General features: G+C 65.3%; 51 protein-coding genes (2 of these 51 cut by a window edge). 19 read left to right on the top strand and 32 right to left on the bottom strand.

Annotated features, from left to right (window positions below; translation table 11 throughout):
* Positions 1–1,740: the 3' portion of an autotransporter domain-containing protein gene (locus BLM15_RS31970; protein WP_126115228.1), read on the top strand. It extends 2,310 nt beyond the left edge of the window; the window shows 1,740 of its 4,050 coding nt (coding positions 2,311–4,050); the start codon falls outside the window, past its left edge; the stop codon is at positions 1,738–1,740.
* A gap of 276 nt (positions 1,741–2,016) precedes the next feature.
* Positions 2,017–3,792: an oleate hydratase gene (locus BLM15_RS24645; protein WP_126115227.1), complete on the top strand. Its 1,776-nt coding sequence runs from the start codon at positions 2,017–2,019 to the stop codon at positions 3,790–3,792.
* A 182-nt stretch (positions 3,793–3,974) separates the two neighbouring features.
* On the opposite strand, the gene BLM15_RS24640 is transcribed toward BLM15_RS24645, so the two are convergent.
* Positions 3,975–5,189, bottom strand: coding sequence for an ROK family transcriptional regulator (locus BLM15_RS24640; RefSeq protein WP_126115226.1), 1,215 nt, complete (start codon positions 5,187–5,189; stop codon positions 3,975–3,977).
* A gap of 131 nt (positions 5,190–5,320) precedes the next feature.
* Here BLM15_RS24640 and BLM15_RS24635 point away from each other — a divergent pair, with 131 nt between their 5' ends.
* From BLM15_RS24635 to BLM15_RS24615, 5 genes are all read left to right on the top strand, one after another.
* Entirely contained in the window at positions 5,321–6,583 is a 1,263-nt protein-coding gene (locus tag BLM15_RS24635) for an extracellular solute-binding protein (protein WP_126115225.1), read from the top strand.
* Positions 6,584–6,644: 61 nt separating this feature from the next.
* Positions 6,645–7,538 (top strand): carbohydrate ABC transporter permease, encoded by an 894-nt coding sequence (locus tag BLM15_RS24630; RefSeq protein ID WP_126115224.1) that lies wholly within the window; start codon positions 6,645–6,647, stop codon positions 7,536–7,538.
* Positions 7,538–8,359 (top strand): carbohydrate ABC transporter permease, encoded by an 822-nt coding sequence (locus tag BLM15_RS24625; RefSeq protein ID WP_126115223.1) that lies wholly within the window; start codon positions 7,538–7,540, stop codon positions 8,357–8,359. Before BLM15_RS24630 ends, BLM15_RS24625 begins: the two co-directional genes overlap by 1 nt.
* 2 nt (positions 8,360–8,361) lie before the next feature.
* A complete protein-coding gene (locus BLM15_RS24620) occupies positions 8,362–9,393 on the top strand; it encodes an SIS domain-containing protein (RefSeq protein ID WP_164547629.1) in 1,032 nt (343 codons plus the stop codon).
* On the top strand, positions 9,390–10,328 hold the full coding sequence (locus BLM15_RS24615; RefSeq protein ID WP_126115221.1) for an ROK family protein: 939 nt from the start codon (positions 9,390–9,392) through the stop codon (positions 10,326–10,328). The genes BLM15_RS24620 and BLM15_RS24615 overlap by 4 nt, the downstream gene beginning before the upstream one ends.
* A gap of 10 nt (positions 10,329–10,338) precedes the next feature.
* On the opposite strand, the gene BLM15_RS24610 is transcribed toward BLM15_RS24615, so the two are convergent.
* Both BLM15_RS24610 and BLM15_RS24605 read right to left on the bottom strand, forming a co-directional pair.
* Positions 10,339–11,397: an Ldh family oxidoreductase gene (locus BLM15_RS24610; RefSeq protein ID WP_126115220.1), complete on the bottom strand. Its 1,059-nt coding sequence runs from the start codon at positions 11,395–11,397 to the stop codon at positions 10,339–10,341.
* Entirely contained in the window at positions 11,397–12,413 is a 1,017-nt protein-coding gene (locus BLM15_RS24605) for an amino acid ABC transporter substrate-binding protein (protein ID WP_442859471.1), read from the bottom strand. Before BLM15_RS24605 ends, BLM15_RS24610 begins: the two co-directional genes overlap by 1 nt.
* Positions 12,414–12,597: 184 nt before the next feature.
* Between BLM15_RS24605 and BLM15_RS24600 the strand changes: the two genes are divergently transcribed.
* Genes BLM15_RS24600 through BLM15_RS24590 form a run of 3 tightly spaced genes read left to right on the top strand, consistent with a single transcriptional unit; the run spans position 12,598 to position 15,273 of the window.
* Positions 12,598–13,398 carry an HpcH/HpaI aldolase family protein gene (locus BLM15_RS24600; protein ID WP_126115219.1) on the top strand — a complete coding sequence of 267 codons (801 nt, stop codon included), beginning with the start codon at positions 12,598–12,600 and terminating at the stop codon, positions 13,396–13,398.
* A 13-nt stretch (positions 13,399–13,411) separates the two neighbouring features.
* On the top strand, positions 13,412–14,329 hold the full coding sequence (locus BLM15_RS24595; RefSeq protein ID WP_126115218.1) for a cupin domain-containing protein: 918 nt from the start codon (positions 13,412–13,414) through the stop codon (positions 14,327–14,329).
* Between the two features lie 11 nt (positions 14,330–14,340).
* Complete coding sequence (locus BLM15_RS24590) at positions 14,341–15,273, top strand: DUF6282 family protein (protein WP_126115217.1); 933 nt, start codon at positions 14,341–14,343, stop codon at positions 15,271–15,273.
* Between the two features lie 832 nt (positions 15,274–16,105).
* On the opposite strand, the gene BLM15_RS24585 is transcribed toward BLM15_RS24590, so the two are convergent.
* From BLM15_RS24585 to BLM15_RS24565, 5 genes are all read right to left on the bottom strand, one after another.
* On the bottom strand, positions 16,106–17,092 hold the full coding sequence (locus BLM15_RS24585; RefSeq protein ID WP_126115216.1) for a Bug family tripartite tricarboxylate transporter substrate binding protein: 987 nt from the start codon (positions 17,090–17,092) through the stop codon (positions 16,106–16,108).
* An 85-nt stretch (positions 17,093–17,177) separates the two neighbouring features.
* Positions 17,178–17,981 carry a DNA-binding transcriptional regulator gene (locus BLM15_RS24580; protein WP_126115215.1) on the bottom strand — a complete coding sequence of 268 codons (804 nt, stop codon included), beginning with the start codon at positions 17,979–17,981 and terminating at the stop codon, positions 17,178–17,180.
* Between the two features lie 83 nt (positions 17,982–18,064).
* Complete coding sequence (locus BLM15_RS24575) at positions 18,065–19,048, bottom strand: NAD(P)H-quinone oxidoreductase (RefSeq protein WP_126115214.1); 984 nt, start codon at positions 19,046–19,048, stop codon at positions 18,065–18,067.
* Positions 19,048–19,686: a fumarate hydratase C-terminal domain-containing protein gene (locus tag BLM15_RS24570; protein ID WP_126115213.1), complete on the bottom strand. Its 639-nt coding sequence runs from the start codon at positions 19,684–19,686 to the stop codon at positions 19,048–19,050. The genes BLM15_RS24575 and BLM15_RS24570 overlap by 1 nt, the downstream gene beginning before the upstream one ends.
* The gene (locus BLM15_RS24565; RefSeq protein WP_126115212.1) at positions 19,683–20,552 is read right to left on the bottom strand and encodes a fumarate hydratase; all 870 of its coding nucleotides are present in this window, start codon (positions 20,550–20,552) and stop codon (positions 19,683–19,685) included. The genes BLM15_RS24570 and BLM15_RS24565 overlap by 4 nt, the downstream gene beginning before the upstream one ends.
* Before the next feature lie 181 nt (positions 20,553–20,733).
* Between BLM15_RS24565 and BLM15_RS24560 the strand changes: the two genes are divergently transcribed.
* Together BLM15_RS24560 and BLM15_RS24555 are read left to right on the top strand one after the other, a co-directional pair.
* Entirely contained in the window at positions 20,734–22,140 is a 1,407-nt protein-coding gene (locus BLM15_RS24560; RefSeq protein ID WP_126115211.1) for an aromatic amino acid ammonia-lyase, read from the top strand.
* A gap of 886 nt (positions 22,141–23,026) precedes the next feature.
* Entirely contained in the window at positions 23,027–23,995 is a 969-nt protein-coding gene (locus tag BLM15_RS24555; RefSeq protein WP_236846408.1) for a glycosyltransferase, read from the top strand.
* A 141-nt stretch (positions 23,996–24,136) separates the two neighbouring features.
* On the opposite strand, the gene BLM15_RS24550 is transcribed toward BLM15_RS24555, so the two are convergent.
* The gene (locus BLM15_RS24550; RefSeq protein ID WP_126115210.1) at positions 24,137–25,294 is read right to left on the bottom strand and encodes a class I SAM-dependent methyltransferase; all 1,158 of its coding nucleotides are present in this window, start codon (positions 25,292–25,294) and stop codon (positions 24,137–24,139) included.
* A gap of 143 nt (positions 25,295–25,437) precedes the next feature.
* Between BLM15_RS24550 and rffA the strand changes: the two genes are divergently transcribed.
* From rffA to BLM15_RS24525, 5 genes are all read left to right on the top strand, one after another.
* Entirely contained in the window at positions 25,438–26,592 is a 1,155-nt protein-coding gene (gene rffA / locus BLM15_RS24545; protein WP_126115209.1) for a dTDP-4-amino-4,6-dideoxygalactose transaminase, read from the top strand.
* Entirely contained in the window at positions 26,593–27,303 is a 711-nt protein-coding gene (locus BLM15_RS24540; RefSeq protein ID WP_126115208.1) for a WbqC family protein, read from the top strand. It begins immediately after the preceding gene.
* A 125-nt stretch (positions 27,304–27,428) separates the two neighbouring features.
* Positions 27,429–28,475, top strand: a complete 1,047-nt coding sequence (locus BLM15_RS24535; RefSeq protein WP_126115207.1) for a class I SAM-dependent methyltransferase — start codon at positions 27,429–27,431, stop codon at positions 28,473–28,475.
* Positions 28,476–28,488: 13 nt separating this feature from the next.
* Positions 28,489–28,869: a hypothetical protein gene (locus tag BLM15_RS24530; protein WP_126115206.1), complete on the top strand. Its 381-nt coding sequence runs from the start codon at positions 28,489–28,491 to the stop codon at positions 28,867–28,869.
* 153 nt (positions 28,870–29,022) lie between these two features.
* Positions 29,023–30,894, top strand: coding sequence for a hypothetical protein (locus tag BLM15_RS24525; protein WP_126115205.1), 1,872 nt, complete (start codon positions 29,023–29,025; stop codon positions 30,892–30,894).
* Positions 30,895–31,041: 147 nt separating this feature from the next.
* On the opposite strand, the gene BLM15_RS24520 is transcribed toward BLM15_RS24525, so the two are convergent.
* The 10 genes from BLM15_RS24520 to BLM15_RS24475 form a co-directional block, all read right to left on the bottom strand.
* On the bottom strand, positions 31,042–31,863 hold the full coding sequence (locus BLM15_RS24520; protein WP_126115204.1) for an aspartate dehydrogenase: 822 nt from the start codon (positions 31,861–31,863) through the stop codon (positions 31,042–31,044).
* The gene (locus tag BLM15_RS24515) at positions 31,863–32,978 is read right to left on the bottom strand and encodes an alpha/beta hydrolase (protein WP_164547628.1); all 1,116 of its coding nucleotides are present in this window, start codon (positions 32,976–32,978) and stop codon (positions 31,863–31,865) included. The genes BLM15_RS24520 and BLM15_RS24515 overlap by 1 nt, the downstream gene beginning before the upstream one ends.
* Entirely contained in the window at positions 32,965–33,666 is a 702-nt protein-coding gene (locus BLM15_RS24510) for an ABC transporter ATP-binding protein (protein ID WP_126115202.1), read from the bottom strand. Before BLM15_RS24510 ends, BLM15_RS24515 begins: the two co-directional genes overlap by 14 nt.
* The gene (locus BLM15_RS24505) at positions 33,666–34,418 is read right to left on the bottom strand and encodes an ABC transporter ATP-binding protein (protein ID WP_126115201.1); all 753 of its coding nucleotides are present in this window, start codon (positions 34,416–34,418) and stop codon (positions 33,666–33,668) included. Before BLM15_RS24505 ends, BLM15_RS24510 begins: the two co-directional genes overlap by 1 nt.
* Positions 34,415–35,437: a branched-chain amino acid ABC transporter permease gene (locus BLM15_RS24500; RefSeq protein ID WP_211200551.1), complete on the bottom strand. Its 1,023-nt coding sequence runs from the start codon at positions 35,435–35,437 to the stop codon at positions 34,415–34,417. The genes BLM15_RS24505 and BLM15_RS24500 overlap by 4 nt, the downstream gene beginning before the upstream one ends.
* Positions 35,430–36,344: a branched-chain amino acid ABC transporter permease gene (locus BLM15_RS24495; RefSeq protein ID WP_126115200.1), complete on the bottom strand. Its 915-nt coding sequence runs from the start codon at positions 36,342–36,344 to the stop codon at positions 35,430–35,432. Before BLM15_RS24495 ends, BLM15_RS24500 begins: the two co-directional genes overlap by 8 nt.
* A gap of 218 nt (positions 36,345–36,562) precedes the next feature.
* Positions 36,563–37,735 (bottom strand): ABC transporter substrate-binding protein, encoded by a 1,173-nt coding sequence (locus BLM15_RS24490; protein ID WP_126115199.1) that lies wholly within the window; start codon positions 37,733–37,735, stop codon positions 36,563–36,565.
* A 122-nt stretch (positions 37,736–37,857) separates the two neighbouring features.
* Positions 37,858–38,409, bottom strand: coding sequence for a 3-hydroxyanthranilate 3,4-dioxygenase (locus tag BLM15_RS24485; RefSeq protein WP_126115198.1), 552 nt, complete (start codon positions 38,407–38,409; stop codon positions 37,858–37,860).
* Positions 38,410–38,441: 32 nt separating this feature from the next.
* Positions 38,442–39,422, bottom strand: coding sequence for a dihydrodipicolinate synthase family protein (locus BLM15_RS24480; protein ID WP_126115197.1), 981 nt, complete (start codon positions 39,420–39,422; stop codon positions 38,442–38,444).
* 26 nt (positions 39,423–39,448) lie between these two features.
* A complete protein-coding gene (locus BLM15_RS24475) occupies positions 39,449–40,882 on the bottom strand; it encodes an NAD-dependent succinate-semialdehyde dehydrogenase (RefSeq protein WP_126115196.1) in 1,434 nt (477 codons plus the stop codon).
* A gap of 129 nt (positions 40,883–41,011) precedes the next feature.
* Here BLM15_RS24475 and BLM15_RS24470 point away from each other — a divergent pair, with 129 nt between their 5' ends.
* Positions 41,012–41,908, top strand: coding sequence for a LysR family transcriptional regulator (locus BLM15_RS24470; protein WP_236846407.1), 897 nt, complete (start codon positions 41,012–41,014; stop codon positions 41,906–41,908).
* 18 nt (positions 41,909–41,926) lie between these two features.
* Here the strand turns inward: BLM15_RS24470 and BLM15_RS24465 are convergent, their stop codons facing one another.
* From BLM15_RS24465 to BLM15_RS24445, 5 genes are all read right to left on the bottom strand, one after another.
* The gene (locus BLM15_RS24465) at positions 41,927–42,862 is read right to left on the bottom strand and encodes an arginase family protein (protein ID WP_126115194.1); all 936 of its coding nucleotides are present in this window, start codon (positions 42,860–42,862) and stop codon (positions 41,927–41,929) included.
* A gap of 64 nt (positions 42,863–42,926) precedes the next feature.
* Entirely contained in the window at positions 42,927–44,045 is a 1,119-nt protein-coding gene (locus BLM15_RS24460) for an ABC transporter substrate-binding protein (protein ID WP_126115193.1), read from the bottom strand.
* A gap of 20 nt (positions 44,046–44,065) precedes the next feature.
* Positions 44,066–44,866, bottom strand: coding sequence for an ABC transporter permease (locus tag BLM15_RS24455; RefSeq protein WP_126115192.1), 801 nt, complete (start codon positions 44,864–44,866; stop codon positions 44,066–44,068).
* A 2-nt stretch (positions 44,867–44,868) separates the two neighbouring features.
* Entirely contained in the window at positions 44,869–45,729 is an 861-nt protein-coding gene (locus tag BLM15_RS24450) for an ABC transporter permease (RefSeq protein WP_126115191.1), read from the bottom strand.
* Positions 45,726–46,820, bottom strand: a complete 1,095-nt coding sequence (locus BLM15_RS24445) for an ABC transporter ATP-binding protein (RefSeq protein ID WP_164547627.1) — start codon at positions 46,818–46,820, stop codon at positions 45,726–45,728. The genes BLM15_RS24450 and BLM15_RS24445 overlap by 4 nt, the downstream gene beginning before the upstream one ends.
* A gap of 123 nt (positions 46,821–46,943) precedes the next feature.
* Here BLM15_RS24445 and BLM15_RS24440 point away from each other — a divergent pair, with 123 nt between their 5' ends.
* Entirely contained in the window at positions 46,944–47,852 is a 909-nt protein-coding gene (locus BLM15_RS24440; protein ID WP_126115189.1) for a LysR substrate-binding domain-containing protein, read from the top strand.
* On the opposite strand, the gene BLM15_RS24435 is transcribed toward BLM15_RS24440, so the two are convergent.
* The 8 genes from BLM15_RS24435 to BLM15_RS24400 form a co-directional block, all read right to left on the bottom strand.
* Positions 47,849–49,486: a GMC family oxidoreductase gene (locus BLM15_RS24435; RefSeq protein WP_126115188.1), complete on the bottom strand. Its 1,638-nt coding sequence runs from the start codon at positions 49,484–49,486 to the stop codon at positions 47,849–47,851. The two genes, BLM15_RS24440 and BLM15_RS24435, sit on opposite strands and share 4 nt — an antisense overlap.
* Positions 49,483–50,982, bottom strand: coding sequence for an FGGY-family carbohydrate kinase (locus tag BLM15_RS24430; protein WP_126115187.1), 1,500 nt, complete (start codon positions 50,980–50,982; stop codon positions 49,483–49,485). Before BLM15_RS24430 ends, BLM15_RS24435 begins: the two co-directional genes overlap by 4 nt.
* Positions 50,979–51,824: a class I fructose-bisphosphate aldolase gene (locus BLM15_RS24425; RefSeq protein WP_126115186.1), complete on the bottom strand. Its 846-nt coding sequence runs from the start codon at positions 51,822–51,824 to the stop codon at positions 50,979–50,981. The genes BLM15_RS24430 and BLM15_RS24425 overlap by 4 nt, the downstream gene beginning before the upstream one ends.
* Positions 51,766–53,556 carry a glycerol-3-phosphate dehydrogenase/oxidase gene (locus tag BLM15_RS24420; protein ID WP_126115185.1) on the bottom strand — a complete coding sequence of 597 codons (1,791 nt, stop codon included), beginning with the start codon at positions 53,554–53,556 and terminating at the stop codon, positions 51,766–51,768. The genes BLM15_RS24425 and BLM15_RS24420 overlap by 59 nt, the downstream gene beginning before the upstream one ends.
* Before the next feature lie 19 nt (positions 53,557–53,575).
* A complete protein-coding gene (locus tag BLM15_RS24415; RefSeq protein WP_126115184.1) occupies positions 53,576–54,571 on the bottom strand; it encodes an aldo/keto reductase in 996 nt (331 codons plus the stop codon).
* Complete coding sequence (locus BLM15_RS24410; RefSeq protein WP_126115183.1) at positions 54,561–55,544, bottom strand: sugar-binding transcriptional regulator; 984 nt, start codon at positions 55,542–55,544, stop codon at positions 54,561–54,563. Before BLM15_RS24410 ends, BLM15_RS24415 begins: the two co-directional genes overlap by 11 nt.
* 11 nt (positions 55,545–55,555) lie before the next feature.
* Positions 55,556–56,539, bottom strand: a complete 984-nt coding sequence (locus BLM15_RS24405; protein ID WP_236846801.1) for an ABC transporter permease — start codon at positions 56,537–56,539, stop codon at positions 55,556–55,558.
* A gap of 83 nt (positions 56,540–56,622) precedes the next feature.
* A protein-coding gene (locus tag BLM15_RS24400) for a sugar ABC transporter ATP-binding protein (protein ID WP_126115181.1) crosses the window boundary here: on the bottom strand, positions 56,623–57,437 show its 3' portion. 700 nt of this gene lie beyond the right edge of the window; 815 of the gene's 1,515 nt are visible here — the last part of the coding sequence; its start codon lies beyond the right edge, outside the window; it ends in the stop codon at positions 56,623–56,625.

The following is a 57,437-nucleotide window of genomic DNA, read 5'->3' as shown; positions in this document are numbered from 1 at the left end:
ACGCTTCTGCTTTCGCCCCTCACCGTGCGCAACGGCGCGACACTGGCCGGTTCCGGCGCGGTCGGCTCCACCACGATCCAGTCCGGCGCGACCATCGCGCCGGGCAACTCGATCGGCACCTTGAACGTCGCCGGCAACCTCGTGCTGGCGCCGGGTTCGCTCTATGAGGTCGAGATCGGCGGCAATGGCACGTCGGACCGGATCGCCGTCATCGCAACGGGGGGCGCCTTGGGAACGGCGACGGTGACCGGCAGCCAGATCGGCGTCACCGCGCTCGATCCGCAGACCAGCTACATCAACGGCCAGCGCTACACGATCATCACCGCCGCCGGCGGGGTCAGCGGCACCGTGGCCGGGGCGGTCTCGCGCTCGGCCTTCCTCGACCTCACGGTCGACCACCGGCCCAACCAGGTCGACCTCGTCATCGCGTTGAAGGGCACACCGCCCGTGACGCCGCCCGACCCGGGCACGCCACCTGTGACCCCTCCCGACCCGGGCACGCCGCCTGTGACCCCGCCGGGTCCGGGCACTCCTCCGGTCACGACGCCGACCGCCCCGCCGGCGATTTTCGGGACCGTGGCGCAGACCCGCAACCAGTTCGCCACCGCAGCCGGCCTCGACACGCTGCCGCAGGCCGGCAGGACGCTGGCGCTCTACAACAGCCTCCTGATGCTCGACGCGCCCTCCGCCCGCCAGGCCTTCGACGCGCTCTCGGGCGAGATCCACGCCTCCGCCAGGAGCGCGCTGGTCGACGAGAGCTGGCTCTTGCGCGCGGCGGTCAACGACCGGCTGCGCTCGGCCTTCGGCGCGGTCGGCGCCAGCCCGATGGCGACGCTGAATTACGGCTTCAGCGCCGACCTTGCCCCGAGCGCGACCGGACCGATGCCCAGGCTCAGGACCGACCGCTTCGCGGTCTGGGGCCAGGGCTACGGCGCCTGGGGGCGAACCGACAGCGACCGCAACGCCGCCAAGCTGACGCGCTCGACCGGCGGCTTCCTGATCGGCGCGGATGTCGCAGTGTTCGACACCATGCGCGTCGGCGTCATCGCCGGCTACAGCCGCAGCGAGTTCGACGTGAACGCCCGGCTCTCCTCCGGCGAGAGCGACAACTACCATTTCGGCCTTTATGGCGGCGGCCAATGGGGCGCGCTCGGGCTGCGCGCCGGCGCGAGTTACACTTGGCACGACATCGAGACCCGTCGCACCGTAACCTTCGCCGGCTTCAGCGACGGGCTGAAGGGCAACTACGATGCCGGCACGGCGCAGGTCTTTGGCGAACTCGGCTATCGCGTCGATCTCGGCCAGACCGCGCTCGGCAAGGTGGCGCTCGAGCCGTTCGCCGGGCTGGCCTATGTCAACCTGCACACGGACTGGCTCAGCGAGACCGGCGGGGCGGCAGCGCTGACGGCCCGCAGCGACGACACCAGCCTCGGCTACTCGACGCTGGGCCTGCGCGCCTCGACCACGTTCGCACTGCAGGGCATGGACCTGACCTTGCGCGGCGGGCTGGCCTGGCGCCACGCTTTCGGCGACGTCACGCCGACCGCGGCGCTCGCCTTCGCCGGCAGCAGCTCATTCACCGTCGCCGGCCTGCCGATCGCACGGGACGCCGGCGTCGTCGAAGCCGGGCTCGAGCTCGCCATCAGCCCAAGCGCTGCGCTCAGCCTGGCCTACACCGGCCAGCTCGCGCAAGACGCCCAGGACCACGCCTTCAAGGCAAACCTCGCGGTCAGGTTCTGAAAGAGAGCTTCCGAGAGCCGTCTCCTCGCCCTTGTGACGTTCGAAAAAGATTGAGCCCAGGACGCGATCGCCAGAGCGGTGGCGATGGCAAGTAACAAGAGCCCCATCCACCTGAAGTGGCCAGCCACCGTCGTTTCTGATGCAGCTCTGGGTCATGATTCCGACCGAAGATGAAAGCTTACAGGATCGCCATTCTTGGCCACAAGCCACCGCCTGCTAGCGGATCGCGTTTTGATTATTTCCGGCACCCGCGCCACAGATGCAGAGGAACGCAGGATGTATCGCAGCAACGGTAATTTCGAGGCTTATGCGCGTGCACCGAAGCCGGACGGCGTTGACCAGAAAAGAGCTTACTTCGTTGGCGCTGGGCTCGCATCTCTTGCCGGTGCAGCGTTTTTGATACGCGACGCGCAATTGCCCGGGGAGAGCATCACCATCTTCGAGGAGCTCGGTCTGCCCGGCGGCAGCATGGACGGCATACTCGACGAGCATAAGGGCTTCATCATCCGCGGTGGCCGCGAGATGGAAGCTCATTTCGAGACGCTGTGGGATCTGTTCCGCTCCATTCCCTCGCTCGACACGCCGGACGCATCCGTCCTCGACGAGATGTACTGGCTGCACAAGAAGGACCCGAGCATAAACCCCTGCCGCGCGACCGAAGGGCGCGGAGAGCCTATTCCGCACATGGCGGACCTGACGCTGACGCCGAAGGCCGTCGAGGAGATGCTGAAACTCGCGCTGACGCCCGAGAGCGAGCTCGACGACAAGCGCATCGACGAATGTTTCGGCGAGGACTTCTTCGCCTCCAACTTCTGGCTCTACTGGGCCACGATGTTCGCGTTCGAGCCTTGGGCCAGCGCCATGGAGATGCGCCGCTACATGCTGCGCTTCGTCCACCATATAGCGACGCTCGCCGATCTCTCCTCGCTGCGCTTCACCCGATACAACCAGTATGAGTCTCTGATCAGGCCGCTCGTCGCCTGGCTGGAGGGCAAGGGCGTCCACTTCCAGTACGGCACCCAGGTCGAGACCATCGAGGTCGAGGCGGCCGGAGGCAGCAAGATGGCCCGGCGGCTCGTCATGACCGTGGCAGGCGAGCGGAAGACGCTCGACCTCACGGAGAACGACGTCGTTTTCGTCACCAACGGATCGATCACCGAGTCGTCCACATTCGGCGACAACGACCATCCTGCGCCGATCGAAACCGGCCATGGCGGTGCATGGACGCTCTGGAAGAATCTCGCCGCGCAGGACCACGCATTCGGCCGACCGGAGAAGTTCTGCGAGAACATCCCGGACGCCAACTGGACGATCTCGGCAACGGTCACCCTGCTCGACGACAAGATCGTTCCCTGGATCGAGAAGATGACCGGGCGCGACCCGCGCGATGGCCGCATCGTCACCGGCGGCCCCTGCAACTTCAAGGACTCCAACTGGCTGTACGGCTACACCATGAGCCGTCAGCCGCATTTCAGGGCGCAGGACCAAAGCCAGAAGCTGGTGGTCTGGCTCTACGGCCTGTTCTCCGACAAGCCCGGCAATTTCGTGAAGAAGACCATCCGCGAATGCACCGGTGCGGAACTGTGCGAAGAGTGGCTCTTCCACATGGGCGTTCCAGCCGAGGCGATCCCTGAGCTGGCTCGTCGGTCAGCGAGCACGATCCCCTGCAACATGCCCTACATCACGTCCTACTTCATGCCGCGCGCGATGGGCGACCGGCCGCTGGTTGTGCCGGACGGCTCGAAGAATCTCGCCTTCATCGGCAACTTCGCCGAAACCGAGAAGGATACGGTGTTCACCACCGAGTACTCGGTGCGCACGGCAATGGAAGCGGTCTACTCGCTTTTCAACGTCGATCGCGGCGTGCCCGAAGTCTTCGCCTCGTCCTTCGATGTGCGCGTGCTGCTGAGCGCACTGTACTATCTCAACGATCGGAAGAAACTCCACGAGATTCAGCTCCCGTTCATGGCTCGCCTCATCGGCAAGGTGGCCATGACAAAGATCGAGGGTACCTATGTCGAAGAGCTGCTCAGGGACGCCAAGCTGATCTAGGCACCAGTCGCGCGGCTGGCCCGGCGACGCTTGCTCGGGCCGCCTCGCTCGCAGGGCGGAGATGGCCGACGGCCTCGGCGATCAATCAACGAGGGCTTGCATGAGGCGGCCAGTGACGACGATGCATCCAACCGGTGACGCCCTGGGCAAGCCGAAGACCGGGTCCCCCGTCCAGTCCTCCTTCAGATCCGCTCTACAACGTCCTGCTTGAACAGAAGCGACAGCTCCGGCGTCATGCCGTCGAAGACCGGCAGCGTCGCTGCGCCCAGCGCCGGCGTGTCCGGCCCCATCTCGGCGGCAATCAGACGCGGCGTGTCGGCCGCCTTGTTGAGGCTGACGCTACGCGGTAGCGGCTCGACCCGGGCGATCAGGGCCTCCAGAACGGGCCGGGGCAGCACTCCGCCGAGGATCACCGTCTGCGGGTCGAGCATGTTCTCGATCATCACCACGGCCTGGCGCAGGCTGGCTGCGGCCTCATCCAGCCAGGCGAGCAGGCGTGTGTCGCCGTCTTCAAGCGCCGCAGCGATGCGGTCGAGATCGCCGTGCCGGACGGTTGCCGCCTGGACGTCGCCAAGCGCCTTCAGCGCGAGCGAGACCGAGGCGTAGCGTTCGAGGCAGCCGCGATTACCGCATGGGCAGGGTCGCCCGCCGGTGTCGACGACGAGATGGCCGATCTCGCCTGATTTGCCGTAGCCGCCGCGATAGGGCTGGCCGCGCAGGAAGAGCCCGCCGCCAATGCCTGCGCCGATATAGATGTAGGCGAAATCGGTCAGGGTGCGGCCGGCGCCGTAGAGCCGTTCACCGATCGCCGCCGCCGTGGCGTCGTTCTCGAGCAGCACCGGTAGACCGAGCTTGTCCTGCAGCGACTGGCGCAGCGAGAAATCCTTCCAGCCGGGCAGCGCTACCTCGCCGAGCACCACGAGCCGGTCGTCCTGGAACAGGGCGGGAATGACGAGGCCGACGCCCCAGACACGCTGGCGCGCCACCTGCTGGCGCTCGAGCATCGCTGAGATCGTCGCCGCGATCTGGTCGAGTACCGCCTCGGGCGCATCGGCGGCGAGGTCGAGCTCGGCGCGGTCGCGCACTACGCCGGCGACATCGGTCAGGATGACCAGCAAGACGCCATGGCCGAAGGATACGCCGAAGGTGAAGCCGCCATCGGGGTTGATGTCGAGATCGACGGCCGGCTGCCCGCGGGCGCCGCTGCGCCGGCTGACGCTGCGTACCAGCCCGGCCTCGGTGAGCTCACCGATGATGTTGGAGATGGTCTGCGGCGCCAGGCCGGTGGCGCGGGTGATCTCTGCGCGCGAGAGCGGCGCCTGCAGTCGTACCGTCTCCAGCACGACCCGCCGGTTGAACCGGCGGGCATGGTCCATATTGGCGCCGAACAGCTTCATCTTTGCCTCTGCCTCATCGCTTCTGCCTACACCCGGGTGCTTGCCAGCCGAAGTGGCTTCTGATTAAATCACTTCATTGGAATAAATAGGGCGGCGGCGAAAGACCGTCCTGAACCAGCGGGGAACAGACCATGACGCAGCAGCACGAATCCAAGAGTGGCCTATCCCGCCGGACGGTGCTGGGCGCGGCCGGAACGATGGCGGCGAGCGCCTATGGCTTCGGCGCGCAGGTGCAGGAGATGAACGTCCGCTTCGTCGGCGAGCGCTATCCGGCGCTGGAATTCTACGTGAAGAAGCTCCAAAGCGCGCTGCCGAACGTGAAGGTCACGGCCGACCTGATGCCGAACGCGCCGCTGAAAGAGCTGCAGACGATCACGCTGTCGTCCGGCGCCGACTCGATCGACATCATGCTCGGCAACGATTTGACGATCGCAAACTTCGCGCAGAACGGCTGGCTCGAGCCGCTCGACGAGTACATCGCCAAGCACAAGGACGAGTACAAGCTCGACGACTTCGCCAAGACGGCGATGAGCTCGGCCTCGTTCGGCGGCAAGGTCTATGGCCTGCCGGTGCTGACCAATACCCAGCTCATGGCCTATCGCCAGGACCTGTTCGAGGCCAAGGGCCTGAAGCCGCCGACCTCGTTCGAGGAGTACATCGCCGCCGCCGGTGCGCTGAACTCGCCCTCCGTCGCCGGTACCGTGATGACGCTGAAGGGCGACGGCGTCCTCAATGAGGGCCACTGGTATCTGAATGCGCTCGGTGACGGCTGGTTCGACGCCAACAAGAAGCCGGTGTTCAACAGCCCGAAGGGCATCGCCGCGATCGAGACGATGAAGTCGCTGACGCGCTTCGCGCCGCGCGGCTACACCGCCAACGGCAATGACGAATCGACCATCCTGTTCCAGCAGGGCGCTGCCGCCATGGGCATGCAGTGGCTGACCCGCACCGCCGCGATGGACCGCCAGGACCAGTCCAAGGTGATCGGCAAGATCAATTGGGCGCCGCCGCCGCGCGGCGGCCAGGTCGTCGTCGCCGACACCTTCGCCATCTCGAAGTTCTCCTCGCGCAACAAGGACACGCTGTTCCGCCTGCTCGCCGCGACGCTGTCGCCGGCGAACCAGCGCGAGGGTGCGAGCCTCGCCTGCCCGACGCGCGTCTCGGTGCTGGAGGATCCGGAACTGCGCCAGCGCTTCCGCTATTACAGCGTGCTGGTGCCGGCGCTGGACAAGGGCGCGATCTTCCCGAAATTCGCCGAGTTCAAGGAAGTCAGCGAGACGGTGACGCGGCGCGTCCTGCAAGCGGTCACCGGCGAGATGCCGGTCAAGGAGGCGCTCGACACTGGTGCCAAGGAGGCCGAGGAATTCCTGACGCGCCGCGGCGTCTACAAGTGAGCAGGTTCGCTCCCGGAACGGTCCGGGCCTGAACCGGGCCGCTCCAGCAAGGCATGGACTAATGGCGTCGTCGTCGGCGCGGGCCTATCCCCGCGAAATATCGCTCTGGCTGTTCGTGGTGCCGAGCGCACTCGTCGTGCTCGGCGTGCAGCTCTACCCGGTGCTCTACGCCGTCTATCTCAGCTTCTTCGACTACCATATCGGCCAGCCGCAGGCCCGTTTCGTCGGTGCCGACAACTATCTCACCTTGCTCGGCCAGGATCGCGTCTGGGCCTCGCTCCGGACGACAGTGATCCTGGTCGCCTGCTCGCTCGCAGTCGAGTTCGCGCTCGGCCTGCTGCTCGCGCTCGGGCTCTACAAGCTGACGCGTGGCGCCCGCATCTTCTCGACGCTGATCTTCGTGCCCTATCTGATCACGCCGGTGGTCGCGGCGCTGTTCCTGCGCTGGATATTCGCGGCGCGCTGGGGGCTGGCCGACGCGATCATCGCCTCCTTCGACATCTTCCCGCCGGACTGGCTGGGATCGCCCATCTGGGCCTTCGTCACCATCATCATCGCCGATGTCTGGCAGTTCACGCCTTTCGTCATGCTGATCCTCTATGCCGGCCTGCAGGGCATGGACGAGGCGCTGCTCGAAGCCGGCAGGATCGACGGCGCCTCGGGCCCGCGTCTGGTCTGGCACATCATCCTGCCGTGCTTAAGGCCGCAGATCCTGTTCGTGCTGGCGATCCGGCTGATGGATTCCTTCCGCACCTTCGACAGCATCTATGTGCTGACCGGCGGCGGCCCCGGCACCGCGACCGAGACGCTGACGATGTACACCTACGCCATGGCCTTCAAGCAGCTCGACCTCGGCCGCGCCTCGACGCTAGGCGTCCTGACCATGCTGATCGTCACCGGGCTGACGCTGATGATCATCTCGCTGATGTACCGGCGCGAGCGGGGGGCGTTCTGATGCGACGCCTCTTAGGCCAGCCGCTAGTCGTCTTCCTCTTGTCGCTGTTTGCGCTGTTCAGCCTGACGCCGATCATCTGGGCGGTGCTGATCTCGATCAAGCAGCCGGCCGATGCCTTCGCGATCCCGCCAAAACTGTTCTTCGAGCCGACCTTCCGCTTCCATTACGAGATCTGGGCCGAGCGCCGCTTTGTCGAGTTCTTCGCGAACAGCGCGATCATCGCGCTCGGCACGGTCTTCATCTCGGTGCCGCTCGGCACGCTCGCCGCCTATGGCCTGTCGCGACTGGAGAGCAAGATGGCGCGCTCCTATCTGATGGGACTCCTGGTGATCCGGATGTTCCCGCACATCCTGCTGCTGATCCCGTTCTTCATCGTGGCGCGCTCGCTCTCGATGATCGACACCTATCCGGCGATGATCGCGGCGATGGTGGCGATCAACCAGCCCTTCACGGTCTGGCTGATGCGCAGCTTCTTCCTGGAGATTCCGCGCGAGCTCGACGAGGCCGCGACGATCGACGGCTGCAATGCCTGGACGACCTTCACCAAGGTGATCCTGCCGCTGGCCAAGCCCGGCATCGTCGTCACCTCGCTGTTCAGCCTGCTGCTCGCCTATAACGAGTTCCTGTTCGCGCTGATCCTGACCGGCAGCAACACCAAGACGCTGCCCGTTGCGATCGCCGAATATGGCGGCGAGGACCTGAACTACTGGTCGCTCTCGGCCGCCGGCGCGATCGGGATCATGCTGCCGATCCTGCTGTTCATGCTGTTCTTCCAGCGCCATCTCGTGCGTGGCCTGACCATCGGCGCGGTGAAGGGATGACCATGGTCGACCAGAGCATCATCGACGGCTTCATCCGGGCGCAGGCGCAAATCGTGCCGGCAACGATCGCCGCCGTGCGCTTGCGGTTGCGCGCGCTCAGCTTGCCGCGGGCAAAATACATCGTCCTCGTCGGCTCAGGCACCTCGCTCAACGCACTGCTGGTGGCGAAGCCCGCACTGGAAGCCGGCGGCGCCTTCGTCGAAGTGCTGAACCCTGGCGCCTTCCTGCAGCGCGAGCCCGTGTTTGGCCGCGAGGCGCTGGTCGTCGCGCTGTCGCAGACCGGGACCAGCGAGACCACGGTCGCGGCGGTCAGACGCGCGCAGGACAGCGGGCTGACCACCCTTACCATCACCGCCGAGGCCGACAGCCCGATCGGGCAGGTGGCGACGACCAGGATCGTGATGCCGATCGGGCCCGAGCCGGTCGGCCCGAAGACCAAGGGCTATGGCGGTTCGCTGGCTGCTCTTGCCGAACTTGTGGCGGCCCTAGGCGGTCAGGCTGGCCAGGATGTCACCGAAGCGGCGATCACCGAGCAGATCAAGGCGGCGACACCGCCGGCCTTCGCGCTCGCGGCGGAACTCGACGCGGTCGATGGCCTGCTCTTCACCGGCGAGGGCCGCCATGTCGGCACGGCGCTCGAAGCTTCGCTCAAGCTCGCGGAAATGACCGGCGTGCCGGCGGCGGCCTTCCCCACCGAGGAAGCCATGCATGGTCGCCTCCACGGGCTGACGGCCAGGAGCCTGTGCGTGATGATCGCGGCGGACACCGCCGAACGCCGGCTCGCGGCCCATGCCGCCGAGGTGATGGCCGGGCTCGGCATCCGCGTCCTGATCCTCAACCTGACTGTCGAGCCGACGCCGTTCGACTGGTTGCGGCTCGACGGGCTGGCGCCGCCCTATGATGCGCTCGCCGCAATCATCCCGGTGCAGCGGCTGGCGCAGGCCATGGCGACACGGCGCGGGATTCCGCCGCATCTGATGCGCTTTCCGGGGTTGTCCAAGAAGCTCGGCATCAAGATCGACCGCCTGCCATGAAGACCGTCTTCGCCTTCGATATCGGCGGCACCGCCGTGAAATTCGGACTGGTGGCTGAGGACGGCCGCCTGTTGAAGCAAGGCGAGGTGCCGTTCGAACGCGACCTGCCCTTCGCTGCGCTCTGCGAGCGGCTGGCCCGGCTCTATGAGGACGTGATGGCGGGCGGCCGGGCCGATGCCTTGGCGGTCGCGATGCCGGGCTTCGCCTCGCCGGAGAGCGGCGTCGTTATCGATGGCGGTGGCAATGTTCCGGCGCTGCGCGACGGTTCGATCGCGGAAGCGCTCGAACAGCGCCTCGGCCTGCCGGTCTGGTTCGGCAATGATGGCGTTGCCGCTGCGTTGGGCGAGGTCAGGTATGGCGCCGGGCGGGCGCTGAGCCGCTTCGCCCTGATCACCATAGGCACGGGCGTCGGCGGTGCCGTCATTCTCGACGGCAAGCCGGTCATCGGTTCGGACGGCCATCCTCCCGAGCTCGGTGCCATCGTCGTCGGCAGCGACGATGCGGGTAGGCCGCTCTCACTGGAAGCGCGCTCCTCGGCGCCGGCCATGCTGCAAGCCTATGCGAGCCGGACAAAGGGTTCAGCGGTGTCGGCCCGGGCGCTGTTCGAGCAGGCCGAGGCTGGTGATGCAGAGGCGGACGCGACCATCGATGCGGCCTGTCGCGGCATCGCCCACGCGGCCGGCGCACTGACCAACGCACTCATGCTCAACGCGATCGTGCTCGGCGGCGGGGTGTCGGGAGCCGGCGAAGCCTTGGCGCGCCGGATCCGTCTTCTTCTGCCGGCCTATGTCTGGCCTGCCTTGGCGGCGAAGGTCGACATCCGCATCGCCGAATTGGGCAACACGGCCGGGCTGCTCGGCGTCGCATCGCTTGCTTTCGAGGGGCTATCCGCATCGGCCCGTAACCGCAACGTCAAGCAGGCCGCCAAGTCCTGATCAACTCGCGTCAGCTGGCGAGGGCGGCCGGAAGCGCAATGCCGAGGCGGTTGGCGCTGCTCCGAAGCGCAGCCAATGTCGGCTCTGCAAGAGAACAGAATCCGTCGAAACGGCTTCGCGCCTCTGCCGCGCGGTCACCGGGCAGCCGGATGGGAGCGGCACCGGCGACTGGCTTCGACTGCCGGATGCGGTCGGTGAACGTCGCAGCCGCGGTCTCGAATTCGGCGAGTGGGCGCATCCCCTCGATCTCGATCGCCATGAACAGATTGGCGCTGCCATAGGGGCGGGAGAGATCGCCATAGAGCGGTTGCACCTCGCTGCCGATGCAGCCGGCAGACAGGCCCCCAGCGAGAAGGTCGATCATCACGGCGAGGCCAAAGCCCTTCGCCCCGGCAGCAGGCAGGAGGACGCCCTTGATCGCCTCGGCCGCGTCGCGGGTCGGCAATCCTTCGGCCGTCTGGGCCCAGCCCTCGGGAATGGGCTCGCCCTTGCTCGCCGCCAGCCTGATCTTGCCCATGGCGCCGGCGCTCATGGCGAGGTCGAGCACGATCGGCTCGCCGCCGGTCGGAATGGCGATCGCCAGCGGGTTGTTGCCGACGACCGCCTCAGCCCCGCCGGGCGCCGGCAGCATCGGGCGCGTATTGGCCATGACGGTGCCGATCTGGCCGGCGAGTGCGATCTTGCGAGCAAAACGCCCCGCTGCGCCGAAATGGAAGGCGTTGCGGACAGCCACGATCGCGACGCCGTGCTCGGCGGCGCGGGCGATCGCGAGATCGCAGGCTCGCTCGGCCGTGACCTGGCCGAGCCCGTTCCTGGCGTCGAGTGTCAGGCGCGCGCCGGCATCGACGACGATCTCGCCGCTGGCCGCCGGATCAACGGACTTGCGTTCGATCCGTTCCAGATACATCGGCAATTGCAGCAGGCCATGCGAAGCCAGGCCCTCGATATCGGCGTCGACGAGAGCCTGCGCCACCAGCGCGGCATTGTCGGGCGGCGTCCCGGCCGCCTCGAGCAAGGCGGCCGCGAAGGATCGCAGCACCTCGGCGGGATAGCGGCCGGAACTCGTCATCAGCGCACCGGCGGCGCGTATTGCAGACCGCCCTTGGTCCAGAGCTTGTTGAGGCCGCGTTCGATGCCGAGCTTCGAGCCCGAGCCGACATTGCGCTCATAGACCTCGCCGTAATTGCCGACCTGCTTGACGATCTGCAGGGCCCAATCCGGCTTCAGCCCCATCGACTCGCCGAGATTCGCGGAGACGCCGAGCAGGCGCTGCACTTCCGGCGAGCCGGTGCGCTTCTGCTCCTCGGCATTGGCGCTGGTGACGCCGAGTTCCTCGGCGACGAGCATGGCATAGAGCGACCAGCGTACGATGCTGGTCCACATCTCGTCGCCCTGGCGCACGACGGGGCCGAGCGGCTCCTTGGAGATCAGCTCCGGCAGGATCACGTATTCGGTCGGGTTGACCAGCTTCAGCCGATAGGCCGAAAGCGCCGAGACGTCGTTGCTGAAGACGTCGCAGCGGCCGGACTCGAAAGCCTTGGCGACCTGATCGCCGGCCTCGAAGGCGACGCCCTCGTACTTCATGCCGTTGGCGCGGAAGTAATCGGCGATGTTGAGCTCTGTGGTCGTGCCGGTCGGCACGCAGACCGAGGCGCCGTTGAGCTCCTTTGCCGATTTGAGGTTCAGCGACTTGCGGACCATGAAGCCTTGGCCGTCATAATAGCCGACGCCGACATAGCGCAGCCCCATCTGGGTATCGCGCGACAGTGTCCACGTCGCCTGCCGGGACAGCATGTCGATCTCGCCGCTCTGCAGGCTGACGAAGCGGTCCTTCGGGCTGAGCGGGGTATAGCGGACCTTGTTGGCATCGGCGAAGACGGCGGCTGCCACGGCCCGGCAGATGTCGACATCGAAGCCGCCCCAGCGCCCGGTCTCGTCGGGCACCGAGAAGCCGGCGACGCCCGGGCTGACGCCGCAGATCATCTCGCCACGGTTCCTGACGGTCTCCAGGGTGCCGGCGGAAGCGGGCATGGCGCAGGCGGCCATCAGGCCGGCGATCATCAACAGGCGTGTCTTCATTCGGATGGCCCTTTCTGAGTGGGTTCGTATCCGACGTTTCCTCGTCAAACCCCATGATGATCCTGATGGCTTTCTGCCGCAGGGGCAGGCGCACCTCCGCTAATTTCGAGATGTGAAACGCGGTGACTTCCGGCCATATCCGAGAGCGGCAGTGCCATCATCCGATCATCGAAATCGGTACGGCATATTCATGCAGCCCCCTGCCCTCACCAGCTTCCGCCATCGCCTCGTCAGCGGCGCCTTCCTGGCCGGGAGCTTCGTCAAGACGCCGAGCCCGCACGCCACCGAGATCCTCGGCAATAGCGGCTTCGACTTCATCGTCGTCGACCAGGAGCATGCGCCCTTCGACCGCGGCACCACCGACCTCGTGCTGCTGGCGGCGCGGGCGGCCGGCGTCGCCGGGGTCGTGCGCGTCCCGACGCTGACGAGCGATGCGATCCAGGCCTCGCTCGATTGTGGCGCGGTCGGCATCCTCGCCCCGCATGTCGCGACCGTCACGGATGCTGAGGCTCTCGTCGCCGCCTGCCGCTATCGCGGCGGCAAGCGCGGCTTCTCCGGCGTCACGCGCGCCGGCCGCTATGGCGGCAGCAAGATGTGGGACCTCGTCGATGCGGCCGACGCAGCGGTCGCGACGATCGCCATGATCGAGGACCCGTCGGCGCTGGACCAGATCGACGCCATCCTCGCAGTCGAGGGGCTCGACGCCGTCTTCATCGGGCGCGGCGACCTCACCGTCGCCTTCGGCGCGCCGACGCGCGATGCACCTGCGGTCCGCGACGCGGTCGATACGATCCTTAGCGCGGCAAAGAAGGCTGGCAAACCGGTCTGCGTGATGACCGATAATGGCGAGGAATCCGCCGCTTTCGCCGAGCGCGGCGCCAGCGCCTTCATCCTCTCCTCGGACCAGGGTTTTCTGCGCAAGGCCGCGAGCGAAACCCTGGCGCAGATGCAGACCGCCAGGAGCCGGGTCGAGAACCCGGGCTCCCGATAGGAGATACGGACCCGTGAGCTACCCCTCCAGCGATCCGCGCTCGAAGCTCGCCGCTCCTGCAGCGGCGAAGGCCGCCCCGGTCAAGGCGTATGCAGGCGCCGACTATGCCCGCTTTTATGCTGAGGAGCCGCAGCAGGCGAACGAGACCGAGCGCACCTGGCTGGCGCGCGGCCAGAACTTCATCACCGCCTATTCCGACGCGAAGCCGGGTGCGGTGCTGGTGCGCGATGCGCAGCCGGACGAATACTGCCTGATCCTGCCCGAGAAGGAGCTCGGCGCGACGGTCACCGCCGGGACCGAGACGATCGAGGTCGCAGGCGGCTCGATCGTCTTCGTCCCGCCGGGAGCCTCTCGCATCACGCTCAAGGGCGCCGGACGCGTCATCCGGATATTCTCGAGCGTCGCGACCGATCTGGCAGCTTCCTGCTCCAATGCCGCTTCCTATACTGAGCCCCATGCCAATGTCGCGCTGCTGGAACCCTGGCCGGAGCCGCGGGGCGGCTTCAAGATCCGCGCCTACAGCCTCGATGCCGGCGCCGGCGAAGGCCGCTTCGGCCGCATCTTCCGCTGCACCACGCTGATGGTGAACATACTCGACCCGCGAAACGGCCTGCGCGACGTCACCGCACTCTCGCCGCATCACCACGACGATTTCGAGCAGGGTTCGCTGGTGATCGATGGTGGCTACATCCACGACATCCGCTGGCCGTGGACGCCCGACATGCGGATCTGGCGCGAGGACGAGCACGAATTGATGGCGGCGCCGTCGCTGACCGTGATCCCGCCGCCCTCGATCCACACCTCGCGCTCGGTCCTGCCCGGGCTGAACCAGATGATCGACATCTTCTCGCCGCCCCGCCTCGACTTCTCGCAGAAGCCCGGCTGGGTCATCAACGCCGCGGATTATCCGATGCCCGGCGAAACCGCCTGAGGGCCTGCGACATGACCTTAACCGCCCAGAACGCCGACGCGCGCAGCCGCCAGATCGCCGACCTCCTGGTCGGCGCTGTCGACCTGCATTGCCATAGCGGCCCGGCCGCGATGCCGCGCATCCTCGACCATCACGAAGCGATGCTGGATGCCGCCGCGGCGAAGTTCCGCGCCGTCGTCTACAAGGACCATTTCTACCTCGGCACCGCCCATTCGATCCTGCTGGAGAAGCTGGTGCCGGACACCGGCGTCAGGCTGTTCTCCGGCATCGCGCTCAACAACGCCTCGGGCGGCTTCAACCCGCATGCGGTCGACCACGCCATCAAGCTCGGCGGCAAAATCGTCTGGATGCCGACGCTCTCGGCCAAGAACCATATCGACGTGCTCGCCTCCGGCGCGGTGAAGACCTTCCCTAAGACGGCGCAGAAGATGCTCGACCCGATCCCGCTGACGCCGTTCGGGGCCGACGGCAAGCTGACCGACGACGTCAAGCTGATCCTCGACCTGATCGCGGCCGGCGACATCATCCTCGCCGGCGGGCATCTCTCGACGCCCGAGCTCTTCGCCGTGTTCGAGGAGGCGAAGGCGCGCGGCGTCAGGAAGCTCCTCGTCAACCACCCGACCTACATGGTCAACAATTGCAGCGATGCGGAAATCCGCGACCTCGTCGCGCTCGGCGCGGTGATGGAGCATTCGATCTGCATGTTCGTCGAGGGCAAGTCGAAGAAGTTCGAGCCGCCGGAGCTGCGCCGGGTGATCGAGGTCGCCGGCGTCGAGAACACCGTGCTCTGCTCCGACCTCGGCCTCACCGGCTCGCCGCGCCCGATCGACGGCTATCGCGAGATCGTCAGCCATCTGCTCGACCTGCAGTTCACGGAAGGCGAGATCAAGCGGCTGACCGGCGGGCATGCGGCGGAGCTGCTGGGGCTGGAGGCGGCCGCCTGATAAAAAGGTCCGAGGCCTGACCGGACAGTCAGCTCGCAACCCAGAGCAGTCATTGAACGGTCCCTGACGCTAAGCCGCAGAGGGAAGCGCTCCAGTTAGGCCTTCTCGGCAAGAGGTCGCCTATTCGTGTGGTAGACAATCGATAATCGAGTGGGTGACAGCCGACGCTGCGGCTCCAGAAGTTCAGATCTATCCAGCTCTCGTGCAGCTCGGTCTGGCCCAGCCAACCTTGCCCAATCGGCGGCCCTTCGCGGGGAGGTAGAGGTGCCGGAGGAGGTGGCGAGCCCGCAACACAAACCCATTCATGTCGTGCTGGGCAATCGATCGCGGTTGTCGTGCCGATCATGCCATTGTTCTGTGAGGGAGAGTCACGAGATATCAAGAGCCAGGTAGGCTGCGTTTGCGGGCGATATGCGATTAAGAATCCCCGCTCTATGTATCGACCTGGATCAGGAGGCCAGGTGCGGGTAGCCCGATTGCAACCATCTGTCACCGCTGTGCAGAGCCTCTCATCCAATAAGCGCCAGCCGCGCTCCATTGAGCTGTTCACACGAAGGTGGGGTGGAAGCTCTGCTGGACGCAGATATGTCAATTGAGCGGTGGCAGGAACCGTGCACAACGGCAGCCCGACAAGGGCGAGCAGCACCATTCGCTTCATTTGAAAGCCTCGGTTCCGCCGCTACGCTATCGCTTTGATGCAAGCTGCGCCAATGACTGCTTCCGACCCAATCGCGACATTCGTCGCGTCAGGCTTGTCAGCGATAGCCGAATGGAGAGCGGGAGCCTGGCCGGGGCGAACCTCAGGCCAGGCTCTTGCTACGTAGCTCTCGGATCAATCCAGCGAGATCGCCGCGGCGCGGACCACATCCGCCCATTTCGCCATTTCCTGCGTCTGCGCCGTCTTCACCGCCGCAGCATCGCCGCTGAGCGAACGCACGCCGATCGTGGCGAGCTTCTCCCGGCCTTCCGCGCTCTCGACATAGGCCCGCGTGACCTTAGCGATGCGCGCGACGATCGGCTCGGGCAGCCCTTTCGGGCCGACCAGCGCGAACCAGCCCGTCGCACTGACGCCTGGCAGACCGGCCTCGGACAAGGTCGGCACCTCCGGCAATTGCGGGGCGCGCTGATCGCTGGTCACCGCAAGCGCGCGGATGGCGCCGCTTTTGACGTGCGGGATGTAGGCCGGGATGAAGTCGATCGCGACATTGACCATGCCTCCGACCAGATCGGCCGAGAGCGGAGCCGAGCCGCGATAGGGCACATGCGTCATCTGGAAGCCGGCCTTGCGCTGGATCAGCTCGCCGGTGACATGGCCCATCAGCCCGAAGCCGGGGCTGCCGAAGGTCAGCTTGCCGGGATTGGCCTTGCCGTAGGCGACGAGCTCGGCGAAGGACGAAACCGGCAGCGAGGGATGGACGCTGACGATGCCCTGGACGTCGCCCAATAGTGCGACCGGCGCAAAGTCGGTGAGTGGATCGAAGGACATGGTCTTGTAGAGCAGCTTGTTGGTCGCGAGCGGCCCGGACGAGGAGAACAGCAGCGTGTAGCCGTCCGCCGCCGCCCGCACGACGCCGGTCGCCGCGATGTTGCCGCCAGCGCCGGTCTTGTTCTCGACGACGAAGCCCTGGCCGAGTTCGCTGCGCAACCGCTCCGCCAGCAGGCGAGCTACGACGTCGGTCGAGGCGCCCGCCGGGAACGGCACGACGATGGTGACCGGCCGGCTCGGCCAGGTATCGGCGAAGGCCCGCCCCTGTGTAGCCAGCGCGCTGGCGCCAGCGAGAGACGCCATGAAACGACGGCGTGAGATCGGCCGCATCATCTGAGGTTTCCTCCGGACAAGATGTTTTGAAGCTGTTGTCCGGACACTAGGCACGAGCCCGTCACAGGCTCGCGGGAAAGCGCGGCTATTTCTCGCCTTGAAACGCAACGCCCATGGATTGCGACAGTGCCTCGAGCTGCGCCTCGATGTTGGCGGCCGCCTTCTTCAGCGGATGGATGATCCGCGCCTTGTCGTCAGGGTTGGCGACCGCCGCACGGAAGAAGGTCACGCCGAAGGTCGCGAGCACTCGCTCGCCGAGCTTGATCGGCACCGCAATCGTCGCCGAATTCTTCGGCTCGGCGGCCGGGTCGCGCTCGGTATAGCCGCGCCAGCGCGCCTGCGCGATCATGCGCTCGACGTCCTCGTCGGTGAGGCTGCTGTTCTCGGGCTCGGGCGAGGTGCGCATCGCGGCGCGCAGCACCTCGCGTTCCTCGTCAGGACAGAAGGCGAGATAGGCGCGCCCGAGTGCCCGGCCGCCAAGGTTCAGCCGATAGCCCAGCGTCGCATGAAAGGGCGAGATCGGGCTGTCCGGAATCGTCGAGAAGCGGACGACCACGGCGTCATAGTCGAGCAGGCAGACGGCGCAGGGCCATTTGATCTGGCGCGTCAGCGCTGTGGCCCAGGGGCGCGCCGCCTCGATCACCATCGGCGCGCCGTGGAAGCCCGAGCTCAGATGCGCGACCTGCGAGGTCACGAGATAGCCGCGCATGCGCTCGTCGCGCGTGACATAGCCGGCTTCCATCAGGGTCTCGAGCAGGCGCACGATCGTCGGCTTGGGCATGCCGGTACGGCGATGCAGTTCGCCGACGGTCGCGACACTGCAGCGATTGACCTCGGTCAGCAGCCGCAGCGCCTTGAGAACGGACTGAACGGGCGCGAAGGAGAACACTTTGCGATCCGGCTAAGCGAGCACGAACCGCTGTTCTAGATGAGAATTCTCCAAACTCGATAGTTATTCGCGCAACCCGCCGGCTATTCCGGCATGGTCAGGACGACCTTGCCGACCTGGTCGCCCGCATCCATCAGGGCGTGCGCATCCTGGACGTCGCGCCAGTCGAAGCTCGCGCAGATATGACTGCGGATCGCCCCGCTCACCAGTAGCGGCCAGACCTTCTCCACCAGTTTGGCAGCGATCCGCCCCTTATAGGCGGCATCGCGCGGCCGGAGCGTCGAGCCGGTCAGGGTCAACCGCCGGCGGACGATGTTGCGGACATTAACCTCGGCCGTCTGGCCGAGATGGCTGGCGATCAGTACGACGCGGCCATCGGGCGCCAGCAATTGCAGCTGCTTTTCGGTATAGGGGCCGGCCTGCGCGTCGAGAACGACGTCAACCTTCTCCTTGCCGATAACCGCCTCGATCTCCGCCACCCAGTCGGCGCGGTAGTCGACGGCGAGATCGGCGCCGATCTCCAGGCAAACCGCGCGCTTCTCGGCGGTGCCGGCGGTCGCGATCACCCGGGCAGCACCGAGCTGCTTGGCGATCTGGATCGCGGCCATGCCGACGCCGCTGGTACCGCCCTGAACCAACAAGGTCTCGCCCTCGGCCAGCCGGCCGAGCCAGATGACGTTGTTCCAGGCGGTGAAGAACACCTCCGGCAGCGCCGCAGCCTGGGCGAAGGAGAAGCCTGCCGGCAAGGGCATGCATTGCAGCGCCGGCACCGCGCAGAATTCGGCATAGCCGCCGCCATTGGCGAGCGCACAGACGGCATCGCCAACCTTCGGCCAGGCGACATCAGCACCGACAGCCTCGACCACGCCGGAAACGTCGAGGCCGGGCAGGTCGGTCGCGCCGGGCGGTGGCGGGTAGAGGCCGCGCCGCTGCTGGATGTCGGGACGATTCACCCCGGCCGCCCGTACGCGGATCAGCACGTCGCCGGCACCGAGCACTGGAAGGGGCCGCTCGCAGAAGGCCAGGACCTCGGGGCCGCCCGGCTTGGTGATCTCGATCGCTTGCATCAGTTGGTCTCGTTGTCGGTTTCCGTGGGGCGGAGCGAGCGGATGATCTCCGGCATTCGCTCTCGGGCAGACGTCATCAGGCGCTCATAGATCGAGTTGCCATGGGCATCGATCGCGACGATCACCGGCCCGAAGCCGCCGAGCCGAAGCCGGTTCAGGCGGAACTGCATGATCAGGTCGCGCCAGGCGCAATCGGTCACCGCCTCGACACCCTCGCTCAGCAAGGCGGAGGCGCCGCCGACGAAGGAGAAATAAACGCAGCCCACGTCGCGCATCGCGTCGACGCTGCCCTGCGAGAGCCCGCCCTTGCCGCCGGTCGCGGTCAGGCGCAAGCCCCGGATCAGCGTTGGCATCAGATGGTTGAAGCGGCTCGACGTTGTCGGGTTGACGTAGTGAACCGCGCCGGGCCGCCCGTCATCGTCCTCATAGCTCACGCCCATATGGAAGAAGGCGCCGTCGCGCAGCGACAGGGGCAGTTCGCGGCCGGCCTCGATCTCCGCGACCATACGCTTCTGGGTGGGCATGCCGACGGTCGCGACGGCATCGCCATCGAGCAGCACGACATCGCCGACCTTGAGCGCGCGCGCCGCCTCTGGCGTCAGCGGCAGGGTCAGGCGGATGGGAGACGGGCTCGTCATTCGATCCGCTCCACCACGCCGGAATTATAGATCCGCGCCCGGGTCCGCCGGTTGATCCAGCAATTGAACGAGACCGCGACCGGGGTGAAGCCGTGGCCGGAGGCGTATTCGACATGGACGCCGAAGGTCGTGGTCGAGCCGCCGACGCCCATCGGGCCAAAGCCCATCTGGTTGACCGCGCGGGTCAGCCGCTCTTCCATATCGGCGACCATCGGCTCGGGATTGTGCTCACCGAAGGGGCGCAGGGTCGCATCCTTGGAGAGCTTCGCCGCATGGTCGAATGTGCCGCCGATGCCGACGCCGATCACCACGGGCGGACAATGCTGGCCACCGGCGCGCAGCACGATCTCCAGGATGCAGCGCTCGATCTCCTCCAAGCTCGGGCTCACCAGCGTCTCGACCGCGGCCCAGCGCCCGCCGCCGAGCGCCTTGGGGGCGCAGGTGATGTCGAGATAGTCACCTTCGCCGACAAGGTCCCAGGAGACCAGCGGCATGTCCTTGCCGTGAAAACTGCGCTCATTGGTCAGCGGGTTGGTGACGAAGCGCAGCAGCGGCGGCTGGATCGTCCGGGTGAGCTCGGCGAAGCCGTCGACGATCGCCTGGCGGATATCGCCTTCCATCCGCGCGCCGGAGCCGATCTTGATGCTGTAGCTCGGCACGCCGGCATCCGAGCACAGGAACTTGCCGGTGGTCTCGGCCCGCTCGGCGCTATCAAGCATGAAGGCGAGCGTCTGCCGGGCCTGCGGCTCGGTCTCGCTCGCGAGCGCCTTGCGGAATTCGGCCTTCGAGGATTCAGGGATACGGCGCAACGACCAATCATAGAGATTGGCGGTGACTTCCTTGACCAGATCATAGGTGATTGCCATGCGCACCGTCCGTTCGACGGCGTGAAACTAGTCGAATGACAGACGCCGGCTGGGTGCCAACGCAGTGTTTCGCATGATGAAATTGAAGTGACGCTCCGCCCCCTGCCCCGGCTTCCCCTTACTGACAGGATCGGAGGCGCCTGCCGGCGCGCCGGCTGCACAGCGACAGGATGGATCTGCGATGAGCCATGTGGACATCACCGGCTTCGATCTGACGATCGACGAGATCGCCCGCGTCACCAGGCAAAAGACGCCCGTCTCCGTCACGCCGGATGCCGTCGAGCGGATGGAGGCCGCCCGCGTCACCACCAGCGTCGGCGCCAAGACCGGCGTGCCGCTCGCCCCGGAGCGCATCGGCGAGTTCAACCGCCGCCTGCTGCTCACCCATAATGTCGCGCACGGCCCCCTCGCCCCGCATGAAGCCGTCCGGGCGATGATGCTCGTCCTGCTCAATTCGATGGCGAGCGGCCGCCTCGGCGTGCGGCCGCTGCTAGCCGAGCGGCTCAGCGAGGCCCTCAATGCCGACCGACAGATCGACGTCCATATCTGGGGCTCGATGGGCCAGAGCGACATGGCCCCGATCACCGATCTTGCACTGGCGCTCTACGGCGATATCGAGCTTCAGGCCGGCGAGGCGCTGGCGATGCTCAATTCCAGTGCGCTCGCGCTCGGCATCGCGGCGCTCGCCATGGCTGATCTGCAGCGTAGCCTCGACCTCTGGAGCCTGATCGCCGCGCTGAGCATGGAGGGCTTCGCCGCCAACCCGTCGATCGTCTCGGAGGCCGCCTTGCGCTCGCGCCCCTTCGCCGGGCTGGAGCGGCATGGAAGCCGGATCAGGCGCTATCTCGACGGCAGTTATATCCTGGCCAAGGGCGGCCCGCGCCACCTCCAGGACCCGCTGAGCTTCCGCTCGCTGCCATTGCTGCACGGCACGGCGGCCGACAGCCTGGATTTCGCATGGCGCCAGGTCGAGACCGAGTTCCGCTCCAGCCAGAACAATCCGATCGTCTCGCTGGAGGATCGCTCACTTGTCTCGGTCGCCAATTTCGACACCGTCTCGCTGTCGATGGCGCTCGATATCGCCCGGCTCGCCTTCGCGCCGGTCGTCACCGGTTCGGCCGAGCGGGTCGCCAAGCTGGTCGATTCGTTCTGGTCCGGGTTGACCGTCGGCCTGATCGAGGAAGACGGCGTCGGCCTGCCCGGCTTCAACGGCCTTGCCCAGTTCCACAAGGCGATCACCTCGGAGGCGCGGCTGGCAACCGCCCCGGTCGTTCAGGAATTGGCGAGCTCGAGCCACTCCAACGGCAATCTCGACCGCGCCGGCATGGCGGGGCTGGCGGCGAGGAAGACGGCGGAGGTCGCAAGCCTGTGCCGCTCGATCGCGACAATCGAGCTGCTCGTCGCCGCTCAGGCCGTCGATATCAGGAAGGCCACCCCACTTGGCGTGACCACAAGCAAGCTCCACGAGTTGGTTCGTGAGGTGATCCCGTTCGCCGCAGCGGGCGATAGCGTTCCCCATCTCGATCCGCTGCTGCTGCACATCGAGGGGCGCAACAGCGACGTCCAGCGCATGATCGAGCTTGCTTGACCCGTCCCGAGTTTGCTCGAAATCAGTCTGTTCCGCCTCGCTCCTGCAGCTTCATTGCTGAACTGACTACCTGCAAGCGGACCCTTTGAAGGTCAGCTGAGGGCCAACTTCTGTCACCGGACACGGATGAAGGAATGTCTCAGATGGGTCGTATGGAGCAAATTCTGCGCAAGCAGGCGACCTGAATGCGATTAGCGATAGAAAGCGCGTACGACGACGCGCGCGAGCGGCGCCGGTCGGGCAAGTGTCTCTGATGGGGCGCCGACCGTTAGTGGCGGCCCCTCTTGCGCTGTGCTGAGTCGTCCGCCTGCCCCCGCAGAAGCTGATCAATCGAATCCCGCAAATTCCTCGGGCCTTCGCCCGGCATCACGAGGCGAGCCCGAACTACAGCTTCGATGCAGATATCAGTAAAGACGATATAAAATCTCTCAGAAGGCAAAAATAACGCGTTCGAATATTGTTATCCGTACACCTAAATCAATAACTTTTGGCACTTCACGCTGCTCATTGCGCTAGACGGGCACAATTGGCAATCAATTGGTGCAGTTTCGGCAAGCGCACTCCGGACTGAATAAGGATCCGACGCTCTAGTGCCTTCATTGCGCTCGCAAGGTGCCATTGAGAGCGCGATAGGCTTTTGAAACCGCGAGGGATGCACCGTTTACTGTTTCGCCAATTCCGACACTCGACGTGCAACTTCAGAAGCAGCCCTATGAATTGAGCTGGCGGGAACTGGGGTTTTAAACTCTGAACGGTTCAGAAAACCTGAAGCCGACCGGCTTCGATGGGCACCGTATCGGACTTCCTCAAATCGGAGGCGCTTGGAGAGTTGACAGCACCGCAACTGACAATGTCATGACGGGTGCGCATCGTGCGAGCCACTCAGATGACCTCGGTTGATATGGACAGGCCCCGGATAAAGCTCTCGATCGTTTCCACCCTCTATCGGTCGGCGGATACGATTGAGCCATTCTATGAACGCTGCATGGCCGCGGCTACCGGTCTCTGCCAGGACATTGAACTGGTGCTGGTCAATGACGGCTCGCCCGATGACAGTCTGGCTCGCGCGCTCGACCTGAAGGACAGGGATTCCCGCGTCATCGTGGTCGATCTGTCTCGCAATTTTGGTCATCACAAGGCGATGATGACCGGGCTGACGGTCGCGTCGGGCGACTACGTCTTCTTGATCGACAGTGACTTGGAGGAGGAGCCCGAACTCCTCACCACCTTTTGGAACCGCTTCCATAAAGGCGACTGCGACGTCGTTTATGGCGTCCAGGAGGCTCGCCGTGGCGGTTGGTTCGAGCGGGTAACGGGAAACACGTTCTTCTGGCTCGTTGACAAGCTGAGTGACCAGAAGCTGCCGCGCAACCTCGTCACCGCACGCCTGATGACGCGCCAATATGTGCGCGAGCTGATCCGCCATCGTGACCGGGAGTTCTTCATCGCACATCTTTGGCTGCTGACGGGCTTTCGTCAGGAACCGCTTACAGTTTCAAAGCTGACTTTGTCGCCGACGTCCTATTCGGTAACGAAGCGGGTCGAGATGCTGGTGAAGTACGTTACGACCACCTCGACCAAACTCCTTTACATGATCCTTTATCTTGGACTGGGGACGGCGGTTTTATCTGGCGCTGCCGTCCTTTACATTGTCGCGCGCTATCTTTGGACGGGCGTAGCAGCCGACGGGTGGGCATCCTTGATCGTCGCGATCTGCTTCTTCGGCGGATTGACGACCCTTATCCTCGGAATCCTTGGAATCTATATTGCGAATATATTTTCGGAGACCAAGCGCCGCCCCTATGCGGTCGTCCGCCGAATCCACCGCGGCCCGGCCGCCGAGTCGCGCCTCTGAAGAGATGCGAGGAACGAACAAACATCACGACTGAACCGCTGCCCGAGGCATCGAAGGCAACAGGCATCGTCGATGTCGCTTCCGCGGCCACACGATGATGAAGGCCTTAGCTGCGCTCGGTAACGGCAGCCATGAGCGCACTTAGAACTGAATGGTATCCGGCATGACAAGGGGCTCGCCGCCGTCTCGCCATATCCGTTCGGCGATGACTGCCTTTACCAGCGGGTTGACCGCCACGACCGTGCGGTAACCGAGAGCATGGTCTTCCGCGACATAGCGCTCGACCCGACCAAGGTCCCAGGCATCAGTTGGATCGTCGACCACAAGCCGCTCGGCGCGCGCCCAGGTACGCGGAGCATAGGCTCGGATGACCGCGGCCATTTGCCCCGCACCAAAGATCTGAACGCGGCCACCGAGAGCGTCGAGCCGATCACACCAAAAGCCATCGAGATCTTGCCAGGCGGCCAGGTATCGGGCTGCATCGTCAGGGTTCGCGGCGGCCGCCGGCTCCTGAGCACCATCTCCTTTCTCCATCACGAAGACCTGGAAACAGGTGAGGTCTTTGTCGAGGGCGAGTGTCTTTGCGACCCGGAGCCCTGCTGCAGCCGCGAACGCGTGAAACGCAGCACGAGATATCGTCCATAGATGATCGAAGAACAGCAGTTCGCAGTTCGCGGGGGTCGCGACCGGGCAGATCACAACTGCCTTCCCGTCTGGGCGAAGTCGCGCGGCAATCGCGCTGAGAAAGCCGGAGGGATCGGGTGTATGTTCGATCGTATTGATCGACACAACCGCATCGAAATCACACCACGCCGGCCCCGTGTGATCCTCGAGCAACCCTCTCGCCAGTGTGACTTTGCCAACGGTTCCCAAGAACTCGTCCGGGAGGGCGGGATCGACGCCCCGGATTTCGTGAGCCGGCAACATTGAGGCTAGGAAGCGGGCAGTCGCACCCGAGCCGCAGCCGAGTTCGAGTAGACGGCCGAGATCGGGCATTCCACCGAGGGCGCCGGCCACCACGTGCGCGTAAGCCTCGCCACGGGCATCGTCGGCGAGGCTCGACTGGCCGGGCAAGACGTAGTTCTCAGTGTAGATCGACGCCACTTCGGCAGATGCGAGCGGCACGCGATGACGAATGAGTCCACAAGCTCGACATCCCACCTTGTCCAATCTGCGCGGCACGATTCGACCATCACTCAGGACGGATCTATCGCCTGACGGGCTCGGAAGAGCGACGGAGTCTTGGCTGCCGCAGGCTGGGCAATCATCCCCGCGGTGGCAATCGATCTGGTCGGCCAAAACAACGTCCTGAGAACAGCGGGACAAGCCCCGTGATACGAGTAGACATAGCCAGCACGGGCTGCCAAAACAACCCGCGAGCCGAGGCTCGCAGGCCTATCTGGGGGCTGGCGAATCGGCTTCCGCGCACTGAGAGCGAGACTGTGAACAACCTTCGAAGCGAGAAGATACCCTTCGGTCGGCCCGCAATCGTCGGGAAAGAACTCGAGTATATCGCTCAGGCTATCCAAAACGGCACTATCGCTGGCGGAGGGCCGTTCATGCGGCGCTGCGAGACGTGGCTGGAGCAGGCTCTGTCCGCCCGCCGCGTGCTGATGACCCACTCCTGCACCGCGGCACTCGAGATGGCAGCGATGTTGTCCGAGGTCGGGCCGGGGGACGAGGTGATCATGCCGTCGTTCACCTTCTCCGCCACGGCGACGGCCTTTGTCCTGCGCGGCGCTACCGTCGTTTTCGTCGATATCGAGCAGGACACTCTCAATATCGATCCGGCCCGCATCGAACCGGCCATCACCGAGCGGACCAAGGTTGTCGTCCCAGTTCACTATGCGGGCCTCGCCTGCGATATGGACGCAATCATGGCCATCGCCCGCCAGCACGATCTGCTGGTGGTGGAAGATGCAGCGCAAGCCCATCTCTCGACGTTCAAGGGCAAGCCCCTCGGAACGATCGGCGACCTCGGTTGCCTGTCCTTCCATGAGACCAAGAATGTCATCTCGGGAGAGGGTGGCGCCCTCATTCTCAACAATGAGCGCTTGCTCGACCGCGCCGAGGTCATTCGCGAAAAGGGCACGGACCGTAGCCGCTTCTTCCGCGGCCAGGTCGACAAATACACCTGGCAGGATATCGGCTCGTCCTATTGCCCGGGCGAGATCGTCAGCGCCTTTCTCATGGCTCAACTCGAACAAGCCGACATCATCTGCGAGCGCCGGCGAGCCATCTATGACCTCTACCGCGAACGCCTGGCGCCTCTGGCGGATGACGGTACCGTGACGCTGCCCCGCGCTACGGGAACCGATGTCAACGGCCATATCTTTTGGCTGCTGCTCGAGTCGGAAGCCGTGCGGGCCGATCTCATCCGGTATCTGCAGGCACGCGACATCAATGCCGTTTTTCACTACGTGCCGCTCCATTCGGCTCCGGCCGGCCGCAAGTACGGACGTGTGTCGGGAGATCTGGCCGTCACCGACCAGGTCAGCAACCGGCTTTTGCGTTTGCCGCTCTACTACACGCTCGACGACGGCGAGGTGGACAGGGTGGTGCGAGCCATCTTTGACTATTTCGGACGCCCCCTCTGAATGAAGCGCGTCGCAATCATTCAATCGGGCTATATCCCGTGGCGAGGTTTCTTCGCCGCCATCGCCCTTTGCGAAACGTTCGTGTTCTTCGATAGCGTCCAGTTCACCCGGCGCGACTGGCGCACGCGCAATGCCATCAAGACGCCCCAGGGCATTCATTGGCTGTCCGTGCCCGTCCAGCAGAAAGGCAACTTCCAAGCGCCGATCGACAGCATCCGCATTGCCGATCCAGGCTGGTGGCAGTCTCATCTGAAGAGCATCGAGCTATCCTACCGCCGCGCGGCCCATTTCCAGGATGCATTTCCGATTGTCCGGGGCCTGTTCGAGTCGGTCGCGGATTTGCCGACGCTGTCGCAGGTCAACCAAGGCATGATCATGGCCCTGTGCAGGGCGCTGCAGATCGAAACGCGCTTCCTCCGTGACGTCGATCTGCTGCCCCGGGAAGCCATGGCGGCAATGCAGCCAACAGAGCGATTGGTGCAGCTTTCGGCCGCCGTAGGTGCCCAGACCTATCTGTCTGGCCCCTCAGCCAAGAGTTATCTGGACGAGGAAGAGTTCAATGCGCTCGGCATGCAGGTAGAGTGGATGGACTATGGCCGGTTCGCGGAGCCATATCCGCAAGTCTGGGGCGATTTTGCGTCAGGCGTTTCAATTATCGACACGCTTCTAAACCTCGGCCTCGATCAGACCCGCGCTATCGTCTCGGCCTGAACCGAGGAATTGCGGCATGGGTCGTGAACAGCCGACCCCTCCCATCTTGCAGGTGGCATAGAGCTCACTTGCGCGCAGCGCGCGGGTTGGTGCATTAGCAACCGCGTCGGCGATTGGGCGCCGCGATGGAAACGCTGGAACAATGTGCAGACTGGAGACCATGGTCGCAACGGGAGAGTTCGACTCTGTCGGTGGGCATATTGCGCGCCATGGCCTGGCCGGTTGCCCGTCAGCATTGGCGCGAATCTCTCTTGATGCCCGACGTTTCGCCAGTGGCTGCTGAGTTCAAGACCTTCTCGGAGGCCATACTCGCCTCTCCGGAAATCGCAGCCGTGGCGCAAGGTTGCGGCCTCGGCCCGGAAGAAGCGACCCAATTGCTCGCGACCTATGCCAATGAGGCCGGCGTCGGGCTCGAACTCGTCGTCCCGTTGCTGCGCCCCGGTATGCGTGTCCTCGAGGTTGGCTGCGGAATCGGGCTTCTCGCTAGTTTTTTGCGCCAATCCGGCGTCGACATCACAGGCCTCGAACCCGGAGCCTCGGGCTTTGGTTTCATGCCCGAAATCGGCTCGGCGATCCTGCGCCACCTGCCTGACACCCTTCGCGCAGAATGGTTAGGTATTGGCGCAGGACAACTCGACCCAGCCAGACACGGGCAATTCGATCTCATCTACTCGACGAACGTACTTGAACATATTCCCGACCTCGCAGGCGCCTTCCGTGGCATGGCTAGTGTCCTGGCACCTGGAGGAACTATGGTTCACCTGTGCCCCAACTACGCGGTGCCATACGAGCCGCATTTCGGCATTCCATTGGTTCCCTTCCTTCCACGTGCCACGGCCTTTCTTTATCGGGAGACCATAAAGAAGCTGCCGGGGATCTGGGAGGAACTGAACTTCATCACGGCATCCCGGGTCAAACGTCTCGCCCGCACCAACCGGCTGTCGATCTCATTCGATCGCGGTGTCCTTGCAGCAGCAATGCGCCGCTTTGATCAGGATCCCCTGTTCAGAGAGCGGCAAGGCGGGTTGGCCGGCAAGGTGCAGTCAACGGCAAGGGCGCTCGGCCTTCTTGGGTTGCTCGAGAAACTGCCGGCGGGGCTCGCCTCGCCAATGATCATGCGTTTGCAACACGATTCAAAAATTGCGGAGCCTAAAGCCGCAAGATCTTCATAAAGGAGGCAGATGAGTGCCCCAGTTGACAGCTCTGCTTCTTTTCGCCTGCAGCCTGATTTCCGTCGCAGGTTCGCAACTCTTGTTCAAGACGCGCATGATGCAGATCGGCGAAATCTCCGGATCGGAAAGTCCAATACTCACCGGACTCTCCCGACTCCTTGTCGACCCGCTCTTCTGGGTGGCCGGGCTGATGGTCGCTGTCGGTGCCGCATGTTGGTACTCGGCCATGATCAAGCTGCCGCTCAGCTTTATGCTGCCCATAGCGAGCTTGATTGCGCCCATGACCGCAATAGGAGCGTATTTTTGGCTTGGCGAAAGCCTTCCGCCTGAAAAGTTGGCGGCGATCGCCTGGATCGCAATCGGCGCTGTATGGCTGGGTTATCTGAGTTCCTGACCTTGCCAGCCAACAAGCGGCTGCTCAGCCGATGGAGCCCATGATGGTTCAGACGACGTCCGGCTTCTATCAGTTGACGCAGATGCTTGCGATCTATGCCGCCCTTCAGCGGATACTCAGCGGAGAACGGCATTTCCTAATCGGATCGCATGGATGAACAATATTTCTTTGAAACACTCTGCCTTGAGCCGAATTACGATAGTTGCCTCAGCTATTTGTTCAATGGCGATACTGGGAGCAGCTCTACTCAATGCCGCCAAAGGCATAGATTTAATTGATGAAGGATATTATCTAGCGACTATCGCAGAACCACTTAAGTACAAAAACAATCTTTCTCAATTCGGGATTGTTTACTATATATTGTATGAAATCTCAGGACATAGTATTTCGACACTGAGACAATTGAATATATTAATTACATTTGCCTTAGCATCGACTCTCGCATGGCTCGCACTAGCCGGCCCCCTGCAAAGCCAGGCGGGGGAGCGGCTGCCGCGCCTGATCGTTGCGGCGGCGCTGGGCACGACATCTCTCGCCATACTCCGCCTGTGGCTGCCAACGCCCAGCTATAATTGGCTTGCTCTTCAAGCCTTGATGGTGACGGCCATTGGGCTGCTGATATCGCAAAGAACGTTTGGCCGCACCAGCGCGGTCGGCTGGACGTTGATTGCGTTTGGAGGCTGGCTGGCATTCATGGCAAAGCCAACAACGGCTGCAATCGCGGGATTGCTCTCGCTTCTGTATCTTGTTGTAACCAAGAAATTCAGTGTTGGGCTTGTCGCTGTGGTGGCCCTGCTCTTTTGCAGCCTCCTTGTGACAGCCGCTCTGCTACTCGACGGTTCCCTGCTCGGCTTTGTAGAGAGGTTTTCGGTCGGGCTTGAAAGGGCTGGCGCTTATGGAATGGGCCATACGCTCTCAGCTATAGTCAGAATCGACCCGTTACCCTTCAATTGGGAGGCTCTCCGGGCGCTCACTTTCGGCTGCTTGGCACTGATCATCTCGGCATCCCTGGTCGGTTCAGGAAACGGGGCGCTTCGAGCAATTTCATATGCCTCCAGTATCATATGCGCCGTCCTCGCAATGTCGCTTGTTTTTGGACTATTGGGCGGCCCATACGATTATGGCCTATGGCAACAATTATTCTTGGCTTCAATTGGCCTATCGGCGGGGTTGTTCGCTCTAGTTTATAATAAATTCAACCAATCTACCCCAAATATTGAAGGAAAGACCGCGAAAGCACTCCTTATTGGGTCGTTGCCGTTTGCATTTATATTTGGATCAGCAAATAATTATTGGTTTATGGCCGGTCTTTCTGGATTTTTTTGGGTACTATCCGGAGTTACCCTTATTCGAGTAGGCCCTGCTCCGGCAAACGCAATGGCCTTGTTGCTACCTTTTGCGTTTGGCGCCCAGTTCATCACCGCAGGTCAGATCCTGTTCGGCATCGAGAAGCCGTATTATCAGCCCGGTCCCTTGCGCAGCGCGGACTATCTTGTCGATCTCGGGGATAGCGGCGGCACGCTGCGGGTCGCCCCGAGTACGGGGAAGTTCATCGAGGCTGTAAGGAAAACAGCGGATCAGGCCGGTTTTCAGGCGGGCACGCCAGTGATTGACCTGACCGGGCGTTCTCCCGGAACGCTGCATGTCATGGGCGCGAGTTCGACCGGGCAGCCGTGGTTGATCGGGAACTTCCCCGGGATGCCTGGCAGCAATCGCGTGGCGACCCAGGTGTTGAAAGGAGTCGCCTGCCCGGAGCTCGCCCGTGCCTGGCTCCTGATCGAGCCCGAAGGTCCCTTCCGTTTTCCCGCAACGATCACGTCCGTTTTCGGGGCGGATCAATCTCGGGATTTCTCCATTGCCGGCTCGTTCTCCAGCCCTGATCCGCTCAGCAACTTTACCGAAGCACGGACTCAGCATCTGATGCGTCCGACTCGCTCGATTGAAGAGGCCTCGCGGGCGTGCACTGAGGCGAAGGCCGCCTTGGCTCAGCCAGGCAGCATCAACAAATCAGAGGCGCGCGAATAAGCTTTATTGCGTCCCACTTCACAGTTGGCCGAAAAGGCATGTTGCGCTCTCTGGCCCGCCTGCGACCGCTGGGCCGAGACAATAGACGCATCAACGAATAGCTCTTCAGGCTCGGCTAAGATGCGTCGCGAGCCCAGTGCGGGTGCGCTATCGAGAAAGCAAGGCGACCTTGTTTCTGATCATCCTGACGAGACTGAGCGCCGCCATCTCCGAGGACTTCGGGTTGCCCGCCAGCGGCCTGTTCTCGATCGTCACATCGAGACGACCGAAGGCGCCGGAGACGCTCAGGCGATGGCAGTTCGCGGCGATGCCGGGATCGGCGACGAGCTCGATTCGGGTTCTGTCGAGGCCGATGCCGGCAAGCGCCGAGATCACCGCGACATTGGCATTCTGAGGAAAGCGGATGGCCGCCTCGCGCGCCGAACCGCTGAAGAAGGTGGCCGGTACGGTCAATGTATCGAGCGCGACCATCTCTTCCGCTGGCGTGCCCCGCCAGGCCGCGGGCGGCTTGACGATGCTGTGCACGACCTCGTCGAGTGGCAGCGCTGATGCGGCGGCGATGGCGTCGACCCCCGCGAGGGCACCGGGCGGGAGGATGAGCTGGCTGCCACAGGCCTCGGCCGTTGCCATGAGACGCTCGAGCAGTGCGGTATCGGTCAGTGCGCTGGCCGAAGCGATCGCGAAAGCCGGCGCCGAACGCAGGGCAGCCTCGCCCCAGGCTGAGACCGCGTCCCGACCGGCCGCCTCCACCACCAGATCGAGATCCAGTTCGGCAAGCTGTGCCGGATCGGTGACAAGGACCGCGCCAACAGGGATATCCCGGGCACGCGTACCAGAGCGGGCTCCGACAGCAACGATGGCGACGTGCCGAGCGTTCTGCGCGCCCGCCAGCAGCTCGGCAACACGTCGGCTGATCGCACCCCAGCCGATGATTGCGATCCGGAGTGGCTTACGAGAACGGGGCGTCATCACTTCCCCGCCGTCGCCAGCGCCAGATTGAGCAGCGCGCCGCCATTCAGCCCGTCGAGCATGCTGAAATGATGCCCCGGGCAGATCAATGGTTCGGGCGCATGCCAAGCCGCGGCCAGCACCGCTGATTGCCGCTTGAACGCCTCGCTCTCGCCCTCGCCAACGGCGAAGGCGAGGCGCGTATTGCTCGGGCGTGACCGCCCGAGCGGGCTCAGCCGCACCGCTCGCTCGACATCGTCGAAGCCGAGCAGGCGCCCGATCGGCAGATGTCCGAGCGGCTTCAGATCATAGAGCCCGGAGAGCAGCAGCGCCGAGGCCACCGGCGGGGCCGCAGGATCGCACAAAGCCATCGCCGCGAGATGGCCGCCGGCGGAATGGCCGCTGATGTGCAGTTGTGCCGGATCGAGGCCAAGCGCATCGGCCTCGCGAATGAGGAAATTCAGCGCCGCGACGGTCTGGACGATGCTCGCTTCGAGCGGCGTATCCGGCGCCAGCCCGTAATTCGGCATGGCCACCGCAAAGCCGGCGTTGAGCAGACCCTGCGCGAACTGCGCATGCTGGATCTTGTCGGTGGCCTGCCAATAGCCGCCATGGACAAAAACCCAGACGGGAACGCGCTGCGCTCCAGCGGGGCGATAAAGGTCAAGCTGCTCGAAGCGATCCGGGCCATAGGCGAGGTCGAGCCCGGCATGACCGGCGCGGAAGGCCGCGCCATCCCGGCTCCACTGCCGGAGCAGCACCTTCATATCGGCCTGCAGGCGCGGGCTGTATTGCCGCGCGAGTTCACGCAGCGGGTAGCCTTCGACCTCGATGTCGGGCAACGGTTGCGGCGGAGCGAAACGAGCCCGAATCGTCAGCCCCTGCCCCGCTGATGGCCGCAGCCTGATTGGTGGCCGGAAGCCGACAAAGACTTCGCGATACGCCAGCTCAACCGCGTGGCGCGAGATGTGAAAGGCAGCAGGATCGGCCGCCTCCCACTCCATGCCGGTCAGGTGATGCGGGCCGCAGCCGGCTGCGACCAGGCCGGCGAGAACGTCGCTCAGCGTGTCGCGCAGGGCTTCGACAGTGTCGGTTGCGGCGCTGCGCGCGACGATCTCGGATTCAGACGCCGACATAGCGATGCACCAGTTCCGCATTGGCCGCGAGGTCGCTGCTCGAGCCGGACCAGACCGTGCGCCCCTTCTCGATGATGTAGTGCCGGTCGGCGAGGCGCTTGAGCACTGAGATGTTCTTGTCGATCAGCAGGATCGACTGCCCCTGCGCCTTCAGCGCCTCGAGACAGCGCCAGATCTCGGCACGGATCACCGGCGCCAGCCCCTCGGTCGCCTCGTCGAGGATCAAGAGCTTCGGATTGGTCATCAGCGCCCGGCCGACCGCCAGCATCTGCTGCTCGCCGCCCGACAGCGTGCGGGCGGACTGGCCGGCGCGCTCCTGAAGGCGCGGGAACAGGGCGTAGACACGGCTTAGCGTCCAGGGCGAAGCGCGCCCGAGCCGGTTCGCGGCGGTGGCGACGAGATTTTCGCGCACGCTCAGGGTCGGGAAGACCTGCCTTCCTTCCGGCACGAGGCCGACACCACAGCGGGCGATGACTTCAGGCGCGCTACCCTGGAGCGCGCGGCCGTCGAAGCTGATCTCGCCGCCCTTCGGCGCCAGCAGCCCCATGATCGAGCGCACCGTCGTGGTCTTGCCCATGCCGTTGCGGCCGAGCAGGGTCACGACCTCGCCATCGGCGATGTCGAGGCCGACATCGAACAGGACCTGGCTTGCGCCATAAGCCGATTGCAGGTTGCGCACGCTCAGCATCAGGCGTCTCCCTCGCCGAGATAGGCGATGCGGACGTCCTGGTTGTCGCGGATTTCCTCTGCCGTCCCGGTCGCGATGATGCGGCCATAGACCAGTACCGAGATCCGGTCGGCAAGCGCGAAGACCGCGTCCATGTCGTGCTCGACCAGCAGCATGGTGACGCGCCCTTTCAGTCCTGAGAGCATCGCGACCATCTGCTCGCTCTCGGCGTGGCCGAGACCCGCCATCGGCTCGTCGAGCAGCAGCAGGCGCGGCTCGCAGGCGAGCGCGATGGCAAATTCGAGCTGCTTCTGCTCGCCATGGGAGAGGTCGGCGACCTTGACCTCGGCCCGGTGCGTGAGGCCGGCAGCGGTCAGATGCTCGCGGGCGCGCTGGCGCAGGCCCTTGTCGCGGCGGGCATCGGCGAAGAAGCGGAAGCTATGGCCCTGCCGCGCCTGAACCGCGAGCGCGACATTGTCGAGCATGCTGAAATCCGGCAGCAGCTGGTTGATCTGGAAGGTGCGGGCGAGGCCGCGCTGGACGCGCTGCGGCGTCGCCAGCGCATCGATCGGCTCGCCCTCCAGCCTGATCTCGCCGGCATCGTGGCTGAGCTCACCGAAAAGCTGGGTCAGCAGCGTGGTCTTGCCGGCGCCGTTCGGGCCGATCAGAGCGTGGATCTCGCCCTCGACCACGTCGAGGTCGACGCTGTCGGTGGCGATCAGCCCGCCGAAGCGCTTGCGCAGGCCGCGGACTGAAAGGAGCGGCTGGCTCATCGCTCGCTCCTCCCGAACCCGAGCCGGTTAAACAGCCCGTTGAGCCCACCTTGCGTGAACAGGACGACGAGCAGCAGGATCGGGCCGAGGATGAGCTGCCAATGCTCGGTCCAGGAGGTCAGCACGGTCTCGAGGATGACGAGCGCGGCGGCGCCAAACAGGGGACCGAGCAAGGTGCCGACGCCGCCGAGGATGACCATGATCATCAGCTCGCCCGACTTGGTCCAGTGCAGCATGTCCGGGCTGACGAAGCGCAGATAATTCGCCATCAGCGCGCCGGCGAGGCCGGTGCCCATGCCGGAGATGACGAAGGCGGCGAGCTTGTAGCGATAGGGCGCGATGCCGATCGCCGCCATGCGCCGCTCGTTCTGGCGGATGCCGGCCAGCACCATGCCGAAACGCGAGCCAATGATGCGCCAGAGCGCCAGAAAGACCAGCGCAGTGACGGCAAGGCAGATGAAATAGAAGGTGATGTCGTCGCGGGTGTTGAGGCCGAAGAGCTCGTTGCGGCGGCGGATCGTCATGCCGTCATCGCCGCCATAGGCCTTGAGCGAGACGAATAGGAAGAACAGCATCTGCGCAAAGGCGAGCGTGATCATGATGAACTGCACGCCGCTGGTGCGCAGGCAGAGCGCGCCGATCAGCAAGGCGAGGAGGCCTCCGACAAGGAGCGCGGCCGGCAGCGTAATCAGCAGCTGGCTCGTGCCCGGGATCAGGCCGAGAAAGAGACTATCGTCGACGTAATTGCGGTAGAGGATGCCGACGACATAGCCCCCGACGCCGAAGAAGGCAGCGTGGCCGAAGGAAACCATGCCGCCGAAGCCCAGAGCCAGGTTGAGGCTGGCGGCCGCGATCGCATAGATCAGCACGCGCGTCGCCAGCGGCACCAGTGCCGGCTGGCCGAGCGCCTGGACGACGAAAGGCAGCGCGACGAGGCAAAGCGCCAGCGCGAGCAGCATCAGCGCGCGGCTGGCGTTCGGCGCGTTCGGGCCGGGATGGGTGATGGCGTCCTCAGACATTGGAGGGGAAGAGTCCCTTGGGCCGCACCAGCAGCACCACGGCCATCAGCATGTAGATCCCCATCGAGGCGAGGCCGGCTCCGAGCGCATCGGCTTCCGAGCCGGTCATGACCTGGCGCAGCAGGCCGGGCAGGAAGGCGCGTAAGCACGTGTCGACGAGGCCGACGAGCAGCGCTCCGAAGAAGGCCCCGCGGATCGAGCCGACGCCGCCGATCACCACCACGACGAAGGTCATGATCAAGATCTGCTCGCCCATGCCGACCTGCACGGCCAGGATCGGCCCGGCCATCAATCCGGCGAGACCGGCGAGCAGGGCGCCGAGCCCGAAGACGGCGGTGTAGAGCAGGCGGATGTCGACACCGAGTGCCCGGACCATCTCGCGATGCGTCGCACCGGCCCTGACCAGCATGCCGATGCGGGTGCGGTTGATCAGGAGATAGAGCCCGAGCGCGACGAGAAGGCCAACCGCGATGATGATGAGGCGATAGATCGGATAGGTGAGTCCCGGCAGCAATTCGACCGAACCGTTGAGCGCCGGCGGAACCGAGACGAAGAGCGGCTGGCGCCCGAACAGGATGGTCACGCTCTGGTTGAAGATCAGGATGAGCGCGAAGGTCGCCAGCACCTGGTCGAGATGGTCGCGGGCATAGAGCCGGCGTAGCACGAAGACTTCCATCGCCATGCCGACCAGGGCGGCGGCCGCAAGGCCGGCCAGGATGGCGATGATGACCGAGCCGGTCTGCGCCGCGGCGAAGGCGGCGGCATAGGCGCCGACCATGTAGAGCGAGCCATGGGCGAGGTTGATCACGCCCATGATGCCGAAGATCAGCGTCAGTCCGGCGGCAAGCAGGAACAGCATCACGCCGAACTGCAGGCCGTTGAGCAGTTGTTCGAGAACGAGCGTCATGGTTGCGGGAACCGGACTGCCCCGACAAGGGCGCGGGGAACCCTCTCCTGTAAGGAGAGGGCAGGGTGAGGTGTAGGCCGTTGGACCAGTGACGCGAGCGGTGTGGCTAGGTTCAGGCTCATGATGTCTCTCCCGAACACCTCACCCCTGCCCCTCTCCTTCCAGGAGAGGGGTTCCCGCGCCCTAGTCCCCGTGATCAGTACGCAAGACGCGCCGACTCAGAGCTTGCAATCCTTGGCGTAGGCGTCGCCATGGTTGCTCAGCACCTTGCCCGAGGTCTTCAGCACCGGCGTGCCGTCCGCGCCCTTCTCGACCTTGAGCGCATACCAGTCCTGGACCGGATGCTGGTTCGGGCCGAACTTGAAGGCGCCGCGCACCGACTGGAAATCGGCCTTGGCGAGTGCCTTGCGCAGCGCCGGCACGTCCGTTTTGCCGCCGGTCGCCTTCAGCGCCGAGGCGATGGCAAGCGCGGTGTCGTAGCCCTGGCTGGCATAATAGGTTGGCACGCGGTTATAGGTCTTGGTGAAGGCTTCGACGAAGGCCTTGTTCGAGGCGTTGTCGAAATCGGTGTTCCAGTGCGCGGTGACGCTGAGGCCGAGCGCGGCCTCGCCGACCGCCTTCAGCGTGGTCGCGTCGAGCGAGGGCTCGGCCAGCACCATCGGGGTTTTGCCGAGGAGGCCGGCCTGCTGGTACTGGCGCAGGAAGGCGATGCCGAGCCCGCCCGGATGGAACTGGAAGACGACGTCCGGATTGGCCGAGCGGATCTGCGCCATCTCCGGCGCGAAATCGGTCTGGTCGAGGCGCGTATAGACCTCGCCGACAACCTCGCCCTTGAACAGGCGCTTGAAGCCGGCGAGCGCATCCTTGCCGGCCTGGTAGTTCGGCGCGAGGATGAAGGCCTTCTTGTAGCCGAGATTGGTGGCGTGCTGGCCGGCGCTCTCGTGCAGGCTGTCGTTCTGCCAGGAGACGACGAAATAGTTCTCGTTGCACTCCTTGCCGGCGAAGTTCGAGGGCGCGGCATTGGGGCTGACATAGAGCGCCCCGGCATCGACGATATCGGGCACGGTCGCGCCGGCGACGTTCGAGAAGACGATGCCGGTCATGATCTTGATGCCGTCGGTCTTCAGCATCTTCTCGGCGATCTGCTTGCCCTGGCCGGGCTTCAGCGCATCGTCCTCGACCACGAGCTCGACCGGCGCGCCGCCGAGCTTGCCGCCGTTCATGTCGATGGCCAGCTTGAACGCGTCGCGGATGTCCTGGCCGAGATAGCCGCCCGGCCCCGACAGCGTCGTGACCATGCCGATCTTGACCGGCGCTTGCTGGGCCAGCGCCGGCATGGCGACGACGGCTGCCAGCATCAATCCCAGGCATACTGATTTACGGTGCTGCATGGTTCCCCTCCTCCGATCATTCTTGCGTCGGATCGTTCGAAATTATTTTAAGCTTAAAACAAATTCTGATCGGCGCGCAAGCGCCACGAAAACGCCGGGTGAACCGGCGCTTTCGCAGTCGCTCAGAGCGCGACCCAGCTGGCCGGCGGCTTCCGACCGGGATGGACGGCGCCGCACTGCTTGCAGGTGCGGGCCTTCTCGTCGGCGAAGAAGGCCTCATAGAGTGGCGGCAGGTCCTTCACGAGATCCCCCACCTTCAGCTCGATGCGATGCACCAGGCCGTTGCACTCGAAGCAGTACCATTCGAAGCCGTCGACCTGGTCGGCATGGCGCGCCGGCTCGACCACGAGCCCGATCGAGCCCTCCTGCGGGCGCTGCGGCGAGTGGCGCACATGCGGCGGCAACAGGAAGACGTCGCCCTCGCGGACCGTCACGTCGTAATGCTTCCCGTCGTCGACCAGCTTGAGCATCATGTCGCCCTTGAGCTGGTAGAAGAATTCCTCCACCGGGTCGTCATGGTAGTCGGCGCGCTGGTTCGGCCCGCCGACGACCATCACGGTCATCTGGCCATCGTCGAACACCTTCTTGTTGCCGACCGGCGGCTTCAGCAGGTGCTCGTTCTCCTCGATCCACTTCTTGAAGTTGAAAGCCTTCAGCCGTCCTTCGGTCGCCATATCCGTCTCTCCCGTCGTTCAAGCCCTAAGTCTCAGCCAGCCTTGGCCAGCGGTGCGCCGGCAAGCTTCAAGCCGCAATTCTCGAAGGCGGTGCGGGTCGCAGCCTTCTCGGCTTCGGTCAGCTCCAGCAGCGGCGCGCGCACGCGCCCGCCGACCTGCCCCAGCAGTTCCTGCCAGTATTTCTGATGCGCATGCGGCTTCTCGGCCGGCCGCGTCGCACGCAGCGCCTCACGCACTGGATCGAGGCTGTCGCGCACGGCGTGGGCCTTCTCGACCTCGCCGGCGAAGGCAAGGTCGGTATACTCGCGCATGCGCAGATCGTTCGCGCTCTGGATCAGATAGGGCGGCGAGGAGCAGAGATAGAGCTGCCAGCCGAGCTCGACGATGTTGTCGAGCCATTCCTCCTCCGAGGCCGTGCTGACCAGGATGCGATCGCCAGCGAGCCGGGTGAGCTCGGCATACATGGCGCGCGGCACGCTGTACTTGATCGCGACGACGTTCTCGATGTCGGCCAGGCGGTTGCAGAGCTGCGGGCTCATCAGATAGCCACTGTCCGGATGGCTCCACAGCGCGATGCCGATATCGACCTTTTCGGCGATCGTCCGGTAGTATTCGTAGAGCGTCTCGTCCTGAGCCTTGAAGAAGTGCAGGATCGGCGCATGCACGACGATGTAGTCGGCGCCGACCCGCTGCGCGTGCTTCGCCAGATCGATGACGACATCCATGTTCTGGTCGGAGCAGGACATGATCGTCTGGCCGCGGCCAGACGTCGCCTCGACCGCGAGTTCGAAGCTGCGCTTCCGCTCCTCGATCGACATCGAGAAGAACTCGCCCTGCTTGCCGGCGATGAACAGGCCGTCGATCTGCAGATCGTCGGTCCAGTGCCTGATGTTCTGGCGCAAGCCGTCCTCGTCGATGGCAAGCGACTGGGTGAAGGGCGTCAGCGCCGCCGCCCAGATGCCCTTCATATTGGCGCGGGCGTAGGCCTTGGCGTCTTTCCTGGCGTAGTTCATGCGACTGCCTCCTCCTCGTCCGCCGGCTAGATCGTCATGCGGTGCGAGATGTTCTTGATAACCGTGTAGTGCGCCAGCCCCTCGGCGCCGCCCTCGCGGCCATAACCGCTGTCCTTGACGCCGCCGAAAGGCGTCTCGGCCACCGAGGCCTCAAGCGTGTTGATCGAGACATTGCCGGCTTCGATCCCGTCGGCGAGGCGATCAGCATTGCTGGCGGAATGGGTGAAGGCGTAGGCGGCGAGGCCGAAGGGCAGGGAGTTCGCCTTCTCGATCGCCTCGTCGAGCGAGGAAACCGGGCTGATCAAGGCGAGCGGGCCGAACGGCTCCTCGCGCATGGCCCGGGCCTCGTCCGGCACGTCGGCAAGAACCGTCACGGGGAAGAAATAGCCGCGATTGCCGATGCGCTCGCCGCCGGCCAGCACGCGCGCGCCCTTGGCCCTGGCGTCGGCGACCAGCGTCTCCATCGCCTCGATGCGGCGATGATTGGCGAGCGGGCCCATCTGCGTCGCGCTGTCGAGGCCGTTGCCGACCACCACGGAACGCGCCTTCTCGGCAAAGGTCCTGGCGAACGCCTCGTAGATCGGCTTCTGCACGAAGAAGCGTGTCGGCGAGGTGCAGACCTGGCCGGTATTGCGGGACTTGCGGATCGCCGAAGCCGTTGCCGCCGCCACCGGGTCGACATCGTCGCAGACGATCACCGGGGCGTGGCCACCGAGTTCCATCAGCACCGGCTTCATGTGGTCGGCGGCGATCCTGGTCAGGTGCTTGCCGACGGCGGTCGAGCCGGTGAAGGCGATCAGCCGGGTCTGCTCCTGCGGGATCAGGTATGAGGAGATGTCGGCCGGAACACCGAAAACGAGGTTGAAGACGCCAGGCGGCAAGCCGGCATCGTGCAGGGCCCGGGCGATATGCAGCGCTCCGGCCGGCGTCTCCTCGGCCGCCTTCAGGATGATCGAGCAGCCCGCTGCCAGCGCCCCGGCGATCTTGCGCGCCGGCTGGCTCATCGGGAAGTTCCACGGCGAGAACGCCGCGACCATGCCGATCGGCTGGTGCATCACCACGTATTTGATACCGGGCTCGCTCGGGATGACGCGACCATAGGTGCGCTGGCCTTCGGCCGCATCCCATTCGAAAAACTCGCAGCCGCGGATGACCTCGAGCTGCGCCTGGGTGAAGGGTTTGCCGTGTTCGAGCGTGATCGCATGGGCGATCTCGTCGATGCGGGCGCGCATCAGCGCCGCTGCCTTGAGCATGATCTCGCCGCGGGCGCGCGGCGACGTCCGACTCCAGAGCCTGAAGCCCTCCCTGGCTGCCGCGAGCGCATCGTCGAGATCGGCGCGGCTTGCGACGGGGACGGCCCCGATCACATTCTCATCGGCCGGGTTGAGCACCGGCACGCTGTCTGAGGTCTTGCGCCAGGCTCCGCCGATATAGAGCTTGAGATCTGGGTAGGCGGTCATGAAAAGCCTCGATCGGAGCGGCCAGCGGCGCGATGTCGAGGCATGATGGCCATGGTTCTGACCATATGGAATTCAGCTTATTTGTCTTAATTCAGATAATCTGATTATAAATTACCCATGGCGGTTACGTTGCGACAGATACAGGCCTTCCTCGCCGTCGCCGAGCTGGGCACATTCACCAAGGCGGCGGAGCGACTGCACATGGCGCAGCCGGCCTTGTCGCAGTTGGTGCGCGAGCTTGAGCACGCACTCGGGGTCCGTCTTTTCGACCGCACCACGCGCCGGGTCGAGTTGACCGAAGGCGGGCGGGAGTTCCAGGGCGCATCGGCCAAGATCGTCCACGATCTCGACCTCGCCATCCAGAATGCCAACGACCTCGCCGAGCGCCGGCGCGGCCGGATCACCGTGGCCGCCCCGCCGCTGCTCGCCGCTGCGATCCTGCCCGAGGCGATCGCGGAGATGCGCGAGCGCTATCCTGGTATCCAGATCGCGCTGCTCGATGCGCGCACCGACACAATCGTCGAAGCCGTCCGCATCGGCCGGGCCGATTGCGGCCTCGGAACCTTCGCAGCCGTGGAGGACGGCATCGAGCGCATCTCGATGGCGCGCGACAGCCTGATGCTGTTCTGCAGCCCCAGCAGCCGCTTCGCCACGGCGACGGTCGACTGGCGTGAGCTGCAAGGCGAGCCGCTGATCACCCTGACGCGCGACAGCGGCATCCGCCTCCTGGTCGAGGTCGCCTATGAGACGGTCGGAATACCGCTGACGCCGGCCTATGAAGTCTCGCAGATCACGACGGCGCTGGCACTGGTCGAGGCACGCCTCGGCGTCGCTGTGCTGCCAACCTATGCGCGCGCTGCGGCACCGCATCGCCGGGTCATCGCCAGGCCGTTGGCCAATCCGACGATCGCGCGCGACATCGTCATGATCCGGCCCAGCGGCCGCTCGGTAACGCCTGCGCTCGCGACGTTCGAAACGCTGCTGCGGCGCTACGTCCAGCGCCTCACGCCAGCCGATGTCGATTGAGCCGGGTCGGCGACACACTCACTGCCTGGAAGCTGAGGCCACCCGCGATTGATGCTGTCGCGCTATCAGGTTCAGCGCGTTCAGGGTGATCTGCGCGGCGAGCAGCGCAGACATGCCGCCGACGTCGTGGGGTGGGCTCACCGTGTTGATGTTGACGCCAACGAGGTTGAGGCCGGAGCAGGCTTCGAGCACGGCGAGCCCCTCGCGCGAGGTCGCTCCGCCCCAGGTCGGCGTGCAGACGCCCGGCGCGACCGAAGGGTCGAAAAAGTCCATGTCGTAGGACAGATAGACCGGTCGATCACCGATGCGCGCCCGCATCTCGGCGAAGACCGTCCCGATGCCGCGCTCAAGCAATTCGGCAATCGGGATCACGTTGTAGCCGAGGCTCTGGCCGTATTCGCCGACCCCGGGCAGCATCGTCGTGCCGCGCATGCCGACCTGGTAGGAGAGCTTCGGGTCGATGAGTCCCTCCTCGGCCGCACGCACGAAGGCCGTCGCGGTATTGTACCCCTCGATCGGATAGGCATCGGTATGCGCGTCGATATGGACTGTGACAAGATCCGCATAGACGCGGTGGAGGGCGCGCATCTCGGGCAAAGCGATGGCACCGTCGCCGCCGAGGGTGACGGGCACGACACGCTGCCGCGCGATCGCGCCGACTGCCTCCTCGATCGCCGCATAGGACGCATCGAGATCGCCGGGGCTGACCCTGGCGTCACCGACGTCGACGACACCGAGCGCGTCGAGCGGGTTGATGCCGTTGGCGAAGTCGAAGGCGCGCAGCAGCAGCGACTGCTCGCGGATCGACGACGGCCCGAGACGCGAGCCGACACGCTGAGGATGCGTGCCGCAGTCGAAGGGCAGGCCCAGCACCACCGCCTTGGCATCGCCGATCTCGGTGCGGTGGGGGACGCCCATGAAGGTCTGGGCGAGCGAAAACGGGGCCGTCGTCATTGATCTACCTGTTCATTCGGGAGGCGGGGGAACGGGCGGTCGGCACCGCCCGTCGGCAGCGAGGTCAGGACGCGATAGCGTCCATGTAACGGGCCAAGATCGTGGCGTAGTGCTCGGCGTACCATTCGCTGTCGACGGCCACCTGGCGCGCGAAATTCTCCGGCGAACCGCAATCCAGCGCCTTCATCTCGGCCGGAACCATCTCGGCCGCGGCTGGATTGACCGGGCCGTTGCCGACGCGCTTGAACAGCTCGACTTGGCTTTTCGGGTCCTGCGCGGAGGCAACGAATTGCCAGGCACGCTGCTTCGCCGGGTTGTTCTTCGGCACAATCCAGGCACCGGGAAAGAGCACGCCCTCCTCGAAGGTGAACTTGATGCGGTCGCCGACTTCCTTGGCGAGCAGCATCGAGCGCGTGTGCCAGAGGTTGCCCATCACGACCTCCTGGTTGCGGAAGAGCTGCTGGCTTTCCGCGCCGGTCGTCCAGAAGATCGTGTGCTGCTTGATCTCCTTGATCTTGGCCAGGGCCCGGTCGACGTCGATCGGGTAGATCTTGTCGCGCGGAACCCCGTCGGCCAGCAGCGCAGCTTCGAGCATGCCCTCGATGTTGTTGCGCAGCGTCCGCTTGCCGGGGAAGTCCTTGACGTTCCAGAAATCCTTCCAGTTCTTCGGGGCGGGCCCCTTCAGGGCGCGCTGGTCGTAAGTCAGCACGAAGGAATAAAGATAGGCGCCGACGCCCCAATCGGAGCGGTGGGCGGGGCGCAGCTTGTCCTTGGAGACAATCGACCAATCGACCTTCTCCAGCAGGTTCTGGCGGCCGAGCTCGATCGAGGCCGGCACCGTGCGATCGCAGACATCCCAGGTGACGGCACCGCTTTCGACCATCGCCTTGATCTTGCCCGAGCTCGGACCCGAGCCGTTGATGAGCGCCTTCGCTCCCGGATTGGCGGCATTGAACGGCTGGGCCCAGATCGCGTCGTAAGCCGGCACCGCATCGCCGCCCCAGTTGACGATCACGATCTCGCCGGCAGCGGCGTGCGCCGGTGTCAGGCGCAACCCCGCCGGTATCGCGCCGAGCATTGCCAGGCCTTGCAGGAAGCGCCGGCGATGCACGCGCTTGCCCTCCGTCTGCTCGCGCAGGATCGCCAGGCAGTCGTCACGGAATTCCTGGTGTTCTTTGGTCATAGCGTGGTCCCCTCTGTTTTTTAGGCTTTTGCAGACGCGCCGCGCGTGGCCGTGAAGGCGACCGCGACGAAGGTCAGGACGATCATCACCGTGCCGAGGGCGGCGATCGCCGGATCGATGTTGTCGGCCAGCCCCTCCCAGATGCGACGCGGCAAGGTGGTGACGGCACGGCTGGTGATGAAGAGCGCGACGATCGTCTCGTCCCAGGAGGTGATGAAGGCGAAGGCGGCGCCCGCGACGATCCCCGCCCGGATCTGCGGGAAGATCACCCAGCTCATCGCCTGGCGCGCATCGGCGCCGAGGCTGCGGGCCGCCTGCTCGAGGCGCGGATCGAGGTTGGCGAGCGTGCCCGCCACGGTGAGCACGACGAAGGGCAGTCCCTTCATCGCATGAACCAGGACCAGGCCGAGATAGGTGTCGAGCAGGCCCAGCGCGGCCCAAGCCCGATAGAAGGCGATGGCGTGCACGATCGGCGGTACGATGATCGGTGCCAGCAGCAGCAATCTGAGCCGCCGTGCGAGCGGGACGCCGAGACGCCAGGCGCCGACGGCGAAGGCGGTTCCCATCAGGGTCGCCAGCACCATGGCGCCGATACCGACGAGCAGGCTGTCGACGATGCTCTTCGACCAGCGGCCGTCGCTGACGAGGCTGCCGTAATGGCGCAGCGAGACCGAGTCCGTCGGCAGGGACAGATAGCGTTCCGGCGTGAAGGAGATCGGGATCACGACGAGGAGCGGCAGCAGCAGGAACGCAGCCGCGAGCCAGGCGATGATCCGGGTCAACGGCAATCTGCTCTGCGCGAAGGCGTCGGACATCGACATCATCACTTCCTCAGCGCCTGCTCGACATCCATGAAGCGGCTGAGCCACGTCACCAGCAGCAGCACAGAGGCGAGGAGTACGCTCGCCAGCATCGCCGCCAGCCCCCAGCGCAGGGTCTCGGAGATCTGCACACTGATGAACTCCGCAACCATGATGGTGCGGCCACCACCAAGAATGGCGGGCGTGATGTAGAAGCCGAGCGAGAAGATCATCACGATCACGCCCGCGCCGATCAGTCCGGGCAGGCTCAGCGGCAGGAACACCCAGCGGAACGCCTGGGCCGGCGTCGCGCCCAGAGCCCGCGCTGCCGGCACCAGCCGGTCGTCGATGCCGCGCAGGTTCGTGTAGAGCGGCAGGATCGCATAGGGCAGCATGTAGTGGACCATGCCGATCACCACACCGATCTCGTTGCGCACCAAGCTCAATGGGCTTTCTATCAACCCGCTCGCCATCAGGGCCGAGTTGACGAGCCCGCGCGACTGCAGCAGCGCGATCCAGGCGAAGGCGCGGATGAGCGCGCTGATCCAGAAGCTCGCCACGACGATCCCGAGCAGGATCTGGCGCTCGCGCGGCCCGCAATGCACCAGCGCATAAGCGACGACATAGCCGATCGCGAGCGCCAGCACCGTCGTGATCGCCCCGATCCGCAGCGTCGTCCAGAGCACGCGTTGCACGGCCGCGTTATTGGCGAGCTCTGCGTAGTTTGCGACTCCGGGGCGAGGCACGGTGAAACTGAGCACCAGGACATTGAGGACCGGCACGAGATAGAACAGCGCCAGGAAGGCGCAGGGCGCGAGCAGCATCCACCAGTAGAGCTGCTCCGACCGTGCCGCGGAGCTCTGGCTCGCTGCGACGGCGCTCATGCCGCGGCCTCGTTGCCACGCACCAGGATCGCCGCGTCGCGATCCCAGGAGGCGACGAGCTCCGCGCCCTCCTCGAAACTCCCCTGGCTGGCCGGAAGCGTCGCTAGCAGCGCTTCGTCATTCGCCAGCCGAAGCTCGACCTCGATGGAAGCGCCGAGATAGGTGACGCCGCTGACCCGGCCGCGCACCTGGAAGGGGGCCGCATCGACACTGCCGGTCGACGTCGCCAGCCGGATTTTTTCGGGCCTGAGGGCGGCGATCGCCTGCTCGCCCGGGCGCGCGCCGGTGCCGTTGTCGAGCGCGAGCGAGGCAAATCCCGGCATTTGCAGCTCGGCGCGGCCGTCAGCGACCGAGGCGACCTTGCCGCGCAGGAAATTGCTCTTGCCGAGGAATCCCGCGACGAATTCAGTCGCAGGCCGCTCGTAGAGCTCGGCCGGCGGCGCGATCTGGAGGATGCGCCCCTTGTCGAGGATCACGATGCGGTCCGACATGGTCAGGGCTTCTTCCTGATCATGCGTCACATAGATGAAGGTCGTCCCGACCTCGCGATGGATCGACTTGAATTCGGCCTGGAACTCCTTGCGCAGCGCCCGGTCGAGCGCACTCAGCGGCTCGTCGAGCAGGAGAAGCTCGGGTGAGAAGACGAGCGAGCGGGCCAATGCGACGCGCTGCTGCTGCCCGCCCGAGAGCTGGCGGGGATAGCGATGCGCGAACGCGTCCAGCTTCGCGATCGCGAGTGCGGCCATGATCTTCGGCCGCGCGGCGTCTCCGGTGATGCCGCGGGCCCGCAGCGGAAAGGCGACATTGTCGAACACGGTCAGATGCGGGAACAGCGCATAGCCCTGGAAGACGACGCCGAAATTCCGCCGCTCCGGAGGCAGCGCCGTCACATCGCGGCCATCGAGAAGTATCCGCCCGGCGCTCGGGCTGACGAAGCCGGCGATGCTCATCAGGATCGTCGTCTTGCCGGAGCCTGACGGGCCGAGCAGCGTGATGAATTCCCCGGCCCGGATGCTCAACTCGGTGCGATGCAGCGCGACGAAATCGCCGTAGCGCTTCTCGATCCCGTCGAGGACGAGAGTGTCTTTCACGATGCGGTTCCATTCCCCGGCTCTTGCGAGCTTTCCGCCATCGTCGCGTATTTGAGCAGCACGTCAAAAACGAATTGCGGTAAAAGGTATCGATCTAGGTTATAACTTTACGAGCGGTGCCCCGTGGATACGCGACATCTGGAAGCTTTCCGCGCCGTGATCGAGAGCGGCTCGATGAGTGCGGCAGCGACGCTGCTGGCCAAGTCCCAACCGGCGATCAGCAATCTGATCACCCGGCTGGAGGACGAGCTCGGGGTTGCCCTGTTCGAGCGCAAGAAGGGCAAGCTGCAGGTCACGCCCGAGGCGTTGCTGTTTTACGAGGAGGCGCGTCGCACGCTCGGGGTGCTCGAGCGCACGCGTCAGGTTGCACGCGATCTGAAGAGCCTGCGTTCTGGAACCTTGTCGCTTGCGAGCCAGCCTGGCCTCGCCACCTACGCGCTACCGCCGATCATCGCCCAATTGCTCCGGCGCTGGCCCGAGGGCACGGTGCGCTTCATCACGCGCTCCTCACCGACGGTACGCGACCTCGGGCGTATCGAGGCTTTCGACATCGGCTTCGCCGAGCTGCCGATCGAACGGCCGGCTGCCCTCATCGACACGATCGAGGTGCCTTGCGTCTGCATGCTTCCGGCAGATCACGCTTTGGCCGGCGAGCCCGTCATCACACCGCAACTTCTCGACGATGTGCCGTTCATTTCACTTTACGCCGATCACTTCCTGCACGAAGCGATCGAGCGCGCCTTCGCCGAGCAGTCCGCCAGGCTGCGCATGGCCGTGCATGTCGAGTTCTTCGGCACCGCCTGTGCGCTCGTCATGGAGAATGTCGGCGTGACGATCGTCGACGTGATCACGAGCCTGCATTTCCGCAGGCTCGGCCTGATCGCGAAGCCCTTCTTGCCGAAACTCGACTATCGCTACGCGATGTTCCAGCCGGGGCCTCGCCCGATGTCGCGCATCGCGCGCGAGTTCGTCGATGCGTTCCGCGATCAGAACGCCCGCCTGATCCGCACTAGCAGCCCTTATTCAGGCTAGGCGGAGCGCGCAGCCAGGCCGGGCGTCGCCGCAGCCAAGATCAGCTGAGCCGCCTTCTCGGCGATCATCACCGCCGGAGCATGGGTGTTGCCCGAGACGATCGTCGGCATGATCGAGCAGTCGACGACGCGCAAGCCCGCGAGTCCATGCACGCGCAACTCGGGATCGACCACCGCCATCGGGTCATTACCCATCTTGGCCGTGCCGACCGGGTGGAAGATCGTCGTCGCGATGTCGCCCGCCGCTTGCGCCAGCGCCGCAGGATCCTGGATGCCGGCGCCGGGCTTGAGTTCCTCCGGCCGAAACGCCTGCATCCGCTGCGTCTGCATCAGCCGGCGTGCCGCCACGATAGAGGCTGCCGCAACCTCGCGGTCGCTTTCGGTCGAAAGATAATTGGGCGCGATGCTGGGATGCTCCGCCGGATCGTTCGAGGCGATGCGGACATGGCCGCGCGAATCCGGCCGGAGATTGCAGACCGAGACCGTGATCGCCGGAAAGGCGTCGAGCGGCTGGCCGAAACGCTCCAGCGAGAGCGGTTGGACGTGGAACTCGATATTCGGCGTGGCGAAGCGCTCGTCGGAGCGCATGAAGATGCCGAGCTGGCTCGGTGCCATCGCCATCGGCCCGGAACGGCGCAGCGCATATTCGAGTGCGATGCCCATCTTGCCGCGCAGCGTTGCTTGCCGCTCGTTCAGCGTCGACGCGCCCGTGATCTTGAAGACCGTTCGGATCTGGAGATGGTCCTGCAGGTTCTCGCCGACACCGGCCAACTCGTGCCGGACGGTGATGCCGTGCTGTGACAGGAGCGCACCGGGACCGACACCTGACAGCTGGAGCAATTGCGGTGTGCCGATCGCGCCCGCCGACAGGATCAATTCGCCGGCGGCATCGACCTGTACTGGCTCGCCATTGAGGCGCAATTCGAGCCCGCTCGCGCGCTTGCTGGTGAAGAGGATGCGCTCGGCCTGCGCCTTGGTCAGCACGGTCAGATTGCGGCGATTGCGCACCGGGCTCAGGAAGGCGCGCACCGCATTGAAGCGGAAACCGGCCTTCTGGTTGACCTCGAAATAGGACGATCCGAAATTGTCGCCGCCGTTGAAGTCGTCGATCTTTGGCACGCCGATCTCCTCGGCCGCCTCGCGCACGGCATCGAGGATCGGCCAGGACAGCCGCTGGCGCTCGACATGCAGCTCGCCGTCCCTGCCATGGAACGGCTCATTGAGGCTATGGTGCCGCTCGGATTTGCGGAACAATGGCAGGACCTCGTCCCAGCCCCAGCCAGGATTGCCGAGCTGGCGCCAACCATCATAGTCGGCCGCCTGACCGCGCATATAGATCATGCCGTTGATCGAGGAGCAGCCGCCAAGCACCTTGCCGCGCGGATAAGCGAGCGAGCGGCCGTTGAGGCCCTTTTCCTCCGCCGTCTTGTAGCCCCAGTCGGTCCGGGGATTGCCCATGCAATAGAGGTAGCCGACCGGGATGTGGATCCAGTGATAGTTGTCGGAGCCGCCGGCCTCGAGCAGCAGCACGCGCTTGGTGGGATCGGCGCTGAGGCGATTGGCCAGCACGCATCCCGCCGAGCCCGCGCCGACGATGACATAATCCCAGGATCCGAGATGGCGACGGACGCTCACGCGACCTCCGATCGATAGCGCTGCCACTGTGCTGCCAGAGTCGTAGCAAGATCGGCGAAGAGCCGGTAGCGCGCATCGCTCAACCTTCGGTCTTGGCAGATCGGCACGAAGCTGCGCTTGCTGCGAACCATCTGCGCGACGCCGGCCTCGATATCCTCGAACAGATCGGCGGCCACGCCGGCGGCGATGGCGGCGCCGAGCGCGCCGGTCTCCTCGCATTCGGCGACCGTGACCGGCACGCCGATGCCATCGGCGAACATCTGGCACCAGGCCGCACTGCGCGACCCGCCACCGGACAGGACCGCCCGGTCGAAACTGACCCCGTTGGCCCGGAGGCGATCGATATGGCGGCGGTGTTCGAAGACGACGCCTTCATAGAGCGCATGCAGCAATTCGGCCCGACCATGCCAGCCGGCGACACCGAGAAAGGCGGCCCGCGCCTTGGGCTCAGCGCTCGAGCCATAAAGGAAGGGGTGAAACAGCGGACTGTCGGCGCTCGGCTGCACCGAGGCGACGAGCTCATTGCAGCGCGCAAAGGCTTCGGGGCCGTGATCCCCGAGGATCTCGTGCACGAACCATTCGAGATTGACCGCGGAGGTCGCGCTGGACTCGACCGCAACATAGCGGTCCGGTCGCCAGGTGCAGGCATGGAAGATGTGCTCGTCGACCAGCGGCTTGTCGAGGATGATCTGATTGATGCCCCAGGTCCCGACGACGATGGCGGCCTGTCCCGGCTCGGCCGCCCCGGCGCCGACAGCGCTGGCGATGATGTCGAAGAAGCCGGCGGCGACCGGCGTACCGACGGCGAGTCCAGTCCGACGCGCCGCCGCTTCCGTGACGGTTCCGGCAATCGCATCGGATTGCACCAGCGCCGGCAGCAGGGCCCGCGCCTCGGCGAGGCCATAGGCCGCGAGCAACTCGGCGTCGTAGTCGCGCTGGGGCAGGCGCATCAGCCCGCAGCCGCTCATGTCGGAATAGTCGCTCACCAGCTTGCCGGTGAGCATGAAGGTCAGCGCATCCTTGCACAGGAAGGCGGTGCCGGCCCGCGCATAAATCTCCGGCCGGTCGCGCTTGACCCAGGCGAGCAGCGTCGCCGTCTGCGACGGCCACGGCTTCTGCAGACAGAGCGGATAGAGCGCGTCACCCGTGCCATCCGCCCGCCACTCGGCCGCAAGCCCGGCAGCGCGCGTGTCAAGCGACTGGATGCCGAGGAGAGGTTGCGCCTGCTTGTCGAGCAGATAAAGCCCGTTGCCATGGCCGGCAGTGCCGACAGCGGCGACATCGTCGCCCTTCGCGCCGGCATCGCGCAGGCAGGCGGCGATCACCTCGCCGGCATTGTCCCAGAGCTCGCCGATATCGCGCTCGACATGGCCGGGCTCCGGCTTGCTCGAATGGCCGTCGCGCGCCGCCTTGCCGACGACCCTGCCACCTCGATCGAACAGCACCGCCTTGACGACGGTGTTGCCCGCATCGAGGCCAAGAAGCAGCCGGCTCATTCGCCGCTCTCGTAGACCTGCCACGCGGCCTCGTCGTCGGCACCGTCATGGATCATCGCCATCAGAGCCCGGACCACCCGGCTGGGCGAGGCGTGCTGATAGATGTTGCGGCCATAGACCATGCCATGCGCGCCCTGCTGCATCAGTGCGTAGGAGTTGGCGAAGACCTGCCGCAGATCGGCCTTGCCGCCGCCGCGCACCAGCACGGGGCAGCGCGCGGCCTCGACGACGCGGCCGAACTCGTTGGGGTCGCTGGTCGGGTCGGCCTTGATGATGTCGGCGCCCATCTCGCGGGCAAGGCGGACCAGCGTGACGATCTTCTGGGCATCGCCGTCGACGAGATAGCCGCCGCGCGCACTGTTCGGCTGCATCACCAGCGGCTCGATCATCAAAGGCATGCCGTAGCGATCGCAATCCTGGCGGACGCGCGCGATGTTCTCGACGCATTGCCGGAACAGCGCGGGCTCGTCCGGCAGCATGAACAGGTTGACCACGACGCAGGCCGCATCGAGCTTCAGCGCCGGCACGACCGGATCATGTGCGTTCTGCAGCACCGCCCACATCTCGCGATGGCGCAGTGCGTTATAGGGATTGCCCATGTCGATGCGCATCACCAGCGCCGGCTTGTCCTTGCCGGGCCGCCCCTGCAGCAGGTCGGCCTGGCCGTAATTCATCTGGATCGCGTCCGGCCCTGCCTCCACCAGCACGTCGACGATCCGGCCCATATCCTCGAGCCCATCGAGGAAGGAAGGCTCGTTGCAGACGCCGTGGTCGATCGCGACGTCAAGACACCTGCCGTTGTGGAACAGCCGGTTCATGCGGACTTTCTTCGAATCGTACATCGCTGTTCCCTTGGTCGGTATTGCGCCGGCGAAGCATCGCTTCGCCGACGCCGTGATTGGTGTTGAGTTCGGCGAAGAGGGCGGCGCATTCGGCTGTGCGCCGGCGCTCGTCCCAGCCGCGGGCCGCCGCCATGATCCCAGACAGCTCGATCACCGCGGCGTGCGAGAGCTCGCCAGTGAAGGCGATGGTCAGGCGGCGCAGGACCAGATCGGCCAACGTCTCCGGCTGCTCATTGTCGATGATCCAGGCGATCTCGCCACAGCCATGGGCCGGCAGCGAGATCAGGGCTTCGTCGCCGCGTCCGGCCAGCCTGTAGCCGAGTTCGTCGATCCGAGTGCCGTATCGCACCAACAGGTGCTCGACCTCCTCGCAAGCCAATCCGGCCGCGCCGGCGACGCGCGCAATCCAGGCCTGCCGGCCCTCGCTCGTGGGATAATCGCGGCCGCCACCGATCGCGCTGTGATCGGTCGTCGCCTCCCGTGAAAGCCCTAGCTTGGCTAGAACCATGTCCGCGGCAGCGGCGCCGAAGGCGCGAAAAGTCGTCCATTTGCCGCCGACCAGGTTGAGCACTGGCCGGTCTGCACCGGCGCCCGGATCGAGCCATTCGCAGCTATGGTCGCGTGAGATGCTGGCATTGAGGCTGCTATCGCTGCGCGGCAATGGCCGCACGCCAGAGAAGCGATAGATCACCTCGTCCTCGGGGATCGGAATCTCCGGGAAGACCTCGGCGATCGAGGCCAGGATATAGGCGACCTCGTCAGGCTCGCAGCGCACCCCGTCCGGTGTCTCGACGCTGATATCGGTCGAGCCCGCCAGCACCTGGCCGAGATGCCGGAACAGGATGCAGACACGACCCTCGCGATTGGCGAAATAGATCATCGTCTCGCCGATCGCATCAAAGAGCCGCCGGTTGGCGATGACGAGATGCGAGCCCTTGGTGCCGCCGATCAGGCGCGGCGCCTTCCCGGCGAGCCCTGCATTGGTCAGGTCGATCCAGGCGCCGGTGGCGTTGACGACGATGTCGGCGTCGAGCGTGAAGCGCTCGCCGGTCAGGCTATCCTCGAGCACGGCGCCGCCCGGCTCCAGCCCGACGAGGCCGAGATGGTTGAGCGCCAGCGCCTCGGGTGTAGCTTGCTCGCTGTCGAGGATGAGCTCGATACCGAGCCGCTCGGGATGGCTGATCCTGGCATCGTAATAGAGCGCGCTGCCGACGATGTCGGAACGCAGCGCCGGCCAGCGCCGCCGCGTCTCCCGGCCGCCGAAGAAACTGTGGCGCGGCACGAAGCTGCCACAGCCGGCATAGAGATCGTAGAGCCAGAGCCCGAGCTTGATGATGAGAGCGCCGCGCGCGCCGGTCGTCCCCTCTCCGCCGAGGAAGCGGCGCACTGCACCGGCCACGCCGGAAAAGCGGTCGACCACCGGGATCAGCGTCGGCAGCGGGCTGACGAGATGCGGTGCATTGGCAAGCAGCAGGTTGCGCTCGCGCAGCGATTCCTTGACCAGCGCGAACTCGCCGTTCTCCATATAGCGCAGGCCGCCATGGATCATGCGCGAGGGCGCGGAGCTCGCACCGCTCATGAAGTCGCCGCGCTCGACCAGCACGACATCGACGCCGTTCAGCGCAAGCTCGCGGAAGGTGCTGATGCCATTGATGCCACCGCCGATGACGAGCACCTGCGCGCACCCCTTGCGACGCAAGGCGCTGATCCGCTCTGCACGATCCTGGGCCATGATGGTCTCTGGCGCTCGCTCAGCCCGCAGCCTTGCCGAGATGCCGGGCGATCGCCTCGCCGATGCGCCGCAATTCTTCGCTGGCGAGCGCGATCCTGCCGGCGCCGGCGTTCTCGACGGCCTGGGTCCGGTCGCGGGCGCCGCACAGCGCGTAGGTGATGCCGGGCTGCGCGATGGTCCAGGCGATCACCAGCTGCGCAAGCGTGGCATCATTGGCTTCGGCGATCGGGCGGATCTCTGCGAGGAAAGCGGCGATGCGCTTCAGGCTCTCCGGCGAAAAGCGCGGATCGTCCTTGCGCAAATCGTCGCCGGAGAACACCCGCTCCGGCCCGATCTTGCCGGAGAGCAGGCCGAGCGCCAGCGAGGAATAGCTCAGCGTCGCGACATTGTGCGTCTGGCAGATCGGCAGCAGCGTCGTCTCGATCTCGCGATCGAGCATATTGTAGCGCTCCTGGATCGCGTCGACCGGGCCGATGGCGAGGTAGGCCTTCAGCTCGTCGGGGTTGACATTGCTCACGCCAATTGCCCGGATCGTGCCCTGCTGCTTCAGCTCCAGCAGCGTGGCCATGGTCTCGGCGACCGGCGTCGTCGGGTCCTGCCAATGGGTGATGTAGAGGTCGATATAATCGGTGCGCAGGCGGCGCAGGCTCTGCTCGAGCTCGTGCAGGATCGAGTCGCGCCCGAGATGGCGATGGACCCGCTGGCCGTGCTCGTCGAAGAAGTGATTGCCCTTGTCGGTGTGCCAGACGAGGCCGCATTTCGTTGCGAGCACCACCTCGGAACGGCGGCCGGCGATGGCCTCGCCGACGATCTCCTCGGATTTGCCGAGGCCATAGGCCGGCGCGGTGTCGATCAGGCTGACGCCGGCATCGAGCGAGGCGCGGATCGCCTCGACCGCCTTGGCCTCGTCGGTGCCGCCCCACATCCAGCCGCCCATGGCCCAGGTGCCGAGGCCGACGGCGCTCGCGTTCACCGCGCTTTTGCCCATCGGGCGCAGTTGCTGGCTAATTCCCATGGGATTCATCCTTCAATACGTCGATGATCGCGTTGCCGGTGGCCTCGTCGGTGGCCAGCACGTCTAGGATGCCGCCGCGCAGGACGCTGGCGGCGGGCGTCGCCTTGCGGGCGCCGGCGCAGACGCCGATCGCCAGCGGGATCGCCTTGAGTTCATCCAGCGTCAGGCCGATGACGCGCTCGTTGAGCGGGTAGTCGCAGAGCCGTCCGCGGCGATCGAGCAGGTGCGCGACGAGCTCGCCAGCCGCACCGAGCCGCGACAATTCGCTCTCGCTGCCGGGGTTCGCCGCGCGCAGGCTGAGATAGGTCGAGCGATCGGCCAGCACCGAGCCGATGCCGGTCACAGCGATCGCGGCATCGCGCGCCCGGGCGAGCACCTCGCGCACCGACTGCAGCGAGAGCAGCACGTCGCGCTCTTCGCGCGAGGCGGCGAAGACCGGGGCGTGGATCTGGAAGGCCTTGCCCTGGAGCTTATGGGCGAGTTGCGCCGCCAGATGGTTCACATCGGTGAAGTACTCGCCCTGGATGCCGCCGGTCGCCGGCACAACGGTGACGTCATAGGCCCGGTTCGGAGCCAGCGCCTGGATCATCGCATCGACGCCGCGCCCGCCGGAAACGCAGATCGTGTCGCCGTCCTTGAGGTTCGACAGCAGGTGTTCGGCCGCCGCCCGGCCCACCGTGGTCAGGTTGACCTCTTCCTGATCCGAGACCGTGGGCGTGACGATCGCCTCCTTCAGCGCGCCGGCCGCCGCGAGCGCCTCCTCGAGCGAGAACAGCGATTGCAGGGGCGAGCGCACGGAGATCTGCACATAGCCGCGCTCATGCCCCTCCTTGACCAGCCGGTTAACTGTGGGGTGCGAGAGGCCGGTGCGCTTGGCGATCTCGGCCTGGCTCAGGCCTTCGACGTAATGCATCACCAGCACGCGGTGAATCCTGCGCAGCCGCTCGAAATCGTCGTTGGAATGGGAGGCCATGACGAGCTCGTTCAGCCGGCGCGAACAGCGCCGCGGGCGCGCTTGCGGGTGTGGAGGAGGTGGTCGATCGTGACCGCCGCGAGCAGAATCATCCCGCGGATCACGTCCTGCCAGACCGGTGGCACGTCGAGCAGAGTCAGCGAGCTCGAAACCACCGAGAGCAGGGCGATGCCGAGGATCGCGCCCAGGATGGTGCCGGAGCCGCCCTTGAGGCTGGCGCCGCCGATCACCGCCGCGGCGATGATGTTGAGTTCCATGCCGACGCCGAAGGTCGGTGGCGCAGCGCCGAAGCGCGCCATGTAGAGGACGCCGGCGACGCCGGAGAGGCCAGAGCACAGCACGATGCAGAAGAACTTCACCCGGTTGGTGCGGATGCCGGAATACTGCGCCGCCTTCTCGTTGCTGCCGGTGTAGAACACCTTACGGAACACGGTCGCCTTGCGCAGCAGGAGGTCGAAGACCACGACCACGGCGAGGAAAATGAGGATGACGACCGGCACGTCATAGACCTGCGCGAAGCCGAGGGAGCGCAGGTCGAGCGGCACCGTGCCCTGGCCGATGAACTTGAAGCTCGGCGGCAACGAGAACAGCGACAATGGCCTGCCGTCGGTGACTGCGAGGCAGAGGCCGCGCACGATCACCATGAAGGCGAGCGAAACGATGAAGGAGTGCAGCCCGATCAGCGTGACGAAGGAGGCCATCGCCACGCCGATCAGGGCGCTGGCGACGATGCCAGCGAGGCTCGCCGTCCAGGGATCGATGCCGGCAAGGAAGGCGGTGCCGGCGACCACCATGGCGAAGCAGACGACCGAGCCGACCGAGAGATCGATCGCGCCGACGATCAGGAGCACGGTCATGCCGACCACGACGATGCCCTCGATCGAGAAGGACATCAGCATCGCCCGGAAATTGCCCCAGCTCAGGAAATAGGGCGAGGCGAAGCTCATCGCGACGCAAAGCGCCAGGATGATCAGCACCAGCCCGAATTCGCGCATGCTGGCGATGTTGCGCCAGCTCCCGCCGGCCGCATCCCGCGCCGCGACCGGTCGCAGCTCCTCGCCCGTTCCACTGGCCACGCTCATCTCGCTTCCTGCCCTTCGATCGCAAGCCCGGAGGCGAGCCGCATGATCGTTTCCTCATTGAGATCGTCGCCGGAGACCTCGCCGGCGACCCTGCCCTCGTGCACCACGAGAACCCGGTCACACAGGCCGATCAGCTCCGGCAGCTCCGACGAGATCGCGATGATGCCGGTCCCGCCCGCGGACAACTCGCGCAGGATGCGGTGGATCTCGGCCTTGGCGCCGACATCGACGCCGCGCGTCGGCTCGTCCAGGATGATCGCCTTTGGACAGACCGAGAGGAGCTTGGCGAGCGCGACCTTCTGCTGGTTGCCGCCCGACAGGGTCGATGCGGCGTCGTCGAGCGAGCCGCGCTTTAGACGCAGCTGATCGGCGAGGCTCTTCGCCTGCACCTGCTCCTTGGCCCGGCTGACGAAACCAGCGGCCGAGACGCGGTCGATGTCCAGCGCCGAGATGTTCATCGCGATCGGCAGGTCGACGAAGACGCCGGCGCCTTTGCGGTCCTCGGAGAGATAGACGATGCCGTTACTGATGCTCTGCGCGTAGTTGCGCGGCGTCACCTCTTGGCCTTCGAAGGCAACCTTGCCCGAGCTGAGGCGGTTCAGGCCGCAAATGCCGAGCGCAATCTCGGTACGGCCGGCGCCGATCAGGCCGGCAATGCCCAAGACCTCGCCGCGGCGCAAATCAAAGGAGACGTCGCGGACACGAGCACCGTCGCTGAGGCCGCTGACCGACATCAGCACGGGCGCCGTGGCGCTGGCCGGGTTCTTCGCCGGATAGATGTCGCCGAGATGCCGGCCGACCATGCGCCGGA

The organism is Bosea sp. Tri-49 (genome assembly GCF_003952665.1).
Classification (GTDB): domain Bacteria; phylum Pseudomonadota; class Alphaproteobacteria; order Rhizobiales; family Beijerinckiaceae; genus Allobosea.
The sequence above is the reverse complement of the archived record's forward strand: the minus strand, read 5'-3'. Positions and strand labels throughout refer to the sequence as shown.

What these genes read in the sequence shown, in the direction of transcription:
- BLM15_RS24645 (WP_126115227.1), top strand. Translation starts at nt 2,017, where the DNA reads ATGTATCGCAGCAACGGTAATTTCGAGGCTTATGCGCGTGCACCGAAG.
- BLM15_RS24640 (WP_126115226.1), bottom strand. Translation starts at nt 5,189, where the DNA reads ATGAAGCTGTTCGGCGCCAATATGGACCATGCCCGCCGGTTCAACCGG.
- BLM15_RS24635 (WP_126115225.1), top strand. Translation starts at nt 5,321, where the DNA reads ATGACGCAGCAGCACGAATCCAAGAGTGGCCTATCCCGCCGGACGGTG.
- BLM15_RS24630 (WP_126115224.1), top strand. Translation starts at nt 6,645, where the DNA reads ATGGCGTCGTCGTCGGCGCGGGCCTATCCCCGCGAAATATCGCTCTGG.
- BLM15_RS24625 (WP_126115223.1), top strand. Translation starts at nt 7,538, where the DNA reads ATGCGACGCCTCTTAGGCCAGCCGCTAGTCGTCTTCCTCTTGTCGCTG.
- BLM15_RS24620 (WP_164547629.1), top strand. Translation starts at nt 8,362, where the DNA reads ATGGTCGACCAGAGCATCATCGACGGCTTCATCCGGGCGCAGGCGCAA.
- BLM15_RS24615 (WP_126115221.1), top strand. Translation starts at nt 9,390, where the DNA reads ATGAAGACCGTCTTCGCCTTCGATATCGGCGGCACCGCCGTGAAATTC.
- BLM15_RS24610 (WP_126115220.1), bottom strand. Translation starts at nt 11,397, where the DNA reads ATGACGAGTTCCGGCCGCTATCCCGCCGAGGTGCTGCGATCCTTCGCG.
- BLM15_RS24600 (WP_126115219.1), top strand. Translation starts at nt 12,598, where the DNA reads ATGCAGCCCCCTGCCCTCACCAGCTTCCGCCATCGCCTCGTCAGCGGC.
- BLM15_RS24590 (WP_126115217.1), top strand. Translation starts at nt 14,341, where the DNA reads ATGACCTTAACCGCCCAGAACGCCGACGCGCGCAGCCGCCAGATCGCC.
- BLM15_RS24585 (WP_126115216.1), bottom strand. Translation starts at nt 17,092, where the DNA reads ATGATGCGGCCGATCTCACGCCGTCGTTTCATGGCGTCTCTCGCTGGC.
- BLM15_RS24575 (WP_126115214.1), bottom strand. Translation starts at nt 19,048, where the DNA reads ATGCAAGCGATCGAGATCACCAAGCCGGGCGGCCCCGAGGTCCTGGCC.
- BLM15_RS24570 (WP_126115213.1), bottom strand. Translation starts at nt 19,686, where the DNA reads ATGACGAGCCCGTCTCCCATCCGCCTGACCCTGCCGCTGACGCCAGAG.
- BLM15_RS24565 (WP_126115212.1), bottom strand. Translation starts at nt 20,552, where the DNA reads ATGGCAATCACCTATGATCTGGTCAAGGAAGTCACCGCCAATCTCTAT.
- BLM15_RS24560 (WP_126115211.1), top strand. Translation starts at nt 20,734, where the DNA reads ATGAGCCATGTGGACATCACCGGCTTCGATCTGACGATCGACGAGATC.
- BLM15_RS24555 (WP_236846408.1), top strand. Translation starts at nt 23,027, where the DNA reads ATGACCTCGGTTGATATGGACAGGCCCCGGATAAAGCTCTCGATCGTT.
- BLM15_RS24540 (WP_126115208.1), top strand. Translation starts at nt 26,593, where the DNA reads ATGAAGCGCGTCGCAATCATTCAATCGGGCTATATCCCGTGGCGAGGT.
- BLM15_RS24535 (WP_126115207.1), top strand. Translation starts at nt 27,429, where the DNA reads ATGGAAACGCTGGAACAATGTGCAGACTGGAGACCATGGTCGCAACGG.
- BLM15_RS24525 (WP_126115205.1), top strand. Translation starts at nt 29,023, where the DNA reads ATGAACAATATTTCTTTGAAACACTCTGCCTTGAGCCGAATTACGATA.
- BLM15_RS24520 (WP_126115204.1), bottom strand. Translation starts at nt 31,863, where the DNA reads ATGACGCCCCGTTCTCGTAAGCCACTCCGGATCGCAATCATCGGCTGG.
- BLM15_RS24515 (WP_164547628.1), bottom strand. Translation starts at nt 32,978, where the DNA reads ATGTCGGCGTCTGAATCCGAGATCGTCGCGCGCAGCGCCGCAACCGAC.
- BLM15_RS24510 (WP_126115202.1), bottom strand. Translation starts at nt 33,666, where the DNA reads ATGCTGAGCGTGCGCAACCTGCAATCGGCTTATGGCGCAAGCCAGGTC.
- BLM15_RS24505 (WP_126115201.1), bottom strand. Translation starts at nt 34,418, where the DNA reads ATGAGCCAGCCGCTCCTTTCAGTCCGCGGCCTGCGCAAGCGCTTCGGC.
- BLM15_RS24500 (WP_211200551.1), bottom strand. Translation starts at nt 35,437, where the DNA reads ATGTCTGAGGACGCCATCACCCATCCCGGCCCGAACGCGCCGAACGCC.
- BLM15_RS24495 (WP_126115200.1), bottom strand. Translation starts at nt 36,344, where the DNA reads ATGACGCTCGTTCTCGAACAACTGCTCAACGGCCTGCAGTTCGGCGTG.
- BLM15_RS24490 (WP_126115199.1), bottom strand. Translation starts at nt 37,735, where the DNA reads ATGCAGCACCGTAAATCAGTATGCCTGGGATTGATGCTGGCAGCCGTC.
- BLM15_RS24485 (WP_126115198.1), bottom strand. Translation starts at nt 38,409, where the DNA reads ATGGCGACCGAAGGACGGCTGAAGGCTTTCAACTTCAAGAAGTGGATC.
- BLM15_RS24480 (WP_126115197.1), bottom strand. Translation starts at nt 39,422, where the DNA reads ATGAACTACGCCAGGAAAGACGCCAAGGCCTACGCCCGCGCCAATATG.
- BLM15_RS24475 (WP_126115196.1), bottom strand. Translation starts at nt 40,882, where the DNA reads ATGACCGCCTACCCAGATCTCAAGCTCTATATCGGCGGAGCCTGGCGC.
- BLM15_RS24465 (WP_126115194.1), bottom strand. Translation starts at nt 42,862, where the DNA reads ATGACGACGGCCCCGTTTTCGCTCGCCCAGACCTTCATGGGCGTCCCC.
- BLM15_RS24460 (WP_126115193.1), bottom strand. Translation starts at nt 44,045, where the DNA reads ATGACCAAAGAACACCAGGAATTCCGTGACGACTGCCTGGCGATCCTG.
- BLM15_RS24455 (WP_126115192.1), bottom strand. Translation starts at nt 44,866, where the DNA reads ATGTCGATGTCCGACGCCTTCGCGCAGAGCAGATTGCCGTTGACCCGG.
- BLM15_RS24450 (WP_126115191.1), bottom strand. Translation starts at nt 45,729, where the DNA reads ATGAGCGCCGTCGCAGCGAGCCAGAGCTCCGCGGCACGGTCGGAGCAG.
- BLM15_RS24430 (WP_126115187.1), bottom strand. Translation starts at nt 50,982, where the DNA reads ATGAGCCGGCTGCTTCTTGGCCTCGATGCGGGCAACACCGTCGTCAAG.
- BLM15_RS24425 (WP_126115186.1), bottom strand. Translation starts at nt 51,824, where the DNA reads ATGTACGATTCGAAGAAAGTCCGCATGAACCGGCTGTTCCACAACGGC.
- BLM15_RS24420 (WP_126115185.1), bottom strand. Translation starts at nt 53,556, where the DNA reads ATGGCCCAGGATCGTGCAGAGCGGATCAGCGCCTTGCGTCGCAAGGGG.
- BLM15_RS24415 (WP_126115184.1), bottom strand. Translation starts at nt 54,571, where the DNA reads ATGGGAATTAGCCAGCAACTGCGCCCGATGGGCAAAAGCGCGGTGAAC.
- BLM15_RS24410 (WP_126115183.1), bottom strand. Translation starts at nt 55,544, where the DNA reads ATGGCCTCCCATTCCAACGACGATTTCGAGCGGCTGCGCAGGATTCAC.
- BLM15_RS24405 (WP_236846801.1), bottom strand. Translation starts at nt 56,539, where the DNA reads ATGCGCGAATTCGGGCTGGTGCTGATCATCCTGGCGCTTTGCGTCGCG.